Raw genomic sequence first — 54,942 nt, 5'->3', positions numbered from 1 at the left:
GCCCGGCAGCTGCTCGGTCGTCGCGGCCGAGAGCTGGTTGCCGAGCTCCTCGTACTGCGCGGCCTGCTCGCAGAACGCCGCGACGGCGGGGTCGTCGCTGCCCGCGGAGGACGAGCCGCTGGGGTCGCCACTGGACTCGGCGGAGCTCGAGGTGCTCGCGGCGGTGGACTCGGCGGCCTCCCCGCTGCCCGACCCGTCGCCCCCGTCGCCGCAGGCGGTGAGCAGGACGGCCGCGGCCGCCGCCACGACGGCGGAGCGGGACAGGTGCGCGATCGATCGCATGCTCGGAGGCTAACGGCCGGTCGGGCGGTCCGCGTGCGGGCGCGGACTACCGTGCGGTCGTGCGCGCCCCCGTCGACCCACGCGTCACCTGGGACCTCCCCGCCCCCGGCGGGCTGCCGCGGACGGCGGACCTCGAGCCCCTGGTCACCCGCGTGCTGGCCCCCAACCCGTCGGGCATGACCCTCGACGGCACCAACACCTACCTCGTCGGCGCGCCGGGCAGCGGGCAGGCCGTCGTGGTCGACCCCGGTCCCGACGACCCCGCCCACCTCGCCGCGGTGGAGGAGGCGCTGGCCGCCCGCGACGCGCGCTGCGTCGCCGTGCTGGTCACCCACCACCACGGCGACCACGCCGAGGCCGCGCAGCCGTGGGGGGCCCGGTTCGGCGCGCCGGTCGCCGCGGCCGACGCCGCCGTCGCGGGGCCCGGCGGCCGGCTGCTCGAGCCGGGGGAGCGGCTGCGTCTGGCGGGCACCGCGCTGGACGTCGTCCCGACGCCCGGGCACACCCCCGACCACCTGGCCTTCCGGCTGGAGTCCGGGGCGGTGCTGGTCGGCGACCACGTCCTCGGCCGGGGGACGTCGGTGGTCACGCACCCGGAGGGTGACGTCGTCGCCTACCTGGAGTCGCTGCGGCGGGTGCACGACCTCGGGCCGAGCGCGCTGTACTGCGGGCACGGACCGGAGCTCACCGAGGACCCGGGCGCCGTGCTCGACTTCTACCTCGCCCACCGCGCGTTCCGGGAGTCGCAGCTGCTGGCCGCGCTGGTCCGCGGGGCGGGCACCGTCGACGCGGTGGTGGCCGACGTCTACGCCGAGGTGCCCCGGGCGCTGTGGCCGGCGGCCGCGCAGTCGACCCGCGCCACGCTGGCCAAGCTCGCCGCCGAGGGGCACGTCGTGGTGGACGGCGACGGGGTGCGTCTGCCGTGACCGCCGTCGTCCGGGCCGCCGACAGCGAGCGGGACCAGCGGCGGGCCGCGGCGGCGCTGCGGGCGGCGGGGCTGCGGCGCGGCGACCGGCTGCTGGTCTCGGCGGCGTCCTCCCCGGCGCTGCTGGCCGTCGTCCTCGGGGCGCTGCGCACCGGGATCGTGCCCGTGGTGCTCGACCCGGCGCTGCCCGCCGCCGAGCGGGCCGCCCTCGCCGACGACGCCGACGCGGCCCTCGACGCCGGTCCGGCGCCCGAGCGGCTGCTCACCGGCGACGACGAGGCGGACCTCGCCGACGTGCCGCTGGCCCGGCCGATGCACTACACGTCGGGCACCACCGGGCGCCGCAAGGGCGTGTGGTCCGGCGTCCTCGACGACGGCGACGCCCGCGCGCTGGCCGCCGAGGAGATCGACCTCTGGGGCTTCACCGCCGCCGACCGGCACCTGGTGCTCTCCCCGCTGCACCACTCGGCGCCGCTGCGGTTCGCCGTCCACACGCTGCTGGCCGGCGGCGAGGTGCTGCTGCCCGGCCCGTTCGACGCCGCCCGGGCGGCCGCGGCGGTCAGCACGCTCGCCCCCACGACGACGTTCTGCGTCCCCACCCACCTGCGCCGGCTGCTCGCCCGCGACGACGTCGACTGGTCCTCCTTCCGCGTGCTCGCGCACGCCGGCGCGCCCTGCCCCGAGCCGCTCAAGCGGGCGGTGCTCGACGCGCTGCCGGCGGGCAGCGTCTGGGAGTTCTACGGCTCCACCAAGGCCCAGTTCACCGTCTGCTCCGCCGACGACTGGCTGGCGCACCCCGGCAGCGTCGGCCGCGCGCGGCCGGGCCGGCGGCTGGAGACCGACGCGCGCGGCCAGCTGTGGTGCGCCGTGCCGCGGTGGGCGCGGTTCGAGTACTGGCGCGCGCCGGAGAAGACCGCGGCGGCCTGGCGCGGCGACCGGGTCACGGTCGGCGACCTCGGCCGGGTCGACGCCGACGGCACCGTCTGGCTCGACGGCCGCCGCGAGGACCTGGTCGTCTCCGGCGGCGTGAACGTCTACCCGGCCGAGGTCGAGGCGGTCCTCGACGCGCACCCGGACGTGGTGGAGAGCGCGGTCGTCGGCGTCCCCGACGAGGAGTGGGGGCAGCGGGTGGTCGCCGCCTACGTGGGCACCGCGGACCCCGCCGCCCTCGGCGCCTGGGCACGGGAGCGGCTGTCCCCGGCCAAGCGGCCCAAGAGCCTGCACCCGGTGGGGGAGCTGCCGCGCACCTCCACCGGCAAGGTCCGGCGGCTGGACCTGCCGGGGGTCCTCGGCCTGTGAGCTGGGACGTCGTCGTGGTGGGCGCCGGATCGTCCGGCTGCGCGCTGGCCGCCCGCCTCGCCGACGCCGGCCGCCGCGTCCTGCTGCTCGAGGCCGGCGCCGACCACCCCCGGCCCGCCGACTTCCCGCCCGACCTGCGCGACGCCGCCACGCTGCGCGCCACCGTGCCCGGGCACCCCGCGAACTGGTCGTTCACCACCGAGCTGACCCCGGGCACCACCGCCCCGCTGCCTCGCGGGCGCGTGGTGGGCGGGTCCAGCGCCGTCAACGGCGGCTACTTCGTCCGCGCCACCCCCGCCGACCACGCCGGCTGGGCCGCCGCGGGCAACGACCTGTGGAGCCTCGACGCCACGCTGCCGGCCTGGCGCCGGCTCGAGGACGACCGCCAGTACGGCGACCGGCCGGGGCACGGCCGCGGCGGCCCGCTGCCGGTCACCCGGCCCGTCGGCGGCTCGCCGCTGACGGAGGCGCTGGCCGCGGCGGCCGCGGAGCTCGGCGTCCCGGAGGAGCCGGACAAGAACGCCGGCGGCCCGCCCGGCTACGGACCGGTGCCGTTCACCGTCGACGGCGGCCTGCGGGTCAACGCGGCGATGGCCTACCTGTCCCCGCGGCGCGGGTCGCCGCGACTGACGGTGCGCGGCGGGGTGCGGGTACGGCGGGTGCTGGTCGGGCGCGGCCGCGCGGTGGGCGTGGACACCGACGCCGGCCCGGTGCACGCCGCCGAGGTGGTGCTGGCCGCGGGCGCCGTCGGCTCGCCGCACCTGCTGCTGCTGTCCGGCGTCGGCCCGGCCGACCACCTGCGCGCGCACGGCCTCGACGTCGTCGCCGACCTGCCCGGGGTGGGCGCCGGGCTGACCGACCACCCGCTGGTCCACCTGCCCTGGGTGCCCGTGGCCGGGCTGCCCGAGGGCGACTGGCCGCTGCCGCTGCACGGGTCGCTGAACGCCACCTCCTCGGACTCGCCCGTGCCCGGCGACCTGGAGGTGCTGCCGTGGCTGCGGCCCTGGGGGCGGGTGGTCCCCGGCGGGGGCGGGGACGACCGCACGCTCGCGCTGGCCGCCGGGCTGTACCGCGAGGAGAGCCGGGGCCGGCTGTCGCTGGCGTCGGCGGACCCCGCGGCGCCGCCGCGGATCGAGCACCGGTACCTGGCGACCGCGACCGACCGGCGGCGGCTGCGCGAGGCGGTGCGCCTGGCCGACGGCCTGCTGCGCACCCGCGCGCTGGCCCCGCTGGTCGCCGCCCGCCCCGGCCCGCCGGCCGGCGTCCTCGCCGACGACGCCGCCCTCGACGGCTGGGTCCGCGCGCACCTGACCACGGCGGTGCACCTCGCCGGCAGCGCCCGGATGGGCCCGGACGGCGACCCGGGCGCCGTCGTCGACCAGCACCTGCGGGTGCGCGGCGTCGACGGGCTGCGGGTCGCCGACACGTCGGTGCTGCCCGAGGCGCCCTCGCGGGGGCCGGCGGCGACCGCGGTGATGGTCGGCGAGCGGGCCGCGGAACTGGTGACCGGCGGCTGACCCCAGTGCGACGCAGGTCACGTCCCCGCTAGCGTGCCGGTGCCCGGACGGCGTCGTCCGGGCACCGGCCCAGAGGAGGACCCGTTGCCCCAGGTGCAGACCGTTCGCGGCCCCGTCGACACCGCCGAACTCGGCCCGACCCTCATGCACGAGCACGTGTTCGTGCTCAACGCCGACGTCCAGCAGAACTACCCCGGCGAGTGGGGCAGCGAGGACGACCGGGTCGCCGACGCGGTGCAGAAGCTGACGAGGCTGGCCGCGACCGGCGTGCGCACCATCGTCGACCCCACCGTCATCGGCCTCGACCGCTACATCCCGCGCATCCAGCGGATCGCCGAGCAGGTCGACCTCAACATCGTCGTCGCGACCGGCTGCTACACCTACGACGACGTGCCGTTCTTCTTCCACTACCGCGGCCCGGCGCTCAACGAGGCCGTCGGCGCCGAGGTGCCCGACCCGATGGTCGACATGTTCGTCGGCGACATCACCGACGGCATCGCCGGCACCGGCGTCCGGGCGGCGTTCCTCAAGTGCGCCATCGACCACCAGGGCCTGACCCCGGGCGTGGAGCGGGTCATGCGCGCCGTCGCCAAGGCCCACCGCGCCACCGGCGCCCCGATCACCGTGCACACCCACCCGGGCAGCCACACCGGGCTCGACGTCCAGAAGGTGCTCGACGACGAGGGCGTCGACCCCGGCCGCGTCGTGCTCGGGCACAGCGGGGACACCACCGACGTCGACCACCTGTCCGAGCTCGCCGACGCGGGCTTCGTCCTCGGCATGGACCGGTTCGGCATCAACCTGGACACGACCTTCGAGGCCCGCGCCGACACGCTGGTCGAGATGTGCCGCCGCGGCTACGCCGACCGGATGGTGCTCTCGCAGGACGCCTCCTGCTACATCGACTGGCTGGCCCCCGGCGTCATGGACCTCCTGCCGCAGTGGCACTACACGCACATCCACGACGACGTCCTCCCCTACGTGCGCGAGCGCGGCGTCACCGAGGAGCAGATCACCACGATGCTGGTGGACGTCCCGCGCCGGTACTTCGAGAACACCGGGACCTACTGAGATGGCGCTGCACCCCTTCGACGAGGCAGGGGTCGAGCGCGACGCGGCCGGCGTCAAGCACTACACCGACCTGCCGGGGTCCGTCGTCGCGATGCTGCGGGCCTCGGTCGAGCGCGACCCGGACGGCGAGGCGGTCGTGGAGGTCGACGGCCCCCGGCTGACCTTCCGGCAGCTGTGGGACGGCGCGGCGCGGGTCGCCGGCGGGCTGCGCGAGGCCGGCGTCGGCCGCGGCGACCGGGTGGCGATCCGGCTGGGCAACGGCGCCGACTGGGTGCTGGGCTTCCTCGGCACGCTGATGGCCGGCGGGGTGGCCGTACCGGTGAACACCCGGTTCACCGAGCCCGAGGCGCAGTACGTCGTCGACGACAGCGGCGCGCGGGTGGTGCTGGCGCCGGGGGAGCCGCTGCCCGACGGCGCGCCGTACGTGGAGGAGGGGCTGACCCGGTCCGACCTCGCGGCGATCTTCTACACCTCGGGGACGACCGGCTTCCCCAAGGGCGCGATGACCAGCCACGAGAACTTCCTGACCAACACGGAGAACGCGCGCCGGGTGGTCGGGCTGGGCCGGCACGACCCGACGCTGCGGAACCTGATCAGCGTGCCGCTGTTCCACGTCACCGGCTGCAACAGCCAGCTGCTGCCGGCGCTGGAGGGCGGCGCGGCGGCGGTGGTCATGCCGGCGTTCGAGGTCGGCCGGTTCCTGCGGGTCATCCCCGAGGAGCGGATCGCGGTCGTCACCTCGGTGCCCGCGGTGTTCTGGCTGGCGGTCAACCAGCCCGCCTTCGCCGACACCGACGTGAGCGGCGTCCGGTTCGCCACCTACGGCGGGGCGCCGATCGCGCCGGAGCTGGTGGCGCGGATCAAGGAGGCGTTCCCGGCGGCGCGGGTGGGGAACGGGTTCGGGTTGTCGGAGACGTCGTCGATCTCGACGTTCCTGCCGCACGAGTACGCCGGCACGCACGCCGACTCGGTGGGCTTCCCCGCCCCGGTGGTCGACCTGCAGGTGGCCGACCCCGACCCGGAGACCGGTGTCGGGGAGCTGCTCATCCGCGGCGCCAACGTCGTCCAGGGCTACTGGAACAAGCCGGAGGCGACCGCGCAGGCGTTCACCGACGGCTGGCTGCACTCCGGGGACCTGGCGCGCATCGACGACGACGGGTTCACCTACGTCGTCGACCGCGCCAAGGACATGATCAACCGCGGCGGCGAGAACGTGTACTGCGTCGAGGTGGAGAACGCGCTGGCGGCCGCGCCGGGGGTCTTCGAGGTCGCCGTCGTCGGGGTGCCCGACCCGGTGATGGGGGAGAAGGTCGGCGCCGTCGTCGTGCCGGTGCCCGGCACCGAGCTCGACCTCGAGGCGTTCCTGGCGCACGCCCGTGCCCACCTGGCCGACTTCAAGGTGCCGCAGTTCGTGTCCGTGCGGTCGGCCGTGCTGCCCCGCAACCCCGGCGGCAAGGTGCTCAAGCCGGTGCTGCGCGCCGAGTCGGAGTGGGCGCCGGTGCGGCGCTGAGCCGGCGGGTCGTCCCGGCGGCGCGCCGTCCGCAGCCGCCGGGACGCCGGACCTGGGGCCCGGTCAGCGGACCGGGCGGATCTCCGACGTCGTGGTCGTGGTCAGCGGCGACCAGGCGTCGGGGTGCGGGCGGCCGGCGTCGGCCACCCACCCGGCGGAGCGCTCGCCGGGCCGCGGAGCGGTGCGGGGAGCGGGCCGGGAGCTCAGGGCGACGATCAGGGCGAGCAGCAGGAGCAGTCCGGCGAGGACCCCGCCGGTGACCAGGAGCGTCGTGAGCACTGACTGACCGTATGCGGCGGACTGCTCCGTGTCACAGGCAAGGAACGACGGACATCCCGCCCGGTCACCGGCAGGTCCTGCCGGTTGACGAGCGACACGTGCACGGCCCGGGAGCGCGGGTAGGGCAGCGGCGTGCTCGACCTCGCGAGGCTGGCCGGACGACTGGCCGCGGTGCCGCTGGGCGCCCTGGCGCGCCGGCGCCGCGGCAAGCCGATGCACCCCCGCGGCGCCGTCGTCGCGGCCGTGCTCGAGCGGACCGGCGTCCCCGGCTCCTGGGGCGTCCCGTGGCTGGAGGGACCGGCGCGCGAGGACGCCGTCGTGCGGCTGTCCCGCGGGGCGGGCCTGCCCGCCCCGCTGCCCGACGTCCTGGGCCTCGCGGTCCGGCTGCCCGACGGCGGCCGGCCCGTGGACCTGCTGCTGTCGAGCACCGGCTCCGGCCGCTGGACGCGGCTCCTGCCGGTGCCCCGGGTCGACGCCGCGACCACCTACTCGTCGATCATGGGATACCGCTCGGCCGCCGGGACGCTCCGGCTGGCGGCGGTCCCGGACCGGCCGGAGGAGCTGCCGTCGGACCCGGCGCCGGTCGCCGCCGCGGCCGCCGGGACGGCGTTCCGCCTGGTGGTCGCCCGCGGGGCGGGGGAGTGGGTGCCGTTCGGCCGGCTGACCCTCGGGGACCCGGTCGAGGGCCTCGACCCCGACCTGCGCTTCGACGCCGTCCGCAACCCGCCACCGGGCCTGGTCGCCGACGGCCCGATGGCCCGGTTCCGGGCGCCGGCCTACGCCGCCGCGCGGGAGGGCCGCAGCGGCGCCGGCTGAACCCCCATCGGGTGACGCAGGCCACTCGGTGAGCCTCCACACGGTTGTGCGGCACCATCCTGGGGTACCGGAACTCCCCGGAGTTCATCGAGGAGCACCGCCCCTGCCGTCGCAGTGCTCGACCGCAGGAGGAGTGGCCGCCCGAGTGATGCACGCACTACCGACGTCCGCGCGGACCCGCGTCGCGACGGTGCCGCACGCCGATCCCTACGTCGACGCCGTGCTGCCCGCCTCCGCGGTGCGGGTGGGGCCCGCCCACGACCCGAGCCCGTGGCTGGACCCGGCGTACCTCACCGCGCACGCGGCCCTGGTCGACGTCGTGCACCTGCACACCGGCCGCGGGCACCTGCACGAGGACGAGGTGGTCAGCTGGACCGAGGCGCTGCGCCGCACCGGGGTGCCGCTGGTCGTCACCGTGCACCAGCTGCGCGACCCCGCCCGGCCCGCCCGGCACGACGCCCACCTCGCCGCGCTGCTGGCCACCGCGGAGGTCGTCTTCACGCTGACCCCCGGCGCCGCCGACGAGATCGCCGAGCGCTTCGGGCGGACGGCGATCGTCGTCGCCCACCCCTCGGTCGCCGCGGCCGACCCGGACACCGGCGCCGAGCGCGGCCTGGTCGGGCTGGCGCTCGGCATCCCGAGGGCCGCGGTCACCGACCCGGTCGCGATGGTGCGGGCCGCGCTGTCGGGCGCGGTCTCCGGCGGCGGGCGGCTGCGGGTGTTCCTCGAGCCCGGGCGGTCACTCGCCCTCGACCCGGACCTGGCCCGCGCCGAGGGGCTCGAGGTGGTCGCCCGGGACCCGGCGCGGTGGGCCGCGCAGCTGCAGGAGCTGCACGTGGCGGTGCTGCCGCAGCGCTGCGGCACGCACTCGCGGGACCTGGAGGTGTGCCGCGACGTCGGCACGCGGGTGGTGGCGCCCCGCTGCGGGTGGTTCGCCGAGCAGTGGTCCGACGTCGTCGGCTACGGCGACGACGAGGGGTGCGGCTTCGACCCGGTGTCGCTCGGCGTGGCGGTCGGCGCGGCGCTGGCCCGGCCGATGCCGCGCCCGGCCGACCGCGCCTGGCGGGCGGAGCAGCGCGCCGCGGTGCAGGCCGTCCACGAGCAGGTCTACGACCAGGTGGTGGCCGACCGCGTCGTCGGCGTCTGAGCCGGTCGGAGCAGGTCGACCACCCACAGGCCGGGCAGCACCTCGTGCTCGGCCACCTCGGCGAACCCGGCCCGGGCGTAGAGCCGGCGGGCCGGGGTGTTGTCGCGGCCGGTGGAGACGGTGACCGGGCGCCGCCCGGCCCGCTCCAGCACGGCGGCGACCAGGGCCAGCCCGGTGCCGCGGCGCGTGCGCGGGGTCGACGACGAGCCGGTCGACGTCGACGCCGTCGCCGGTGTCCCGCCAGCCGAGGGCGCCGAGGACGGTCGCGCCGTCTAAGGCGACCAGCCAGGACAGGCCCGCGGCCCGCAGGCCGGTCAGGTCCTCGTGCAGGGCGGGGATCCGGTCGTCGCCGATCAGCCGCGCCTCGACGGCGTAGGCGGCGTGCTGGACCTCGAGCAGGCGGGCGGCGAGGCCGGCGTCCCGGGCCGGGTCGCGCGACTCGACGACCACCGGGCTCCCGGGGGGAGAGGAGGAGTGTGTGGGCAGGGGCGGGGTCGAACCGCCGACCTCTCGCTTTTCAGGCGAGCGCTCGTACCGACTGAGCTACCTGCCCCTCCCGGTGACGCTGCACCGGGGAAGCGACCCTGACGGGACTCGAACCCGCGACCTCCGCCGTGACAGGGCGGCGCGCTAACCAACTGCGCTACAGGGCCTTGCTGGTACTGCTGGTGGTGCCGTGCCCCCAACGGGGTTCGAACCCGTGCTACCGCCTTGAAAGGGCGGCGTCCTGGACCGCTAGACGATGGGGGCTCGTGTTCGCCGGGGGCAGGGAGAACGATACACGGCCCCCGGAGGGCCCCCGACACCACCCCTCGGCCAGGCGTGGCGGGCCCGTCCGGGGCCGGCCGGCTGTCACGATCCGCGGGTGTCCCGCCGCGCCCTCACCCCCGCCCTGCTCACCGCGGCGCTCCTGCTGACCGGCTGCGGCGCGGAGGAGCGGCCGGCGGCGGCCGCGCCCTCGACCGCTCCGTCGTCCGCCACGACGTCGTCGGCCGGCGGGTCGGCCTCGCCGACCGGGGGCGACACCGGCGGGGACACCGGTACCGCCGCGCCGTCGCCCCCCGCCGACACGCGGCCCGACACCGCCGAGGCCTCCGCCGACGCGTCGGTGACCGTGCGCGACGTGCGCACCGGCCGCCACGACGGCTTCGACCGCGTGGTGTTCGAGGCCGGCGGCACGGGGACGCCGGGCTGGGACGTCCGCTACGTCGACGTGGCGAGCTCGCAGGGCAGCGGCGAGGAGGTCGACGTGGCCGGCGAGGCGGTCCTGCAGGTGACGATCACCGGCGCCGGCTACCCCTACGACACCGGCGTCGAGGAGTACGCGGGCCCCGACCCGCTGCCGGGCCAGGGCACCGCCACGGTCACCGAGGTGGTCTTCGACGCGACCTTCGAGGGGACGACGGTCGCCTTCGTCGGCACCCGCTCGCAGGCGCCGTTCCGGGTCTACGGGCTCGAGGACCCGACCCGGGTGGTGGTCGAGGTCGCCGACGCCGGCTGAGGCCTCAGCCGAGGCTGGCGGTGAGCTCCACCGAGTCGCCGGAGACGCTGGTGCACTCCAGGGACAGGCTCCCGGCGTTCACGGACTCGCCCTCCCCGCAGGACACGCTGGCCCCGGCGACGCTGATCGACGCCCGCCCGTCCTGCACGCTCCCGAGCGTCACCGTCGTCCCGAGGACCTCGACCTCGCTGCCCTCCCCGTCCAGCGTGATCGTGCAGGTCGACCCGGAGCAGGAGAAACCGTTCGAGGTGAACGAGCAGCCGGCGACGGGGACCAGGGCCAGGGCCCCGGCGAGGACGCCGGCGGCCAGGCGGGGAGTCGGAGCCATGGCGCGAGCGTAGGACGGGCGGCTCAGTCCGTCGGGGAGGACGGCGTCCCGCCGCCGGTGCCGTCCTGCGTGCCGTCGGCGGGCACGTCGGCGGGGACGTCGGCGGGGACGTCGTCGGCGGTCCGCTCCGGGACGACGGTGCGCACGATCGTCGCCTCGGTCTCGCCCAGGCCGCCGAGGGTGATGTCGTCGTAGGCGACCAGCGCGCCGGTGTCCGGGTCGAGGTAGAGGACCGTGCAGGTCAGCGGCTCGGGGTACTCGCCCTGCAGGCCGCGCAGGCCGGCACCGCCGGTCGACCCCTGCACCATGAGCAGCGTCCCGCCGTCGAGGGTCTCGACCTCCCGCTCGTGGGTGTGCCCGGCCAGGACCAGCGGGACGACGCCGTCCAGCGGCCCGGCCTGCTCCGGGTCATGCACCATCGCGATCGCCGGCGTCTCCGCCTGCTCCTCGGCGACCTCCGCGAGGTCCTCGCCGGTCTGCTCCAGCGTCTCGCCGTCGCCGGTGGCGTCCTTGTCGGGGGTGAACCGGGGGTCCCGGGCGCCGACCACGGTCAGGCCGGCGACCTCCGTCGCGGAGTCGTCGAGGACGGTGGCGTTGGGCTGGGAGGCGACCAGCGCGGCGGTGGTCGCGGAGTCGTGGTTGCCGCGGACGTACACGTAGGGGACGCCGAGCGCGCCGATGGAGCCGATCAGCCGGTTCTCCGGCTCGCTGCCCCAGTCGGTGATGTCGCCGGTGTCGAGGACGGCGTCGACGTCGAACTGGTCGGCCACCTGCGCCACCAGGTCGAAGCCCGCCGGGTTGAGGTGGACGTCCGAGACGTGCAGCAGGGCCACGGTGTCGGTGGGCCCGCCCGGCGCCGGCAGGGCCGACAGCGCGGAGTACAGCGTGCCGACGTTGGTGACCAGCTCCTCGAGCGACTCCCGGTAGGCACTGAACCGGGCGACGATGTCCTCGGCGCTGCCGATCAGGCTGGTCGCGTTGACCAGCAGGCCGGTGTAGGTGGGCTGGGACAGCGCCTCGGGCCGCCAGGTCGCCGCACCCAGTCCGGCGGTGCCCGCGAGCAGGACCACCGAGACGCCCGCGGCCACCAGCGGCTCGCGCCAGCGGCGGTAGAGGAGCAGGGAGGCGACGGCGGCGCCGCCCACCCCGGCGGCGGCCGTCGTCCAGGCCAGCCGGACGACGGCGTCCTGCAGGTCGGCGCTCACCTGGTCGACCACGCCGTCGAGCCGGGCCGGGTCGCTCACCAGCGCCTGGATGCGCGTCTCGTCGACACGGCGCAGCTGGACGTCGAGCCCGAGCGGGCCGTCGTAGGCGTCGACCTCCAGCGTCCCGAGCGGCGGCACCTCCACGGTCGCGCCGCCGCCGGTGGGGGTCAGGGCGAGGCCGGCGTCGAACGGGCCGATGGGCGCCTCGACGCGGCCGAGCAGCAGGATGCCGAGCAGCGCGCCGGCAGCCGCGACGGCGAGCCGGACCGCCCAGCGCCCGGCGACCCGCGCCGGACGCCTCCAGCGCCCGGGCACCCGCGTCGTCGGCCCGCTCATCCCGCCGAGGTTAGTTCCGGGCGGGCACCCCTGCCGGGGACGGCGACGGCCGGCCGGGAGGGGTCCCGGCCGGCCGTCGCGGCGTGTCCGTGCAGGTCAGGCCACCAGCTTCGCGGTCACCTCGGCCAGCCGGCGGCCCTGGTAGCGGGCCGCGGCGATCTCGGCGTCGGAGGCGGTGGCCGACTTGCCGCCCGAGGCGTTCGAGACGCCGTAGGGGTTGCCGCCGGCCTCGAACAGCAGCGGGTCGGTGTAGCCGGGCGGCACGATGACCGCGCCGAAGTGCGAGAAGACGTTGAAGAACGTGAGGATCGTCGACTCGTTGCCGCCGTGGACGTTCTGCGCGCTGGTGAACGCGGTGGCGCCCTTGTCAGCGAGCTTGCCGGTGAACCACAGGCCGCCGAGCTGGTCGATGAACTGCTTCATCTGCGAGGCGGGCGTGCCGAAGCGGGTGGGGCTGCCCAGCGCGTAGCCGTCGGCCCACTCCAGGTCGGCCGGCGTGGCCTCCTGGACCTCGCTCGCGGTGGCGTCGACGTGCGCCCGCCACAGCGGGTTGCTGTCGATGGCCTCCTCGGGGGCCAGTTCCGGGACCCGGCGCAGGCGCACCTCGGCGCCGGCCTCCTCGGCACCCTCGGCCAGGGCGGCGGCCAGCTGGTGCACGTTCCCGGTGGACGAGTAGTAGATGACGGCGATCTTCGCCACGGTTCCCTCGGCTCTCGTGTCGCGTACGCGGTCTCGTGGTTGCGTGTTCAACCACTACCGGGCTGTGTGCTCGCGACACGCACGCGCCAAACACGCGGCGGGCGACCGGGCCGGGGGATCAGGCGGGCTGCGGGCGGAAGACCCAGCGCAGGGCGAGGAAGCGCAGCGTCCCGATGGTCGCGGTGACCAGGGCGATGACCGCCAGCTCCGCGACGACGGGGGGCTCGGGGACCGTGGCGTTGAACCAGCTCAGCGCCAGGCTGGTTGCCACCATGCCGGCGATCGCCAGCGCGCCGCCCTCCCACTGCGCGGCGAACCAGCCGACCCGCTCGCCGGCGCGGAAGGTCAGCCGCCGGTGCATCTCGTTGGCGAGCATCGACGACAGCGCCGAGCCGACGACGTTCGCCTGCACGCCGCCCAGGTCGCGCAGCAGCCAGAACAGCAGCGCGTAGACGGCGCTGGAGAACCCACCGACCATCACGAACCGCGCGAACTGGCCCAGCGCCCGGTCGGAGCGCACCAGGGTGTTCAGGCTCGCGGCCAGGTCGGCGACGACGTCGACGACCGCGGGGCGGTGCAGCAGCGACGGGCAGGTCACGGGCACACCTCCTGGCTGCTCACGGCGTCGTCGGGGATCACTGTCCAGGATCCTCCTGACACTTACCTGGGGGCGAGCGAGTTGCTCCGCGCGGGTCGCTGTGTCGGGTGTGCGTCCCCTCACTCCGGGTCATCGCAGCTTGCTCCCAGGGGCCTGCCAGGGACCTGCGTCACGGTCGGGGCCATGAGGTCGCTGCTGTCCGCCGCCCTCGCCGTGGCGCTGACCGTCGTCGCCGCGCTCACGCTGCTGCCCACCGGCGACGCGGGCTGGGCCTGGGGCTCGCCCGCCGTCGAGGCGCGCTGGTACCTCGCCGGCCTGGACTCGCCCGCCACCGTGCGGCAGCTGCTGGGCAACCTGCTGCTGCTGACGGCGGTCGCCGCGGTGGCCGTCCTCCGCTTCCCGGTCCTGCGCCGGCCGGCCGTCCTCGCGGGCGCGGCCGTCGCGACGGGCGCGGCGATCGAGGTGCTGCAGTGGCTGCTGCCGCTCGGCCGCGTCGTCTCGCCGCTGGACGCGCTGCTCAACGCGACCGGTGCGGTCGCCGCGGGACTCCTCGTGACCGTGCTGGTCAGCCCCCTGGCCGGTGGCGTCAGGGTGGCCCGGCGGGGGTAGGGACCCGCGCATGAGCCTGATGGGGATCCTCGACCGCCTCGCCGACGTGAGCACCTTCGACCGGACCATCGAGTCGGCCCGCAAGGCGGTCCAGGCGGTCCTGCGGCCGGGAGTGCTCAAGGACGCGCTGCACGGCACCTGGCTCGGCCACCCGCTGCACCCCGTGCTCGTGCAGGTCCCCGTCGGGAGCTGGACCTCGGCCGGCCTGCTCGACGCCGTCCCGCCGCTGCGGCCGGCGGCCACCGTCCTGATCGCCACCGGGGTCGTGGTCTCGGTGCCTGCGGCGATGTCCGGTGCGGCCGACTGGTCGGAGCAGGAGGTCGGCGTCCGCCGGCTGGGCGCGCTGCACGCGGTCTCCAACGTGGCCGCGCTGAGCCTCTACGTGGGCTCCCTGGTCGCCCGGGCCAGGGGCCGCGGAACGCTCGGCCGGGTGCTCGCCTACGCCGGGCTGGGCATCGCCACCGGGTCCGCGGCGATCGGCGGGCACATGTCCTACGCCCAGTCCTCGGGCGCCTCGCACGCGGCGACGGCGGCCCGCGCGCTGACCTCCGACTGGATCGACCTCGGCCCGCTCGACGACCTGCCGGAGGGCCGGCCCGCGCTGCGCACCGCGGGCGGCAGCGGGGTCGCCGCGCCGCTGGCCGCCGTCCGCCGGGGTGCGCGGGTCGACGTCTTCGTGGGCGCCTGCTCGCACCTGGCCGGGCCGCTGTACGAGGGCACCGTCGAGGAGGTGCGCGGGCACACCTGCCTGGTCTGCCCGTGGCACGACTCGGCGTTCGACCTGGAGAACGGGGAGCCGCGGCGCGGGCCGGCGGCGAACCCCCAGGAGAAGCTCGAGGTGCGGATGGAGGCCGGCCGGGTGATGGCGCGGCTGCCCTCCCGCCACCAGTAGCCCGCCGCCCTACGCTCGCCGCGTGCGGCGGACGGCGGCGGGGCTCGTCGTGCTGCTGTGCGCCGCGTGCGGCTCCGCCGGGCCGTCGGCCGCCGAGCCGGCCCCGCCGGTGTCGCCGTCGTCCGCGCCCGCTCCCGGTCCGGCCGTGCCGCCGGTGCCCGGGATCGAGGCCGAGGCGGTGGAGCTGCGCACCGACGCGGCGGTCGGCGGCCAGGTGCAGGTGCGGGTCACCGACACCGGCACCGAGCCGTTCACCGTCACCGCCGTCGCGATCGACTCGCCCGGCTTCGTGCCGCTGCCGGACCGGGCGCTCACCGCCGCCTACGCGCCCGGCCGCACCATCGACCTGCCCACGCCCTACGGCGAGGTGGTGTGCGACCGGGCCGCTGAGCCCGCCGCGGCGCGGCTGACCGTCGTCCGGCCCGACGGGCGCACCGAGACCCTGCGCGTGCCGCTGGCCGCCGAGACGCTCGGCCGCATCCACGAGGAGCGCTGTGCCGTCCGCGCCGTCCTCGCCGTCGCGGGGGTGACCGTCACTGGGCTCGCGTCGGACGGCGACGCCGTCACCGGGTCGCTCGTGCTGACCCGGTCCGGCGACGACGACCGCCCGGTGACCGTGACCCGGTTGGAGGGCAACGTGCTCTACGACGTCGCCGCGGACGACCTGCCGCGGACCCTGGGGGCGGGGGACCCCACGCTGGAGATCCCGGTCGAGTTCACGATGGCGCGCTGCGACCCGCACGCGCTGGCGGAGGTCAAGCAGCCCCACCTGTTCCTGCTGGGGCTGCAGGTGGGGGACGACGACGAGGTGCCGGCGGACCTGCCGCTGGACCAGGCGCAGCGGGACGTCCTCTCCGGGCTGGTCGCCACCGCCTGCTGACGGGCCCGGAGAAGGGACCGGCCCGGCTGTCCCGGGGGGAACGGGACGGCCGGGCCGGAGCGGTCGCGCGCGGTCGTGACCGGCGCGCTGGGATGACCGTAGGTAGTGGCCCCCGGTGCCACGATCCCCCGATCGGGTGCACGCCCCCGACCGGGTGGCGCTCCCGTGGTGACGCACGGTTGCCGACGGCGCACGGTGGGCACCTCGACCGGGTGTTCCTCTTCTTCTCCAACCGCCTGGGCTGCCTGGGATCCCTGCTCGTGTCGGCGGTGCTGACCCTGGTCGTGCTGCTGGTGCTCGACGTGCTGTGACCGACGCCGAGGTCCTGGGGGTACTGGCGGCCGCTGCGGAGGCGGACCGGGCTCGACTCCGGGCCGCCGTCGCGGCGGTGGAGGAGGCCGACGGAGTCCTCGTGGAGTGGCGTGGGGGCGGCCGGGTGGTGACCGCCGGCCGGTGACGGGGCGTGCACCGGGGGACAGCGCCCCGCTGCGCAGCGCCGTGGGGCCGAGCGGGACCGGCGTGTCCGGGACGGGTGGTCCGGGCGGCAGCCACAGGATCGGCGCCCTCGGAACCCCAGGCGTGCACGGACGTGCGCCGACGAGATCGGAGGGCACCGATGCAGGACCAGACTCCCCGACGAGCCCAACCCGACCAGCGGCGCCGTCCCGGCCTGCGCGAGATCCCCGCCGTCCGGAGAGGTGAGGAGGACGAGCGCAGGGCCCCGGCACGGGCCGCGCGCGCCGACGCCTGAACCGTGACGACGCGGCGCGCCGGCCGGACCCGCCGGTCGCGCCGCGTCCCCGGTCAGGTCCCGGGGCGAGGGGCAGCGCCCGGAGACGCCCAGGGCATCCGCGCGCGGCCGGCGCGCGCCAGGGCGGAGGCGCCCGCGCCGAGCGCCGCGGTGACCAGTGCCGCCGACACCGTCGGCGGCAGCCGGCGGTCCAGCAGCCGGATCAGCAGCGCCGTCGCGCCGCCGGCCGCCATCGAGCCGAGCACGGCCGAGCCGCCGAGCAGGCGCACCCCCTCCCGCGAGTCGCGGTACGGGCGCGTGACCTCGTCCCGCACCCGCTCGACCTCGCGGTGCACCGCCGCGCCGATCTCCTCGGTCAGCGGCTGCAGCAGGTCACGGCCGGGAAGTCCCGGGATCTGCGACGTCATGGCACCCTCCCCGGTCCCGACGGTCGCGGTGCCTGCATTGTCGGCCCGGCCGGGCCCGCCGTGGGGCGGGAGCGTCCTACCGCTCGCGCTCCTCGTTCCCGCGGCCGGTGATCTTCTCGACGAAGTTCTCGATCTTCTCCGCGGGACCGCTCAGCTTCTTCTTCACGACCATCTTGGCGCCGCCCTCGAGGGTGTCCTCGAAGAGCCCGGGCAGGCCCCTGGGCTCGCTGCCGGGGTACAGGTCGAGCCGGTTCACCGCCTCCGCGAACCGCAGGTAGGTGTCCACGCTGGCGATGACGACCCGCGCGTCGACGGTCACCAGCTCGATGCCCAGCAGCGCCACGCGCGCGTACGCGTCGAGCACGATGCCCTTGTCCAGCACCACGTCGAGGACGTCGGCCAGGCCGCTGGGCCGGGGCGCGCGGTTGACGGTCGACACGGTCATGAGCTCCCCCAGGTCTGCGGTTGCCTCCCACGATGGACCGCCGCCCGCCGGTCCGCAGAGGATGTCGCCCCGGTCGCGCCGAGCGTCGTCGGACGATCGCGCTCGGTCACGGGATCGCGGACCGGCGGGGCGGGCCGCCGGCGGCCGGCCCCGGCGCTCCCGGCCGGGGCACCATGCGGGTGCCGCACCCGCCCGCGGCCCCGCGCGGGCCGGCAGCGGACGGAAGAGGGTGCCGCCATGCCGCAGGGAACCCGACGCCGGGCCCAGCCACCCCAGCGACGTCTGAGCTCGACGCGGCAGGCGCCGCAGAGGGCGTCGAAGCCGCAGACGACGGCGGACACGGGCCGGAAGCAGTCCTTCGGCAGCCAGCTGTGGAAGGGCTTCCTGGAAGGCCTGCGGAGCCGACGCTGACCTCCAGGGGCCGGTGACCGCCCGCTCCGTCTGGGAGACTCGGCGGCGCCGGGCCTCTAGCTCAACTGGCAGAGCAGCGGACTTTTAATCCGCGGGTTGTGGGTTCGATCCCCACGGGGCCCACCGTGCTGACCGGGCCGGCTGCGCGACGCGGCGGCGTGGGGCGGGATCCCCGATGAGTTCTGCGCCCGTCGTGCGTCAGGACCACATGAGCACCGGGACCCAGGCGATCCGGCTGGACATGACCGTGTCCCTCGACGGGCTCGTCGTCGGGCCGGAGGACGGTCCCGAGGAGCCGATGGGCCTCGGCGGGTTCCGTCTGTTCAACTGGCTGGACCACCGCCTCGACCCGGGTCCGAACGGTCAGGTGGTCGCCGAGGCGACCGCGACCCGGGCCGTCATCTCGGGCCGCCGCACCTACGAGCACGCGAACCGCTGGAACGGCGACCACCACGACGGCGTCCCGGTCTTCGTGCTCACCCGCCACGTGCCGGAGGAGCCTCCGCCGGGCAGCGTGCAGTACGTGACCGACGTCCGTGCCTGCGCCGCACGGGCCCGTGCCGCCGCCGGCGACGCCGACGTGCTGGTGCCGGGCGCCGGGGCCGCCCAGGCGCTGCTCCGGGCCGGCGAGCTCGACGAGATGGAACTGCACGTCGTCCCCGTCCTCCTCGGACGGGGACGACGGCTGTTCGACCACCTGCCCGCCGAGCGGACCGAGCTCGAGCTGGTCCGTGAGTCGAACGCCGCGGACACCGACCCCGAGCACCGGGTCCTGCACCTGCGCCACCGCGTACGGCGGCCGCCGGCCGGTCACGACGCGGGAGCGGGACGGTGAGGACCCTGCACGTCGGCCTGTGGGTCGCCGATCCCGAGCGGGCGGTCGCCTTCTACACGGCCGTGGGCTACGAGGTGGTCGGACGGGTCCCGGAGACGCCGATCGGCCAGCTGACGATGCTCAAGCTGCCGGGCGACGACGTCGTCAGCGTCGAGCTGGTCTTCGACCCCCGCGAGACCGGGAGGGCCCGAGGCACCGGCCTCAGCCACCTCGTCGTCTCGGTGGAGTCGATGGACGCCACGGCCGCCGACCTCAGGGCGAAGGGCATCGAGGTCGCGGACCCCGGGTCGCCCGACGGCTCCGCGGACTTCCGGACCACCGTGATCACGGACCCCGACGGCAACCGGATCGAGCTGGTCCAGTGGCCCCCCGGCCACCCCGACGGTCTGACCGCGGCCGACTGGTCGTGACCGCCCAGGTGTCGTGCTCCTCCCGGCGGCCGGCAGGTCCCCACGGTCCCGGCCCGCTGCGGTCCTCCGCCGACGCCGGTCCGGAGCCCGTGTCCGAGCTGCGGCTGCCGGCGGACGCGTCCGGGCACCTGCAGGTGGCGCTCACCGCCCGCCGACCGGGCTGACTGCGCGGGGTCAGGAGCCCGCCAGCCAGGCCAGGATGCGGCCCCGCGACCAGCACCGGCCGACGGCCTCGACGTGCACGGTCGAGCCGTCGAACACCGCCACGCCCAGGACACTGTGGCCCGAGGCGCGGCGGTCGCCGAAGGTCGGGACGGCGGGCGCGACGCCGACCCCCTCCGCGGACACCCACGCCACCGTCCGGCCGGCCGCCGCCTCGCCGAGGCGCTGCAGGAAGCGCAGCCGGGCATCGAGGGGGAGGCGCGACAGCGCCCACGTCGTCGTGACGACGGGCAGCGCGTCCGCGGGCACCCGGGCGAGGGCGTCGGGCAGCACCTCGACGGCGTCGCCGCGCAGCAGCAGGGGAGGAGCCGTCGCCGCCAGCGCGATCTCCGCCTCGAGCAGCGCTGTCCGCTCCGGCCGGTCCGGTGGCAGGCAGGCGCGCAGCCACCGGGCGTCGTCGGGGTCGGTCACGTCCACCGGGTCGCGGTCGACGCCGATCCGGGCGACGACCTCGGGTACCGCCCGCGCCGGGACGGGCCGGTCCCCCACGACGCGGCACGCCGTCCGCAGCGGGGACGACGGGTCGCCCAGCGTCCGCCCGTCGCCGTAGGCGACCCCGACGCGGTCGACGGACAGGTCGAACCCGGCGCCGCAGTCCACGTCGACGAGCCCGACCGCGGCCGCGCCCACCCGGTGCGCCGCCTCGGCGACCAGCGGGTACAGCACGGCGCCGTGTCCGGTCTCGTCGGCGCGCACCGGCCGGCGTGCGGCGACGTCCGCGACCGCGTCGGTCACCCGCAGCAGCGTGTCGACCGCCGCGCCGGCGGCGGCGTCGGCGTCCCCGGCGGCGTAGGCCGCGGCGAGCGCGGGGGCGCGCCCGGCGAGGGCGAGGTCGTGCAGCGCGGCGAGGACGACGGCGGGGCTCCGCCTGCGCGCCGGCAGGGCCGCGACGGCGCGCAGGGCCTCGTCGGACCCGCTCAGCGCGAGGGCGACCCGCTCGTACAGCGGCGACGTCCCGGCGGCGTCGACCTCGGCGAAGCGCCGGTACGCCTGGGCGAGCGTGCGGGCCCCGGCCACGGTCAGGCGCCTCCCGCGGTCGTCCCCGGCACCCGGCGACCCTAGCCACCCTGACCACGGCCCTCGCCTCCTGCGGCGGGACCCACCGGGCGGAAGGCACCCCTTGGCGGGAGATCCGGTTCCTCAAGTCGGTCCTCCGTTCGGCCGATGTCCCCGGTGCGCGGCACGAGGCCGCGCGAGCGAGGCATCGGACGGACTACTCGTGACGACCCAGACAGCCGCCCCGGCGGTGGACCAGCCCGCGCGGGCGGGGCACGGAGACGGCCGCGTGGCGGACGCGGACCGGCCCGAGGACGTGGCGCTGCAGGCGGAGGCGGAGGCCGCCGCCGGAGCGCTGACGGCGGACGGCGCCAAGGAGCTCCTGCGCGCCCTCGACCGGATGACCAGGCAGGCCGAGCCGGGCGACTGCCGGGCTGCCGCCCAGCGCGTGGTCGACGCGGCCCGCTCCGCGGGCGTCGGCGGCCGCGGCATCCTGGTGCTGCAGGCCAACCTGCTCGCCCGCCTCGGGGACGCCGAGGGCGCGGCCGACCTGGTCGTCACCGCGCACGCCGAGTACCCCGACGGCTTCAAGGACACCCACCCGGTCCTGGCGTGGAAGCTCCTCCGCCGGCACAGTTCCCGGGCCGCGGCCGCCTACGTCGACCGGCTGCAGGCCGCCGGTGTCCCCATCGCGCACGAGCTCGACCCCTCGGCCCTCCTCGAGCGCCTGCAGGACGCCCGCAACGCCACCGACCTCGACGCGGCCATCGACGGCCTCGAGCGGGCTGGTGGCTTCCCCGACGTCGTCGCCGCGGGCCGCGCCCTCGGCATCCTGCGCACCGCCCACGGACGACGACCCGAGCACGTGCTGCGCCTGGTGGACCTGGCGATCGCGTCCTCGGCCGTGACGCCGCGGGTCGTCAACGACGCGCTGATCGTGCTCTCCGAGCTCGGGGCCGCGGACGAGAGCCGCACCGTGCTGGCGAGGGCGGAGGCGGCGGGAGTGCCGCTGGTCGCCGACCACCGGCTGCTGTTCGTCACCGCGCTCGCCAACGCCATGCGCTTCGACGACGCGCTCGCGGCCTACCAGGCGTACCTCGACGACGGCTTCCCCGCCAACGCCCGTGCCCGAAGGGTGCACGTGGCCGCCCTGGCGCTGACCGACCGGACGGCCGAGCTCTCCGCCGCGCTTCTCGACTGGGCCCGCGCGGTCCGCGCCGGGGAGGTCACCGACCCACCGGCCAACGTGCTCGCCACTGCGCTGACCGCACTCGCCCGCGACGACATCACGCTCCTGCTCGAGGTGTTCCGGGGCGGCGCGGGGGCGTTCACCTTCAACGGCACCCACCGCCGGATCCTCGCAGGCCACGCGCAGCGGACCCTGTCCGTGCCGACGTACGCGGAGGCGCTCGCCGCCGCGGCCGACGCCGGGGTGCCACCGACCGCGCACGAGCTGGACGCGCTGGTGGAGATGGCCGTCGGCGGCGATCCGGAGGAGGTCGTCGAGGCGCTGCGGCAGGTGGTGCGGGCCTCCGGGGACGCGCTGCCCCGGCTCGCCCTCCCGCTGGTCCGGGCCCACATCGCCACCGGGGACCTCGTCGCCGCGGAGACCACGGCGGGGGAGTGCCCCGCGCCCGCGATCGTCGAGGCGCTGGTCGCCGCCCACCTGGACGCCGGGGACCTGGACGGCGCCCTCCGTGGCTGCGAGCTGTTCGAGCACGGTGCCGGGACCGAGCCCGCGGAGACGGCGCACCCACGGATGCCGTACCCGCCGGCCCTCGTGACCCGCGTCGTCCGAGGGCTGGCCGTCCGGCGCGGCACGGATGCCGCCGAGCGGTGGCTGCGGCGCCACTCCCCGGCCACCTGGCCGGTGGAGGCGTGGGAGGCGCTGGCCCGGGCCCACCGGCGCGACAAGGGCAACTCCCGGGCCATCGAGCAGCTCATGGGGGAGATGCGGGAGGTCGGCGGCGGGTGCAGCGGCGGCGTCTGGGCCGAGTGGCTGTACGCCGTCCCACGGCACAAGCGCGCCGCGCGGCTGGTGTACGCGCGGGCCGCCATGCGCGCCGACAAGGTCGTCCCCACGCCGTCCTTCCACACCGCTGCGATCGTCGGGGCGCTGCAGCCGGACAAGGTGCCGGCCGACCGGGTCGGGACGGACGCGGAGGCCGCGGCCTGGGAGAACGCGCAGCGGGCCATGGGCGCGGGCGAGCGGCTGCTGGTCAAGGCGGTCGAGAGCCTGACCCCGCGAGCCGGGGCGCGCGCAGCGCAGGACGGCTGGTTCACCGCGGCGCAGCTGCTGGAGATCGCCCGGGCGTACCCGCTGGCCCGGCGGCCCTACGCCCAGCTCGACAGCGTGGTCGAGGTGCGCGTGGCGGCCGAGACCGAGCCCGACGAGCAGTTCGCGGCGTTCCTCGGCGCGGTCGCCGCGGCCCACGCCCGTGCCCTCCTGCCGGAGGGGGTCAAGCGGCTGCGCACCGCGGCCGTCAAGCGCGGCCTCGGCCGGCCCCCGGAGCTGACGGCCGCGCTGTTCGACGCGCTGGCCGGCCAGCCCGAGTCCGTGCCGGAGGCCGCGGCCGCCGAGGCCGCCCGCGGCGCGCTCGCGGCCCCGGTCGTCGCCGAGGCGGCCGGACGGGCGCTGGCCGAGACCGGCTCGGTCGAGGCCGTGCTGGGGGTCCTCGACGGCACGGACGACGCCGCGCTGGACGAGGAGCCCGCGGAGGCGCTGCTCAGCGCCGCCACCCTCGCGCTCGCGGAGGCCGGCCAGTCCGAGTCGGCGCAGGAGCTGGGCCGGGCGGCGGAGAGCCGTGGCCTGTCGCTGTCCCCCGCCGCGCAGGCGAGCCTGCTCACCACGCAGCGCCCGGAGGCGCCGGCCGCGGCCGAGCAGGGTCCGGTGTGGACGACGGCGCAGCTCGCCGCCTACAACTCCCTGCTCGAGCACGAGCTGGCCAACCACCTGCGCGGCAGCCGGGCCAGCACGGAGCTCCTGCGGGCGGTCACGCGGAACCTGCGCCGGCGACTGCCCGACGAGGTCGCCACGGACTTCGAGCGGGACCTCGCCGCGCTCGACGACGTCGTGGCCTCCCTGCGGCGGTCGCAGAACCTGCAGCAGCGGAGCATCGCGAAGATCGCAGCCGCCGCCGACCTCGAGCGGCGTTCCGCAGGCGCCGTCCCGGTGCTCGCGACCGTGGAGTCGGTGGTCGAGCAGCTGGAGTCCGAGGCCGTCGCCGCGCACACCGAGATCCGGCTGCTGGACCGCGAGGGGTGTGGCGGCATGGCCGTGCGCGGCCACGCGACGCTGCTCCAGTTCGCGCTGCACAACCTCGTGTCCAACGCGATCAAGGCCCACACCCGCCGCAAGGGCGACGAGCGGCGCGTCGTCGAGATCCTCGCGACCTTCGGCGAGTCCGCCCGCGAGGACCTCGCCGTGGCCCCGTACGGCTGGGTGGTGCTCTCGGTGCGGGACCACGGGGACGGCGTCCCCGAGGACCTGCCCGACAACGTGGCCAACTGGTCCATCCCCGGGCAGCCCGGCCAGGGCGCCGGGATCGGGCTCCGGGTCACCGAGAACATGGTCCGCCAGTCCGGCGGCCAGCTGTGGATCGACACGTCCGTCGCCGAGGGGAGCCGTTTCTGCTTCCGCCTGCCCTCCGCGGCGCGCCGCAACGCCAGAGCCGCCCACCGCGGCGCCCGAGTGGAGGAGATGTGATGAGCGCAGGCCTGCCCGTCGTCGTCGTCGACGACAAGCACGAGCTGCTGGACCCGTTGCGGCAGCTGCTGGAGTACGAGGGCTGGACGGTGGACACGTACGACGACATCGATGCGGCCGCGCGGGCGCTCCTCGAGCGCACGGAGCCCTTCGTGCTCGTCGTCGACCACGACTTCGACCGGCCGGACGGCCGCACCGGGTTCGACCTGACGGAGCTGCTCCGCTCGGCGCACCCCTGGGGGCCGGCACTGCCGATCTGTTACTACAGCGGCCGGATCGACGGTGGTGACTTCCTGGCGGCCCAGCGCGGGCGGCAGCTCGTCTCGCCCAGCTCGTACACCCACAAGAACGACGACGTGGACATCGTCGACGTCGTGCGGCAGGCCGAGCAGGCCTTCCTGGACTTCCGCGACCTCTTCGAGCAGCAGGCGCTGCGCCGGGCGCTGCTCGGCGCCGACGAGGACCTCGAGGCCGGCGCCGACGACGACGTGCTGGTCGGGGAGGAGCGGTGACCGCCGCGCTGCTCACCTCGTCACCCTCGAGCCGCAAGGCCGTCGTCGACACCTGCGCGGTGCTGGAGGGCCGGCGCTGGCACGGGCACTTCCGCGAGCGGGTCGCCGCGTGGCTGGGCGAGGACGGCACCGTCGTCCTGCCGGGGCGGGTGGTCGCCGAGATGGCGCGCGTGGCCGCCACCCGGTTCCTGCAGGGGGACGAGTCGGCGTACAAGACGCAGCAGCGGGCCGCACTGGCGCTGACCGACCCCGGTCAGCTGTTCGGGATCCCGCGCGCCCGCCGGGCGATGCTCACCCGCGCCGACGTCGTCCGGCTCTGCCAGGACAGCGGCGACCCGGAGCTGATGCAGGCCGCCGCCGGGTCGACGCGGTGCGTGCCCGGGGACGCCGACTTCGAGATCGCGCACGTCGTCCGGGTCCTGACCGCCGCGGCGCACGAGGCCGTCCTCGTGACCCGCGACCACGACCTGCAGCAGGCCGCCGGCCGGCTCGGGCTCGCGCTGCTCGACGGCCCACCGGAGCAGCCGCGGCCCCACGAGCCCACCGACCGGGTCGGGCGGGACCTGCCCGAGCCGGCGGCCGGGCGCACCGTCCACCTCCTGTCCCTGCAGGGCGCCGTCACGCTGCTCCAGGGCCGGCTGCCGCGGGCGGGCGCTCCCGACGACGTCCTCGTCGTGCTGTCGTCCACCCTGGTCCGCGCCGCGCAGCTCGCCGCCTTCGGCGTCCGCCGGGGCGAGGACGGCAAGCCCGACGCGGCCGAGCTCGCGGAGGTGCAGGAGCGGCTGCGGCGGCTGCTGACCACGGGCCGCCCCGACGGCGGTCAGCGCCGTGCCTTCGTCTGGGCGACCCCCTGGCGGGTCTACCGGCGGGCGGCCACGCGCGTCACCGAGGCCCGCTTCGCCTGCGACCGCTCCGGCAGCCGGCCGCTGGACATGCACACGCTCCTGCTGCTGGCCGCGGCCGAGGAGCTGGGGGACGGCGGCCACGAGGTGCGCGTGCTGACCAGCAGCTGGGAGCCCGCGGAGGAGGACCACCTGCTCGCCGCGGCCCGGGCCTGGCGTCTCGAGGGCGGGCTGAAGCGCATGCCGGTCGCGGGGCACCACCGGCGCGGCACCCGCGAGGTCACCGAGGTGCACCTCCCCGGGGACGAGCCCGACCTGGGCGCCCTGCTCGACCGGTTCCGCCGCCGCTGACGGGAGCGCCATGGGGACGTACGACACCGTGCACCACGGGCACCGCTACGAGCAGGTCAAGCTGTGGGGCAAGGGCCTGCGGTACCTGCACGTCGGCGACCGGGTCGGCCTCCCGCGCGGCGGGCTCGGCCCCACGGGCACCTACACCGTCGCGATGCACACGGGCGGCCACGTGCACGTCGTGGACGGCGTCCTCGCCGGCTGGGAGGAGGAGCCCGGCGCGGGACCGCTGCTGACGACCCGCGGCGGCCGGTTCGACCCGGCCGACTGGCCCGGTGGCCCCTTCGGTCCCTGGTACCGGGACGCCGACGCGCCCCCCGACCGGCGCGTCTTCACCGGCCTCGACCGGGACTGCCCACGGCACGGGGAGCCACCGCTGCGGCTCGCCCGCGACGACGACCCGGACCTGCGGCGCGAGCGTGCCCTCGCCGCCGCGCGGGCCGACGTCGCCGCGCGGCTGGCCGCGGGCCTCGACGAGGCCGGGCGCGTCGAGGCGGCCCGCGGGTACCTCGCCGACCGGCGGGGCTGGGTGCAGGTGGCGGTCGAGGGCGCGGCCGGGTTCCTCGGGATCGCCGAGGACCCGGTCCGGGCGGGGGACCGGCTGGTCGCGTTGCTGTCGACCGCCGCGCCCGGCGCGCCGGAGTGGCGGAACGCCGCCTCGCTGCTGGAGGACACCGCCGCCGTGCTGGCCGCCCCCGCGGTGGCCGGCGCCCTGCGCCTGATGGCCGCGGCGCTGCCCCGGGACGAGGTGCGGGAGACCGACCGGGAGGCGGAGTCCCTGGACTCCGTCGCGCACCCGGCGATCCGCCGCCGGCGCCGCAGCGTCGCCCGGGCCGACGACTGGGCCCACCGGCTGGGCCGCTACGACGACCTCCACTTCCGCGCCGCCGCCGAGGCGGCGGTGGCCCGGCACGGGGCGGCCGTCCTGCCGGCGGTCCCGCTGCCGTTCTGGGGGCGGGACATCGTGGTCGACGAGGTCGCCGCGCCCCTCCTGGTCCCCGTCCTCGGCCGCGACCTCACGCCCGAGGAGCGGAGCGTCCTGACCTGGGCGCTGCTCGGTGTGCCCGGGTCCCTCGAGACGCTCGACGCGGCGACCCTGGCGGCGGCTCTGCGCCGCACCCTCGCCGGCTGAGGACCCCTCCGCCGGGCGCCGGGCTTGACCCTGGACCCGGGTCACAGGCCTAGCGTCGGCCGCATGACAGCGACAGCCGTCCGCGGGCTCCGCGTCGCCGAGCTGGCGTCCGCGGCAGGGGTCCCGACGGACACCGTCCGCTACTACGAGCGCGTCGGCCTGCTGCCGGAGCCGGAGCGGACCGCGGCGGGCTACCGCAGCTACGACGCCGGCGCCGTCGACCGGCTGCACTTCATCCGCGGCGCCCAGCGCCTGGGCCTGCGGCTGTCCGACATCCGCGCCCTGCTGGCCGTGCGCGACACCGGGACGTGTCCCTGCGAGCCGGCCGAGCAGCTGCTGCGCCGGCGTCTCGACGAGGTCGACGCCGAGATCGCCCGCCTCGTGGCCCTCCGCGCGCAGATGCGGGCGATGGCCGACGCCCTGCCCTCGGCGCAGTGCCCGCCGCCCAGCCCCGGCACCTGGTGCCCGCCCGCGAGGGGAGGTGACGAACCGTGAGCGACCCGATCGAGGACGACTGCTGCGACGAGACCTGCGACTGCTGCTGACGGCGCGCGCCTGACGCGAGAGCGGCCGGGCCCGGGACCGGTGCGCTCTCCACAGCCGAGGGACCTCTCGTTCGTCGACAACCGTCTATCGACATTCGATGGATCATGCGCGAGAGTCGATGCATGTCACGCATGCACCGGGTGGTCGTGCCCCTGCGGGTCCTGCTCGTCGTCGTGTTCGCCGCGTTGGCCGCCGCCCAGGTCCGGGCCGTGCCGGAGCTCGTGCCGGACGTCGCGGACCCGTCGCTGGAGCAGACGGTCGTGGGCTGGGTCATGTGGACGGTCCTGGTCCTCGCGCTCGTGTGCGTCCAGGTCGTCATCGTCTGCACCTGGCAGCTGCTGACGCTGGTCACGGCCGACCGCATCTTCAGCGCGAGCTCCCAGCCGTGGGTGGACGCGATCGTCGGCGCGATGGCCGCCGGGTGGCTGATGCTCCTCGGCGCCTTCGTCTGCTCCTACTACTTCGTCGTCGACGAGGTGAGCGACGACCCCGTGCTCCCCGCGCTGCTGGTCGTGCTGCTGCTGGTCGGCGCCGTGGTCGGGCTGCTCGTGGTCGTCATGCGGGCGCTGCTGCGGCAGGCCACCGTCCTGCGCACCGACATGGAAGCGGTCATCTGATGCCCATCGTCGTGCGTCTCGACGTCGAGCTGGCCCGGCGGAAGATGAGCGTGGGCGAGTTCGCCGAGCGGGTGGGGCTCACCCCGGCGAACGTCGCGGTGCTCAAGAACGGGCGGGCCAAGGCGATCCGCTTCAGCACCCTCGAGGCCGTGTGCCGGGTGCTCGACTGCCAGCCCGGGGACATCCTCGAGTGGGTGCCCGACGGGCAGGAGGCCCCGCAGCCGGCGCACGAGGCCTCGCGGTGATCGAGGTCCGCGGCCTGACCAAGCGCTACGGCGACGTCCTCGCCGTCGACGACCTGAGCTTCGACGTCGTGCCCGGGACCGTGACCGGCTTCCTCGGCCCCAACGGGGCGGGCAAGTCGACGACGATGCGGATGGTCCTCGGCCTGGACCGCCCGACCGCGGGGACGGCGCTGGTCGGCGGACGGCGGTTCGCGGAGCTGACCGAGCCGCTGCGCGAGGTCGGCGCCCTGCTCGACCCCGGCGCCGTCCACCCCGGCCGCACCGGGCGCGACCACCTGCGCGTGGCGGCCCGGACCAACGGCATCCCGGCGCGCCGCGTCGACGAGGTGCTCGGGCAGGTCGGCCTGGAGCGCGCCGCGCGCCGCCGCATCCGCGCGTACTCGCTCGGCATGCGCCAGCGGCTGGGCATCGCGGCCGCGCTGCTCGGCGACCCCCGCGTGCTGCTGTTCGACGAGCCGGTCAACGGGCTGGACCTCGACGGCGTCCGCTGGATCCGCGGGCTGCTGCGCGGGCTCGCCGACGAGGGCCGCACCGTGCTGGTCTCCAGCCACCTGCTCGGCGAGGTGCAGGCGATCGCCGACCGGCTGGTCGTCATCGGCCGCGGCCGCCTCGTCGCCGACGTCACCACCGACGAGCTCCTGCGCGGGCCGGGCCGGCCCCGGGTCCGGGTCCGCAGCCCGCAGCCGGAGGCGCTGACGGCGCTGCTCCGGCGGCACGGCCTCTCCGCCGAGCCTGCCGGGGGAGCGGAGCTGCAGGTCGAGGGCGGCACCGCCGCGCAGGTGGGCGACCTCGCCACGGCCGCCGCCATCCCGCTGCACCACCTGTCCGAGACGGCCGCCTCGCTGGAGGAGGCCTACCTCGCGCTCACCGGCGAGGCCGTCGAGCACCCCGGCCGGCCGGTCGCGGCGACGCCGGAGGGGGCCCGGTGACCGCGCCGTCGGTCCCCGGGGTGGGCACCGGGCGCCTGCTCGCCCGCACCGCCGCCGCCGAGTGGACCCGGCTGTGGACCGTCCGCGCCACCTGGTGGTGCCTGGCGGCCGCCGCCGTGACCACCGCCGGCATCGACGCCGTCGCCGGCGCGGAGGCGGCCGCGGACCCGCCGTCGGGGAGCGGCGCCTGGGCGGCGGTGGCCGTGCCGGTGCTGCCCGCGCAGTTCGCGCTGCTCACGCTGGTCCTCCTCGCGGTCACGTCCGACCACGCCACCGGCGGGATCGTCCCGACCCTGCAGTGGACGCCGCGCCGCGGGGTCCTCCTGGCGGCCCGCACCCTCGTGCCGGTCGCCGTCGCCACCGTCCTCGGGGTGGCGATCGCGCTGGCCGGCGCCATGGCGGCGTTCGCCGCGCCGCACCCGGAGATCACCCTGTCCTGGGACGACGGCCCGGGCGTGCTCGCCGACGTCGCCCTCGTGCTCGCCGCCGGCACCGCCCTCGCCGCCGGGCTCGGCTTCCTGCTGCGCGGCACGGCCGGCGCCCTCGTCGCCGCCTTCCTCCTGCTCCTGGTGCTGCCGCTGCTGCTCCCGGCGGTCGGCGCCGGCTGGTCGGTGGCGGTCGCCGAGGTGCTGCCCGGGTCGGGGGCGGCGTTCCTCCTGCTCGGCGGGGAGGGGCCGGGGATGACGCGGTCGTCGTCGGTCGCCGTGCTGCTCGCCTGGGCCGCCGGTGCGCTGCTGCTCGGCCTCCTGCGCCTCGTCCGCGCCGACGCCGACCGGTGAGCGCCCGCGACACCGCCGACGTGCTCGTCGTCGGCGCCGGGCTGGCCGGCCTGCACACCGCCACGCTGCTCGCCCGCCGCGGCCACGACGTGCTGCTGGCCGACCGGCGGCGGCGCCTGGACGGCGCGATCCGCACCACGGGCATCTTCGTCCGCAAGACGCTCGACGACTTCGCGCTGCCGCCGGACTGCCTCGGCCCGCCGATCCGGCGGGTGGTGCTGTACCCGCCGGACCGGCGCCGGCCGGTGGTCCTGGACAGCGACCGCGACGAGTACCGCGTGGGCGACATGGGCGCGCTCTACCCGGCCGCCGCCCGCGAGGCGGCCGACGCCGGCGTGCGGCTCGCGCTGGGGACCCGCTACGCCGGGCGCGCGGACGGCGGGTCCCTGCTGGCCGGCCCGGACGGGGTCGCGCGCGTGCGGGCGCGGTTCGTCGTCGGCGCGGACGGCGCCCGGTCCGCCGTCGCCCGCGACCTCGGCCTGGACCGCAACACGCACCTGCTGGTCGGCGCCGAGGAGGTGTTCCCGGTCGCGGACGGCGGGGGACCGCCGACCTTCCACTGCGTGCTCGACCCCTCGCTCGCCCCCGGCTACCTGGCCTGGGTGGTCGACGACGGCCGGCACGCCCACGTCGGCGTCGCCGGGTACGCCGCCCGCTTCCCGGACGGCCTGCGCGCGGCGCTGCGGCGGTTCGCGACGGGGGCGCCGGGCCTGCCCGCGGGCCGGCCGGGCGAGGTGGAGCGGCGCGGCGGGCCGATCCCCGTCGGCGGCCTGCTGCGCCGGATCGGCTGCGCGGACGGGCTGCTCGTGGGCGACGCCGCGGGCGCGGTCTCCCCGCTCACCGCCGGCGGCCTCGACCCGTGCCTGCGGCTGTCCCGGCACGCCGCCGACGTCCTCGACGACGCGCTGCGGACCGGCCGGGCCGACGCGCTGCGGCACTACGACGGCGCCGCGCTGCGCGCCGCGTTCCGCGGCCGGCTGCTGCTGCGCCGGGGACTCGCGGCGGTGCGCACCCCGGCGATGGCGGCGGCCGCCTTCCCGGTGCTGCGCACGGCGCCCGGGCGCGCCGCGGCACGCCGGGTGCTCTTCGGGGACCGCTCCTTCCCCGACCCCGCGCGACGTACCGTCTCCTGAGGCCGGTCGTCCCCGCCGCGGGCGTCCGGCGGCCGGGGGGACCGGCCACCGGACGACGAGGGGGAAGAGGACCGATGCGCCCGACGGGCGACCTGCTGGGCGGCCGCTACCGGCTGGACTCCGTCCTCGCCAGCGGCGGCATGGGACGGGTCTGGCGGGGGCACGACACGCTGCTCGACCGGCCGGTCGCGGTGAAGGTCCTGCGCAGCGAGTACACCGGCGACCCGTCCTTCCTGCAGCGCTTCCGTGCGGAGGCGCGGCACGCGGCGCAGCTGTCCGACCCGCACATCGCCGCGGTGCACGACTACGGCGAGACGGTCAGCCCGGACGGCGAGCCGCTGGCCTACCTCGTGATGGAGCTGGTGGCCGGGGAGCCGCTGTCGGCTGTTCTCGCCCGCGCCGGCCGGCTGGACGCGACGGAGACGCTGCGCATCGTGCGGCAGGCCGCCGCGGGGCTGGCCACGGCGCACGCCGCCGGCGTCGTCCACCGGGACGTCAAGCCGGGCAACGTGCTCGTCGTGCCGGACGGCGGGGTCAAGATCACCGACTTCGGGATCGCCCGGTCGGCGTCGAGCGTCCACATGACCCAGACCGGGCAGGTGATGGGGACCGCCCAGTACATCTCCCCGGAGCAGGTGCAGGGCGCCAAGGCCTCGCCCGCCAGCGACGTCTACGGCCTCGGCGTCGTCGCCCACCAGTGCCTCACGGGACGGGTGCCCTTCGACGCCGAGAGCCCGGTGCAGGTGCTCCTCATGCACGTCCAGCAACAGCCGCCGCCGCTGCCGGCCGACGTGCCGGCGGACGTCCGCGCGCTGGTCGAGCGGGCGATGGCCAAGGACCCGGCCGCCCGCTTCCCCGACGGCGCCGCCCTGCGCGACGCCGTCGACGCGGTGCTCGCCGGCCGGCCGGCCCTGGGCGCGTCGTCGGCCACGCTCGTCCTCCCCGTCGCGGCCCCGCAGCAGACGACCGTCCTCCCGGCCGACGCGACGGCGCCCTCCGACGTCCCCGGGGAGGCGCCGCGGCGCCGCCGGCTGCTCGCCGGTGCGCTCGCGCTGCTCGTCCTCGCCGTCGTCGGGGTGGCGGTCGTCCTCGGCACCCGCGGGGACCCCTCCCCGTCCGCGGCGCCGTCGTCCTCCCCGTCCGCGTCGCAGCCCGTGACCTCGTCCTCGGCCCCGTCGCCGTCCGCCCCGACCACGACCCAGCCCGCGCCGCCCCCCACGGTCGACGTCGTGGCCGCCGCCCTGGTCGGGCGCCCCTTCCCCGACGTCCAGGCGGAGCTGGTCGCCCTGGGGCTCCAGGTGCAGCCGGGCACGGTCGTCACCGGCGACGTCCCGGAGGGGCAGGTGGTCGCCGTCGACCCCACCGGCCCGGTCGTCGTGGGGTCGGCGGTCACCGTCACCTACGCCACGCCGCCCCCGGTGCAGGACGAGGAGGAGGACGAGGGCGGGGACGACGAGGGCAACGGGAACGGGAACGGCAAGGGCAACGGCAGGGGCCGCGGGAACGGCAACGGCGGCGGCGACTGACCGCCCGGGCCTCAGAGCACGGACAGGCCGTACATCTCCCCGAGCGGGTCGGCGATCAGCTCGATGCGGGCGCCGTCGGGGTCGCGGAAGTAGACCGAGACGCCGCTGTGCACCTCGTGCGGCACCCCGGCGTCGGTGAGCCGCCGCACCAGCTCGTGCCAGCGCTCGGGCTCGACGCTGATGGCCATGTGGTGCAGCCCGCCGAGCACCTCGGCGTAGGGGCCGACGTCCAGGCCGGGGAAGTCGAAGAACGCCAGCAGGTTGCCGTTGCCGATGTCGAAGAAGAAGTGCGAGGAGCCGGGGTAGTCGCGGTTCTCGACCAGCTCGGTCAGCGGGAAGCCGAGGACCTCCTGGTAGAAGCGCACGGTCCGCTCGACGTCGCTGCTGATCAGCGCGGTGTGGTGCAGGCCGCGGGCGGTCGAGGGCGGGCGCTCGCCGGCCGGCTTCAGGTGCGCGGCGCGGATGCGGTCGCGCTCGGCCTCCAGGGCGCTCAGGTCGCGGGTCTCGGTCATCGGGGTCTCACCTCGGGTCGTCGGGGGTCGGGTGGTCGGCGGCCGGCGCCAGCCCGAACTGTGCCCTGCGGTCGGCGGGCACGAGGTCGAGGTAGTCCGGGTGCCGCCGGATGTGACCCCGGATGAACGGGCAGAACGGCAGGACCCGCGCACCCGCCTCGCGGGCGGCGTCGAGGGCGCCGCGCGCGAGCACGGAGCCGAGCCCGCGGCCCTCGAAGGCCGGATCGACGACGGTGTGGGTGAACGACAGCGCCGACGCCGTCCGCCGGTACTCGGCGTAGCCGGCGACCGCGCCGTCCACGAGGACCTCGAAGCGGCTGGCCGCCGTGTCGTCGACGACCACCGGTGCACTGTCGGTCACGGGTCTGTCGGTCACGGGTCTCCTCCGTTCGTCCCGGGGATGATCGCGCATCCCGGCCGGGCGCGGTCCCGGTCCGCCTGCGCCACCGCCGGGACGCGCCGGGGGTTGAGCCGAAACGGCGTCGTCGTGCGGTTTCGGCACATCCACACGCACGCGTGAGCGCGGAACGGTCGACATGTGGGCGGTTGGAGGAGCCGGTCACCGTCCGTGTCGGTGGCCTTCGCAACGATCCGACTACGCCGTGTCACGCGAGCGCCGCACCGGGGTCCGCGTCGCGCGCCGCGCCCCTACGTTTCTGCCACCCGCTCCGCCCTCACCCGGCGGGCGCGGCCGCCGTCGCGCTTCCCCCGCGGCGGCCCCATGGACGGGATGAACGGTGGAACCAGTGGCACTCCGCAGCAGTGAGATCAGGGTCGACGGCCAGGCACGCCTGGGCTGGTGGCTCGTCGTCGACGACGGGCAGGGACGCGACCGCCTCGTCGACGGTCCCTTCCCCGACCGGTCGGAGGCGGCCTGGGCCGCCTCGATGCACGCCGGCGACGCCCGGCCGGTCTACGGCGTCCTGCGGCCCGACGGCGGCCTGCACCGCCGCCCCTCCCCGCAGGAGCTGGCCTGGCTGGGCCACCTCGGCGACCAGCTCGACCGGCTGCCCGCGGACTGGGACGCCGAGCTGACCGACGAGGACCCGCTGGCCACCCTGGTCGTCGAGGTCACCGCCGCGCTGACCGAGGCCGGCCTGCCGCTGTGGGACGCCGCCGGTGACGGCGCCGCGCTCGGCGGGGCCTGCGTCAGCGCCGAGCCCGCCCTCGACGGCGTCGTCGTCGGCTGGCGGCAGCACGACCGGATGAGCGTCGAGCAGGTGCACGGCCTGGTCGCCGACATCTCGGTGCAGGCCGTCATGAACCGCGCGCTCGCCGACGTGCTCTGGCTGCGCGGCCTCGACGTCACGCCGCTCGGCGAGGAGGCCGGCGGACACGTCGTCCGCTACGCCGAGTAAGCGCCGCACGCGCCACACAGCACGCCCTCCCGGGACGCCGTCGACACCGACGGCGTCCCGGCGTCGTTCCCGGGTCCCGCCTCCCGCCGGACCCCCGTGGCAGGCTCCGGGCGACCCGGGACGGCGAGGACGGAGGCGGACGCGCCCCGGGCCGGGTCCACCGAGGGACCGCACGAGGAGCGGCACCGCGACGGGTCCCTGCGCGCCCGCGGGCACGTCGTCGGCGGGCGGCCCGTCGGCTGCGGGGAGTGGTTCCGCCTCGACGGGACGGAGCTGCGCTCCGGGTGGTCCGACCACGGCCGCCCGACCGGCGAGTGGACCACCCACGACAGCAGCGGCGCGCCCCGCGAGACGGCCACCCGGGGCTGATAGCGCCCGACACGCCGCCGCCCGGGATCACCGACCGGGCGCGGACGCCGTCCACGCGGGGGGACGCACCGCGAGTCGACAAGACGTCGTCGGTTGCCCACGGTCACCACCCCCGCGGACGGGCGCACACAACGATCACGTGACGCCGCCGCGGGAGCCGTGTCCAGCAGGGGTCCCGCGGGGCGCCCGGGCCCGATGCTCTCGGTGTCCCCGGCACTTCCCCGGCCGGGACGTCGTCCTGGAGGAACACCGTGAGCGCGCCCACCCTGCCGGCACCCCGCCGGACCTCCCCGTCCCCGCTACCGCCCGGGGACGGGCTCGGCATCGCCGACCTGCTCGACCTGCTCGGCCTCGAGTCCGACGCCGGCCTGCCCGCCGACGCCCCCGCCCCCGACGCCCCCGCCCCCGACGCTCCCGCCCTCCCCGGCCCCGCCGTCCGCGTGCCGGTGGACCCGGTGGCGGTCGTGCGCGGCTGGGTGCGGCGGGCGGCCGACTGGGGCGCCGGTCCGCAGCGGTCCTGGTGCGCCTGGTGATGACCGCCGTCCTGCTCTGGCCGGTGGTCGCCGTCCTGGGGTTCCTCGCGACGGCCGGGCTGGTCGTCGCGCTCGGCCGCAGCTCGACGGCCCGCTACGAGTTTGAGCGCAACGCCGCGAGCCGGCGGGAGCCGCCGGCCGGCCCGCCCGCGCCGGTCGCGGCGGGCGGTGACGACACCGTCCCCGTCCTGCTCAAGGCGCCGGTGCCGGCCCTGCCGACCGGCGGCGGCGAGGCCGCCGCGGCCGGCGCCGTCGCGACGGCCACCCCGGCCCGCACCGCCGTGGGGCTGGCGACCCACCCCGCCGGGCGGCGCAGCGCCTCGGCCGGCGCGCCGACGGCGTGGTGGCTGGCCGACGGGACCGGGGACCGGCCCGTCGCGCTCGCCGGGCCGTTCGACGACCGGGTGGAGGCGGACTGGGCGGCCGTGGCCTGCGAGCTCGACGGCGCGGTCCGCACCGTGCACGGCGTGCTCCGCGAGGACGGCACCGTCGCCCGGCGCCCCTCGCCGCAGGACCGGGCGTGGCTGACCGAGCTCGGCACCCAGCTCGACCGGCTGCCCGAGGACTGGGACGAGCTGCTCACCGACGAGGACGCGCTGACCACGCTGGTCGTGGAGGTCGCCGCCGCACTGGTCGAGGCCGGCCTGTCGCTGCACGACTGCTCGGCCACCGACCCGGGGACCGCCGCCGCCGGCGGGGTGTGCCTGACGCCGGAGACCACCCACGGCGGGGTCCTGGTGAGCTGGCGCCAGCACGACCGGATGAGCGTGCAGCAGGTCCGCGGTGCCGCGCTGGACACGGCCGTGCAGCGGACCATGAACGCGCTGCTCGCCGACGTGCTCGCGCAGTTCGGCTTCGTCGTCGACCCGTTCGGGCCGGAGGGCTGCTCCCTGGTCACCGCGATCCGCACCCACCCCCTCGGGGACTGACCGGCGGGTGGCGGGTCGGGGCCGTGCGGGACCGTGCCGGGCCGGCGCCCGCCCCCGGCCCGCCCCCGGCCCGTCGTCGCGGCGGGCGTGCCCGCCCCGCGCAGCGACGGCGCGCCGCGGGCGGTGCCGGCGTCCCGGCCCGGCGCGCGGCGCCGTTGACCGCGGGGTCGCCGCCGGGGAGCCTCGCTGTCACGATGCCCGCCGCCGCCCGCTCGCGCCGCCCGGCCGCCGGCGTCCTGCTGGTGGCGGGGGTGCTGGCGGGCGGCTGCACCTCCGTCGTCCCCGGTACGGCCTCCCCGACGGGGACGGCGACCACCGACGCCACCGACGTCGAGGTGCGGGTGCACCTGGCCGAGGACGGCGACCCGGCCGACCGGGTGGCCCGCAACGCGGTGGCCGACGTCCTCGCCTGGTGGGAGCGGACCTACCCGGAGGTGTTCGGCGGGCGGTTCGGGCCGATCGAGGGCGGCTTCTGGTCGGTCGACCCCGCCGAGACCGACCCCGCCGCCCTGCCCGACGGCGTCTGCTTCCCCGACGACGTCGACGACCTCGCCGACAACGCGTTCTACTGCGGCGACGACGACGTCGTCGTCTACGACCGGGCCTGGCTGGCCGACCTGGTCGGGGACTACGGGCCGTTCATCGTCGCCGAGATCATGGCGCACGAGATCAGCCACGCCGTCCAGGCGCAGGCCGGTCTCGACGACCCCTCGATCGTCGCGGAGACGCAGGCCGAGTGCTTCGCCGGCGCGTGGACCAAGTGGGTGGTCACCGGGCACTCCGAGCACTTCGCCGTGCGGCCCAAGGAGCTCGACCCGTACCTGCTCGGCTACCTGTACTTCGGTGACGCCGTCGGCACCCCGCCCGACGCCGAGGACGCGCACGGGTCGCTGTTCGACCAGCTGTCGGCCTTCCAGGAGGGCTACGCCGACGGTCCGGGGGCGTGCGCCGCCTTCGACGGGTCCCGCGTGTTCACCCAGGAGGAGGTCCTCCCGCGCCCGGGCGGGCGCGACCGGTCCTACCGCGCGGTGGTCGACGGCGCCGACGACGTGCTGGCCGGTTTCTGGCAGCAGGCCCTGACCCGCGGCTTCCCGGGCACCGGCCCGCTCGGCGGCCCGTTCGCCGCGCCCGAGGTCCGGGCCGCCGACGGCGCGGGCGCGGTGTGCACCGGCGAGGGCGCCGAGCTGGACCTGCAGTTCTGTCCCGGGGACGGCTCGGTCCGCTACGACGCCGCCGGCCTGCTCGAGCCGGCCTTCCACGAGGTCGGCGACTTCGCCGTGACGACGCTGCTCGGCCTGCCCTACGCGCTGGCCGTCCGCGAGCAGCGCGGGCTGTCCGTGGACGACCCGGAGGCGGTGACCAGCGCGGTGTGCGCCACCGGCTGGCTGGCCCGCGAGGCCCACCTCGGCGCGCTCGACGGCGCGCCGCTGGACCTCTCGCCCGGCGACGTCGACGAGGCGGCGGTGGTGCTGCTGCGGTACGCCACCGAGCCGACCGTCGTCCCGGAGTCGGGCCTGTCCGGCTTCGAGCTGGTCGACGCCTTCCGGCAGGGCTTCGTCGAGGGCGGCGACGCCTGCGGGCTCTAGGCGCCTGCTCTAGTCGGTGTCGAGGAAGTCCTCGACCACCGGCGCGAGCTCGTCGGCCTCGGTGACCAACGCCAGATGCCCGCCGCGGTACACGTGCAGCCGGGCGTCGGGGATCAGCCGCGCCATGATCCGGGCGTTGACCAGCGGGACGATCGGGTCGTCGTCGCCGGCCACCACCAGCGTCGGCTGCCGCACCAGGGAGAGGAACGGCAGGCTGCTCCAGCCCGAGCTCGCGGCCAGCTGGTAGTAGTAGCCGCGCCGCGGGCCGGTGCGCTCGTGCGCGTGCAGCGCCCGGGCGGCCCGCTCGGGGGGGGGGGGGGGGGGGGGGGCGGGGGGCGGGGCGGCGGGGGGGGGGGGGGGGGGGGGGGGGGGGGGCGGGTGGGGGGGGGGGGGGGGGGGGGGGGGGGGGGGGGGGGGGGGGGGGGGGGGGGGGGGGGGGGGGGGGGGGGGCGGGGGGGGGGGGGGGGGGGGGGCGGGCGCGCGCCGGGCCCCGGCCCCCCCCCCCCGCCCCCCCCCCCCCCCCCCGCCGTAGATGGTCGGCGCGATCCGCCGGGCGTACTCGGCGTCGCGGTGCCGCCGCGGCGTGAGCATGTGCGAGAGCACCCGCGGCGAGGCGGGCACCATCAGCGCGCCGGTGCCGGTGGCCGCGAGCACCAGCCGGCGGCAGCGGCGGCGGTGCTGGACGGCGAAGTGCTGCGCCAGGCCGCCGCCCCAGGACAGCCCCAGGACGTCGACCGGCCCGTCGTGGCCCAGCCGGCGCAGCACCCCGGCCACCACCGGTGTCAGCGTGCCCAGCACGTAGGGGACGACCGGCCGCGGGGACCCGCCCACGCCCGGGACGTCGAACCGGATCACGGTGCGCCGCGGGTCGAGCGCGTCCACGAAGGGCTGCAGCACCTCGAGGCTCGCGCCGATGCCGTTCATGAGCAGCAGCGGCGGCGTCGTGCCGTCGCCGCGCCGCTCGGCCACCCGGAGGGTGCGGCCGAGGACGGTCAGCGTGCCGACGGACTCACTTCTCGAGGACATAGGTCCCAGGAGCGTCCCCCAGGACCGGCAGCTCCGCACTGCCGAGCGACTCCGGCGCGGGCACCTCGTCGCCCGACCGCTCGCCCAGCCAGGCCATGAAGTCCGGCCACCAGGAGCCCTTCTCCTTCGTCGCCCGGGACAGCCACTCCTCCGGGTCGGCGGGGGTGTCCGGTGCCACCTGGAACGTCGACTTCGGGTTCCCGGGCGGGTTGACCAGCGAGGCGATGTGGCCGTTGGTGGACAGCACGAACCGGCTCTCCCCGCCGAGCAGCTGGGTGGTGCGGTAGCAGGCCTGCCACGGGCACAGGTGGTCGGCGATCCCGGCGGTGACGTAGGCGTCGACGTCGACGGCGGACAGGTCCACCGGCGTGCCGAGCATCGTCGCCCTCCCCGGCTCGGTGAGGGCGTTGCCGACCGCGACCTCGATGAAGTCCCGGTGCAGCGCCGCGCTCATCCGGGTGGTGTCGGCGTTCCAGAAGAGGATGTCGAAGGCGGCCGGCGGCTTGCCCTGCAGGTAGTTGTTGACCCAGTAGTTCCACACCAGGTCGTTGGGGCGGAGCCAGGCGAAGACCTCGGCGAGCATGGCGCCGTCGAGGTAGCCCTTCCTCCGCGACTTCTCCGTCGCCTCCCGCACCGCCTCGGGGTCCATGAGCGCCGACACCGTGCCGGCCCGCGCCCAGTCGAGGACGGTGACGGCGAAGCTGGCGGCGGCGACCCGGTCCAGCCGGCCGGTGGCGGCCAGGTGCGCCAGCACCATCGCGGTGATGATCCCGCCGGAGCAGAACGCCTGGAGGGCCACGCGCTCGCTGCCGGTGACCCGTTGCGCGGCGTCCATCGCGTCCAGGACGGCCTGGCCGTAGGTGTCCAGCCCCCAGTCGGCGTGCCGCTCGTCGGGGTTGCGCCAACTGATCATGAAGACCTGCTGGCCGGTGGCCACGTAGTGCTCCACGATGCTGCGGCCGGGCGCGAGGTCGGTGATGTAGTACTTGTTGATCGTCGGCGGCACCATCAGCAGCGGCACGGCGCGGACGGTCTCCGTCGTCGGGCGGTACTGGATCAGCTCGAACACGTCGGTCCGCAGGACGACGGCGCCCGGGGTGACCGCGAGGTCCTCGCCCACGGTGAAGGCGTCGGGCTCGACCATCGAGGGGACCCGCGGCGGGGACACCAGGTCCGAGACCATCCGGCGCAGCCCGCTCACCGCGTTGCGGCCGCCGGTGTCGATGACCGCCTTGAGCGCCAGCGGGTTGAGGAACGGGACGTTGGACGGCGCCAGCGCGTCGACGACGTTGGTCAGCGTGAACCGGATCCGCTCGTCGTCCTGCCAGTCCAGGTCGGCGTCCTCGACCAGGCGCGCGGCGGCCTGCGCGGCGGCGATGTGCGCCTGCATGGTCCGCCGGAGGAACGGGTTGCCGGTCCAGGCGGGGTCGGCGAAGCGGCGGTCCTTCGGCGAGGGGGCGACCTCCGAGCGGCCCACCGCGATCCGCCCGAGCTCGCGCACCAGGTCCCCGCCGGTGCGGACGACGGTCTCGGGCCGGCGCGCCAGCGACGCGCCGAACCGGGCGACGGTGCGGGCCGGCGGCACCATCCGCCGCAACGGGCCGCGGGCGCCGTCGACCAGCACCATGTCCAGGCCGGTGACCGCCTCGGACGCCTCCGGGGAGGAGGGCTGGCCGCCGCCGGAGGCCGCGGCGGGCCGCGGGCGGGGCGGGGCGGACGGGCGCGGGGCGGACGGGCGCGGTGCGGTGGTGGTCATCCGGTGCTCCTCGGGTCTCGAGGCCTCCTGTGACCCCAGTCACTCAACCACAGGCGGCGCCGGGCGGCAGACCTCACCGCGGCCGGCCGACCACCAGCAGCACCACCGCCCCGACGAGCAGGCCCAGGCCGACGCCGCCGACGACGTCGAGCGGCAGGTGCGCCGCGGTCCACACCCGCGCCAGGCACACCAGCGCCGCCAGCACCACCCCGGCGATCCGCCCACGGCGGCCCAGCCACGGCCAGGCCACGGTCACCACGGCGGTCACGACGGCGGCGTGCCCGGACAGGAACCCGCGGCCCTGCGCGGCCGCCCCCCGGATGACGACCTCGTCGAGCAGCCCGCCGGGCCGGCCGCGCACGACGACGTCCTTGATCCCCTTCGCGGCCAGGTAGGTCCCGACGCCGGCGAGCAGCAGCCCCAGCGCGAGCCGCCACCGCCGCAGCGCGGCCGCGACCACGGCGGCCGCCGGCACGACGAGGAAGTTGCCCAGCTGCATGACCGGCCAGACCAGCACGAACGGCACGACGTCGACCCCGTTGACCGCCCGGAACACCGCCGCCTCCGCCGCGGGCACCGACGTCCGCTCGACCGGCAGCGCGGCGAGTCCGAGCAGCAGCGCACCGGCGGCGGCGAGGACCACCTCGCGTCCGCCGCGGGCGACCGGCGGGCGCGGGCAGGTGGCCGCCCGCCCGGTCACGCCGTCTCCGGCACCAGCTCCGTGCGCGGTGCGGAGTTCGGCTCCCGCCGCCACGAGCGGTTGCGCCGCCAGAACAGGTAGGTGCCGATGCCCAGGGGGATGGGCAGCACGTAGGTGAGCGCGCGGAAGACCAGCACCGCCGCGGCCACGAGTGCCCGGTCGCCGCCGGCCGCGGCCAGGCCGGTGATGAGTGCCAGCTCGATGACGCCCAGCCCGCCCGGGGTGAACGGGATGGCCGTGAGCAGCCGCGCGAAGGCGAACACCGTCAGCGCCTCCACGACGCTGACCTGCTCGGAGGTCACGCCCACCGCGCGCAACGCGATCATCAGGACGAGGAACAGCGACAGGTGGCTGACCAGGGTCGCGAGGGTCAGCCAGTGCCAGCGGGCGTGCAGCAGCAGAGCGGTGCGGTCGCGGAACTTCGTCGTCGCGTCGTCCCATCCCCGCACCGGAGGCCGGCCGAACGGCCGCAGGAGGGCCGAGGCCACCCGGCCCGCGCCCGTGCCGATCCGGGCCGCGCTCTCCCGGCTGCGCAGCAGCAGGCCGAGCAGGACCACGGCGGCGACCAGCCCGGCCACGCCGGCCAGCCCGGCGAGGAGCCGGCCGGTGGTGGGCGTGGAGGAGAAGGCCAGCAGCGACAGGGCGAGCACGGGCAGCGCCAGCTTGGCGAAGTTGTTCCAGAGCCCTGACAGCAGCAGGCTGACGGACGTCCGGGAGCGGGAGAAGCCCCACGAGGAGTTCATCCCGTAGGTCAGCCCGAGGGAGATCGCCGCCCCGGCGATCACGGTGTTCGACACGGCGGTCGTGGTCAGCGTCGAGACCGTCGCCTCACGCAGCCGCAACCCCGGCATGGTCACGACCATCACGAACTGGTAGGTGGCCAGGTTCCACAGCGTGGCGACCGCCAGCAGCGCCAGTTCGGTCCAGGACATGCCCTCCACCGCGGACCAGACGGCGGACAGGCTGGTGAACTGCGGCAGGAACCAGAAGAAGACCGCGGCGACCAGGGCGACGGAGAGCAGCGGTGGCAGCACGCGCCGCCACACGGGCTTCCGCTTCGGAGGCCGGCCGGGCGGGGCCTGCGGAGCAACGGCGGTCATGGCGGGTCCCCCTCGCCCTCGGGGCCGGCGGCGTCGGCGGGGGGGTCGAGCTGCAGCCGGCCGCCGCTCTCCTCGTGGACCTGGTCGGACAGCACCTCGCGGCTCACCACGCCCAGGCTCTGGGTGGCGAGCGCCAGGGGCTCCCCGCGGTTGTCGCCGGAGAGCGTGAACACGACGGTCAGGCAGCCGCCGGGGAAGACGTAGTAGCGGCGGCCCAGGTAGTCCGGGGTCACCCGGACGACCCGCTCGTAGCGTTCGAGCCCGTCCCGCTCGCTGGGGATCTCGGTGGCGCCCGTGGTGTCGCAGCCGTCGGTCAGCCGCACCTCGATGGCGTGGTAGCCGTCGCGGTCGGAGTTCAGCCAGAACCGCGCGGAGCCCGAGTGGGCGTCGAGGCCGGCGAAGGTCCAGCCCACCGGGATGCTCTCCACGCACGGCACCCAGGTCGCCGTCGGCACCGCCTGGGCCATGAGCACGACGCCGTGGGCGGCCCGGTCGTCGTCGCCGGTGCGGCAGGCGGGCAGCTCGCCGCTGACGGTGGGGGTGCCCGGCGCGCAACCCGCCGTCAGCAGGGCGGCCGCCAGCGCCGCCGCCGCGGCCGGGCGCCGGGTGGCGCTCACAGCGGGGACCCGAGCAGGTCGACGCCGATGGCGACGGTGAGGACGAGGGCGAGCGCGGTGACCAGGCACAGCCCGGCCCGGCGCCAGGTCCACCGCTGGATGCGCACCGGCGGGAGCCGGTAGGGCAGCAGCTCGAGGAAGTCCCGGTGCAGGTCGCGGCCCTGCGCCCGCAGCATCCGGCGCAGCTGCGAGGGCATGGTGAGCCCGCGGGTGGCGGCGAAGGCCTCGGCCAGCTCCTCGTCGGAGAACTGCAGGCGCGCCCGCTCGTAGACGGTCCGGGCGTCGGTGCGCAGCGCGAGGACCAGCAGCATGTTCGCCAGGTCCACGGCCTGCCGCCACGGGCTGGGGCGCACCTCGGCGAACGCCGAGTCGATGAGGAACAGCGTGCCGTCGCGCACCATCACGTTGGCCGGCTTGATGTCGCGGTGGGCCATGCCGATCTCCCACATCCGCCGCACCACGGCCAGCCCCTGGTCGATCAGCGCGTCGTCCACGACGACCTCGGGGTCGCCGATCTCCCGCGCGCCCTGGAGGAACTCGGCGACCAGCAGGTACTCCCGCTCCGGGGTGATCTCCACGATCCCCAGCGGGTGGGGCACGGGCAGGCCGGCGTCGGACAGCAGCCGCAGGACGTAGTCCTCGTACTGCACCAGCCGCCGCACGCTGTGGTACGGCTTCTCGTCCTCGAGCCGGCCGTAGAGCAGCGTGCGGCCGAGCTTGAACCAGCGGTCGGACCGCACGTGCGTGGCGGCGTACAGCTTGCCGAAGACGCAGCTCTCCTCCTGCTCGGCGGCGTCGGCGGCCTTGACGGTGATCCTCAGCGGCGTGGAGCCGCCCGACCCGGCCAGGCCGAAGGGCTCCACCGAGGTGGCCAGCAGCCCGAGCTGGTCCTGCAGCGCCCGGACGATCGCCTCGCCGCGCGCCCCGGAGACGTCCAGGTGCGCGGGGCTGCCCCGCCGGTAGACGACGGGGTATACCTCGTTGGGCGTCAGCAGCCGGAAGGCGGCCAGCGGGGCGGCGACGCCCAGGACGACGCCGGCGAGGACGTCGGTGGGGTGGTCCTGCGCGAGGTAGAGCCGCGAGGCCGCGGTCACCAGCAGCAGGCCCCACACCACCCACTTGCCGACGTCGCGGAGCCGCCCCGCGGGCACCAGCGAGTAGAGGGTGCTGACGAGGAAGGTGGCGAGCACGGTCATCGGCACCGACGGCATCGAGAAGCCCGACCAGGGGCCGAGGATCTCCACCTCGTAGGGGCGCGGGCGCTGCAGCGTGGCGGCCAGGGTCGCGGCGGTGTTCACCACGAGCAGGCCGACCCCGATCCAGACGAACAGGTGCCGCCAGCGGCGGAAGACCGCCAGCACGACGAGGTTGGCCAGCCACAGCAGGTGGATCGCCCGGCTGGTGCCGAGGACGCCGGCCACCTCGGCGACGTCGGTCAGGCCGGGGGAGCGGACGGACGCGATCGCCTGCAGCACCCGGGTGTCGACCAGGTCGACGAACGCCGTGCTCCCGGTGAGGAGGACGACGCCCCAGGTGACGACGACGACGCCGCTGAGCGCCAGCCACCACTTGCCCGACGCGTTGAGGTGCCGCGGCAGCGGCGGCGGCTCGCCGGAGGGGCGGCGTCGCCGGGGCTCGCGGTGGATGGGCGGCGGGTCCGGCCGCCGGACCTGCCCTCCGGCGGGCGCCTGCGCCGCGGGTGCCGTCACCGGTCCCCGCGGTGTCGGAGCCGGGACCGGTGCCTGGGGCACCGGGGGCCGGGCCGTGGCCGCCATGCCGCCCGATGCTGCCCCGGTTGCGCTCGCGGGACCATCGACCTTGGTCCCGAGCAGGGCTAGCGTGGCCGTCCCCGCGCCAGTCCGCCCGTGGGGCGCCGCCTCCTGCCCCGGGAGGGTCCGCGATGCGTCGTCGACCGCTCGCCGCCCTGCTCCTCGCCGCCCTGCTCCTCGCCACCGCCGTGCTGGGCGCCTGCGGCTCCCCGGCCGCGGACGCGGACCCGCCCGCCGACGGCGTCGTCCGGGTGGCGTCCTACGACTTCCCCGAGAACCAGACGCTCGCCGAGGTGTACGCCGAGGCGGTCCGCCGGGCCGGGTTCGAGGTGGCGGTGCAGCACGGCATCGGCACCCGCGAGGTGGTCTTCCCGGCGCTCGAGCAGGGCGTCGTCGACCTCGTCGTCGACTACCTGGGCACCGCGTCGGAGTTCCTGGAGGCCGGCGCGGGGACCGCGTCCCACGACCCCGCCGTCCTGCGGGACCGGTTGGCGGCCGCCGTCGCGCCGCGCGGGCTGACCGTCCTGGCCCCGGCCGAGGCCGAGGACCAGAACGGGTTCGTCGTGCTCACCGACACCGCCGCCCGGCACGGCGTGACGACGCTCAGCGAACTCGCCGCGATCGCGCCGCGGCTGGTGTTCGGCGGCCCGCCCGAGTGCAGCGAGCGGCGGTTCTGCCTGCCCGGGCTGCGCGAGGTCTACGGCATCGAGTTCGGCGAGGTGCGCAGCATGCCCTCGCGCGCGGCCACGGCGGAGGCGCTGCTCACCGGGCAGGTCGACGTCGGCATGCTGGAGACGACCGACGCCCGGCTGACCGACGCCTCGCTGCACCTGCTGCGCGACGACCGGGCGCTGCAGCCACGGGAGAACGTGGTGCCGCTCGTGCGGACCGAGGTGGCCGCCGAGGGCGGCGAGCCGCTGCGCGCCGCGCTGGACGCGGTCAGCGCCCAGCTGACGACGATCGACCTGATCCGGCTCAACCGGTTCGTCGCCGTCGACGGGCTCACCCCCGCCGAGGCCGCCGCCCGCTGGTGGGACGGCCGCTAGACGGAGGACCTCACGTGATGGCGCTGGTGCCGGTGATCGCGCGGCCGACGATGAGGCTGTTGACCTCGCGGGTGCCCTCGTAGGAGTAGATCGCCTCGGCGTCGGCCACGAACCGGCCGACGTGGTTCTCCAGCAGGATCCCGTTGCCGCCCATGAGCTCCCGCGCCCAGCCGACGGTCTCCCGCATGCGCATCGTGCTGTAGCCCTTGGCCATCGAGGCGTGCTCGTCGCGCAGCATCCCGCAGTCCTGCAGCTGGGACGCCCGCGCGCACAGGGCCGCCGACGCGGTGATGTTGCCCAGCATCCGGAACAGCAGGTCCTGCACCAGCTGGAACGAGGTGATCGGCCGGCCGAACTGCTCGCGGCCCAGCGCGTAGCGCAGCGCGTGCTCGTAGGCGCCGCGCGAGCACCCGACCGCCGACCACGCCACGCTCACCCGCGTCGCCCGCAGGACGTTCGCGGTGTCGCGGAAGGAGTTGGCGTTCTGCAGCCGGTTCTCCTCCGGCACGCGGACGCCGTCGAGGGTGATGTGCGCGTTCTGCACCGCGCGCAGCGCGATCTTGTCCTCGAGGTCGACGGCGCTGAAGCCGGGCGCCGGCGTCTCGACGACGAAGCCGAGCACCCGGTCGGTGTCGACGTCGCGCGCCCAGACGACCACCAGGTCGGCGAAGCTGCCGTTGCCGATCCACTTCTTCTCCCCGTCGAGCACCCACTCGTCGCCGTCGCGGCGGGCGGTGGTCTGGATGCCGCGGGCGACGTCGGAGCCGTGCTCGGGCTCGGTGAGGCCGAAGGCGCCGATCCGCTCCATCCGCGCCATCGCCGGCAGCCAGCGCTCCTTCTGCTCCTCGGAGGCGCACAGGTGCAGGGTGCCCATGGCCAGGCCGCCGTGGACGCCCATGAAGGTGGCCACCGAGGGGTCCCCGCGGCCGAGCTCCATCGACACCATGCCGTCGAACAGCGACGAGCGGCCGGGGGAGCCGTACCCGGAGTACTGCGCCCCCGCGATGCCCAGCTCGGCCAGGCCCGGGATGAGCTCCCGGGGGAACTGCGCCCGGGTCCAGTACTGGTTGATCACCGGCTCGACCTGCTCGTCCATGAACGCGCGGACGCGCAGGAGGGTGGCCCGGTCCTCCTCGTCGAGGAGGGCCTCGAGCTCGTAGAAGTCCGACGTGACGGTGGGCCGGTCGGCCATGGCGCTGCCTCCTCCGGGTACCGGGACCCCGCTGTCCCGTGGGTCCGGCCTACCCCCGCCCCCGGACGGCAACCGGGGCGGGCGGCATGGCGGCGGGCCGATCGGGGCAGGACCGGCGGATCCGACCGCACACGTCCCGAGGAGGGCCCGTGCCCCGTTCCATCGCCGACCAGACCGAGGACGAGCTGGGAGGTCCCGGCAGCGTCCTGGTCCGTCAGCGGAAGGACCACGTCGAGCTCGACCGGCTGCTGCACGAGCTCGACGGCACCACCGGGCGCGCGCAGGAGGAGGTGCTGACCCGCATCGACCGGCTGGTGTTCAGCCACGCCTTCGCCGAGGAGACCGTGCTCTGGCCGGTGATCCGCCGGGTGCTGCCCGACGGTGACGAGCTCACCCGGCGGGTCGAGATCGAGCACCAGGAGGTCAACGAGCTGGTCGCGGCGCTCGAGGAGGGCGGCCCCGACTCCCCGGAGCGGCCGGCCCGGCTCGCCCGGCTGGTCGAGGTGCTGCGCGAGGACGTCCGCGACGAGGAGGACGTGGTGTTCCCCCGGCTGCAGGAACGGCTCGACCCCGCCGAGCTGCGCCGGCTGGGCCGCCGGTGGGACCTGATGCGCCGGATCTCGCCCACCCGCGCGCACCCGACGGTGTCCCGCCGCCCGCCGGGCAACGCGCTGTCGGGCCTGCCGCTGTCGCTGCTGGACCGCAGCCGCGACGTCGTCGACACCCTGGTCCGGCGGGCGCCCGCCCCGCTGGCCCCGGCCGGTCAGGCGGTCAGCCGGGGGCTGGCCGCGGTGGCCGCCGCGATCGAGCGCACCCCGCCGGCCCGCCGCGGCGACGGCCCGCCCACCGCACGCTGAGCACACGACGAGGGCCCCCTCCCGGTCCCGGGAGGGGGCCCTGTGGTCGGCCTCCCTGCAGGGGCCCGCCGCGAGCGGAGCGAGTGGCGGGGGCAGGGAGGTCCTTCCTCAGTGGGTGTTGCGGGGCTTGGGCTCGGCGCGGGCGTCGAGCTGGATCTCCTTGTCCGCCCCGGGGACGCCCTCCTTGAGCTCGGTCGTCCGCTCCTTCTCGGCATCGAACTCGATGCCGAACAGCAGGGCCAGGTTGATCAGCCAGAACCAGATCAGGAAGACGATGACGCCGGCCAGCGCGCCGTAGGTCTTGTTGTAGCTGCCGAAGTTGGCCACGTAGAAGGCGAAGGCGGCCGAGGCCAGGACCGCGACGAGGATGGCCACGCCGGCACCGGGGCTGATGAACCGGAAGCCGCGCAGCTTGACGTTCGGCGTGGAGTAGTAGAGGACGGCGATCATCAGCGCCAGGACCACCAGGATCACGGGCCACTTGACGACGTTCCACACGGTGAGCGCGGTGTCGCCCAGGCCGATGGCCGAGCCGACGGCCTCGACGACCGGGCCGCTGAGGACCAGCATCGCCACGATGACGGCGGCGAACAGGATGCCGATCAGGGTGATCAGCAGCTGCAGCGGCTTGAGCTTCCAGATCTTGCGGCCCTCGGGCGTCTCGTAGACGACGTTCGACGCGCGGGTGAAGGCGCCCACGTAGCCCGACGCCGACCAGATCGCGAGGGCGAGACCGATGACGAGACCGAAGCCGGCGGTGCTCTGGTTGCCGGCGACCTGCTCGATGACCGGGCCCATCGTGTCCGCGGCGCTGGCGGGGACGACGGTGGTCAGCGCGTCGGTGAGCTGCTGGGGGGTCGTCAGCAGGCCCACGATCGACGTGAGCGCGATCAGCGCCGGGAAGAGCGCGAGGACGCCGTAGTAGGTCAGCGACGCCGCCCAGTCGGTGAGGTTGTCCTCGCTGAACTCCTTGACGGTCCGCTTGACCGTGCCGAAGAAGGTCGGCGTGGTGTCCGTCCCGCGCGGCGCGTTGTCGAAGCGGGTGGAGTTGACCTTGTCATCGTGCGGCGCGGGGTCACCGGCGGTGTTGCCGGAGAAGCGTGCCGGCTTCGCCGTGTCGGTGCTCGCGGCGCGGGAGCCGTGCGGGCGGGCCATGGTCGTCCTCCGGATCTGGGCGGGTGGATCGGACCGTGGGTTCCCCGGACGGGACGCTTCCATGCGCGCGGTGATCATCCCGGCGCGTCGCGGGGTGTCAGCGGATGCCGGAGACGGGGGACCACTCGCCGGCGGCGGCGGTCGCCCGCTCGACGTCGTGGAGGTCGTCGGGGTCCGGCGGCCCGCTGCGCCGGGCCTGCACCATCCCGGCCAGGCTGACCAGGGCCACCGCGGCCGCCGCGCCGGCGCCCAGCAGGGCCACCGTGGTGAACCCGGAGGCCCGGGGCAGGCCGGTGGCCGGGTCGAGGGTGGCGCCGAGCAGCGCCACGGTGAGCGTGCTGCCCACCGCCTGCCCGAGCGAGCGGGCGATCGAGTTGACGGCGTTCGCGACGCCGGTCTCGCCGCGCCGCACCGCCTGCACCACGAGGGTCGGCAGCGCCGCGTAGGCGACGGTCACCCAGGCCTGCGACAGCAGCCCCGCGACGACGACCAGCGCCGGCTCGGACCGGCCCAGGGCGAACACGACGAACCCGGCGACGCCGGCGACCGCCCCGGTGAGCAGGGTGGGCAGCGCCCCGATCCGGTCGACGACCTTGCCGGCCAGCGGCGCCAGCAGGATGCCGACCACGCCGCCGGGCAGCAGGTAGACGACGGCGGCCTCGAGCACCGGCGCGCCGAACCCGTAGCCGGCCACCTCGGGCGGCGTCTGCACGTACTGCATGACGACGAGGAAGGAGACGAACAGCCCGATGCCGGTGGTGAGGCCGGCGAGGTTGGGCACCAGCATCCGCGGGTCGGTGAGCAGCGCCGGGCGCACCAGCGGCTGGGCGCGGCGACGCTGCAGCAATACCCAGCCGGCGAGGACGGCCAGCGCGCCGGCCGCGCAGCCGAGCGTCGGCGGGGAGGTCCACCCCCAGGTGTTGCCCTGCGACACCGGCAGGAGCAGGAGCACCAGCCCGACGCCGAGGACGACGGCGCCGAGCCAGTCGACCCGCCCGCTCGCCGTCGCGGTGCGGCGGGGGAGCAGGACGGCACCGAGCACCAGGGACAGCAGCGTGACGCCCAGGCCGATCCAGAACGGCCGGTGGTAGTCCCCGCCGTCGCCGGTGAGCAGGCCCGCGGCGACCAGGCCGACGACGCCGCCGACGCCGAGGGTGCTGCTGACGACCGACATCGCCACGCTCAGCCGCTCCGGCGGGAGCTCGCGGCGCAGCACGCTGATCGACAGCGGGAACAGCCCGTAGGAGGAGCCCTGCAGGACCCGCGCCACCAGCAGCAGCGGCAGCGAGCGGGTGACGACCGCCAGCAGGGTGCCGAGCGCGACCGCGACCAGGATGCCGAGGATGACCGGCCGCTCGCCGCGGGTGTCGCCGAGCCGGCCGAGCACCGGGGTGAGGACCGCGGCGGCCAGCAGGTTGGCGGTGAGCACCCAGCCGGCCGCGGCCGGCGAGACGCCGAGCTGCTCGCCGATCGGGCCGAGCACCGGGACCACGAGGCTCTGCAGCAGCGAGAGGGTCGTGACGCCGAGTGAGAGGGTCAGGACGAGCAGCGCCGGCCGCGTCCGGGTGGGCGGGGTCCCGGTGCCGGAGGGGGAGACCTCGGCACCTGCGGACACGCCTCGATGACACCACGCGCCGGACCGAGGGGCGCACCGGGCCGGGACGGCCCCGACGGGTGAAGTCGGTCACAGCCTGTCAGGTGAACAGTGCGTAGCGACGATTGAGAGGGCGGTTCGCTGGGGACACAGTCCCCAGAGACGAGCCGCCGGGCCCGCCGCCCGGCCGGCGTCACGAGACGAGCAAGGGGACGTTCGAGATGCTTCTGTGGCCTGCAGTCACCCTGGTCGGGTTCCTGGTCCTGACCGCCCTGGTGATCGCGATGGGCACCTCGACCACGGCACGGTACGAGCGCGAGCAGCGGGCGGCCGCCCGCCGCGAGACCGCCCAGGCCGGTGCCACCGTCGAGGCGGTGGGGATGGCCCGGGCGGCCTAGTCGGAGGACCCCCTCGCCCCCCGCGACCCGCGAGCTCGCGGCGGGACCCCACGAGGGGGGGCCGCCCCGGACGACCCGCGCCCCGCCGCTCCTCCCGGAGCCGCGGGGCGCGAGTGCGTCCAGAGGTGGGCAGTGCGTCTAGAGGTGGGCATCGGGGGTGTCGAGCACCGTCCGGTCCAGGGACTCCAGCAGGTCCAGCCAGGTGTGCACCCTCGGCAGCTCCCAGTGCTGGAAGTACCGCGCCGCGGCGCGCTTGCCCTCGTGGAAGTCGCCGGTCTCGTCGCGCGTGGCCAGCGCCTGCTCCAGCCACAGCCAGCCGACGACGGTGTGCCCGGCCGCGTCGAGGTAGGCGCTGGCGTTGGCCAGGGCCAGCGCCGGGTCGCCGGTGCCCCACAGGGTGCCGGTCACCGCGACGAGCCGGGCGACGGCGGCGTCGACGTCCGCGGCCAGGTCGGCGAACGGCGTCCCGGCCGCCCGCGCCGTCGTCGCCGCGATCGTCTCGGCCAGCAGCCGCAGCCCGGCGCCGCCGTGCATCGTCACCTTGCGGCCGAGCAGGTCCAGCGCCTGGATGCCGTTGGTGCCCTCGTGGATCGGGTTGAGCCGGTTGTCCCGGTAGAACTGCTCGACCGGGTAGTCGCGGGTGTAGCCGTAGCCGCCGTGCACCTGGATGGCCAGGTCGTCGGCGACCGGCCCCCACTGCGAGGGCCACGCCTTGGCGATCGGCGTCAGGGTGTCGAGCAGCAGGTGGGCGCGGCTGCGGTCGTCCTCGGTCTCGCCGGTCTTCTCCTCGTCGACCAGGCGGGCGCAGTACAGCCCCAGCGCCAGGCCGCCCTGCGCGTAGCTCTTGGCGGCCAGCAGCATCCGGCGGACGTCGGGGTGGTCGACCAGCCGGACCATCGGCGACGACGGGTCCTTGCTGCTCGCGGAGCGGCCCTGGGTGCGGGTGCGGGCGTACTCCAGCGCGTGCAGGTAACCGGTGTAGCCGAGGACGGTCGCGCCCATCCCGACGCCGATCCGCGCCTCGTTCATCATGTGGAACATGTAGGAGAGCCCCTTGTGGGGCTCTCCTACGAGGTACCCGACGGCGCCGGCCCGGCCGCCCGGGGTGTGCACGCCCTCGCCGAAGTTGAGCAGCGTGTTCGTCGTCCCGCGGTAGCCCATCTTGTGGTTGAGCCCGGCCAGGACGACGTCGTTGCGCTCGCCGAGCGACCCGTCCTCCTCCACCAGCACCTTGGGCACGATGAACAGCGAGATGCCCTTCACGCCGGCCGGGCCGCCGGGGATCTTGGCCAGCACCAGGTGGACGATGTTCTCGGTCAGCTCGTGGTCGCCGGCCGAGATCCACATCTTGTTGCCGGTGAGCCGGTAGGTGCCGTCGTCCTGGGGCTCGGCGCGGGTGGTGATGTCGGCCAGCGAGGACCCGGCCTGCGGCTCGGACAGCGCCATCGTGCCGAACCAGCGGCCCTCGAGCATCGGCCGGACGAAGCGGTCCTTCTGCTCCTGCGAGCCGTGCGCGAGCAGCAGCCGGGCGTTGCCCATGGTCAGGAACGGGTAGCTCGAGGTCCCGACGTTGGCCGCCTTGAACCAGGCGAACGCCGCCTGCCCGACGGTCTGCGGCAGCTGCATGCCGCCGTACTCCTCGTCGAAGGTCCCGGCCATGATCCCGGACTCGCGGAACACCGCGAGCGCCTTCGCGACCTCGGGGATCATCTCCACCCTGCCGTCGACGAACCGCGGCTCGTTCTCGTCGGCCTTCCGGTTGTGCGGCGCGAAGTGCTCGGTGGCGATCTGCTCGGCGAGCTCCATCACCGCGTCGAACGTCTCGCGCGAGTGCTCGGCGAACCGGGGCCGCTTGGTGAGCGTCTCGACCTCCAGCCACTCGTGCAGGAGGAACTCCAGGTCGCGGCGGGACAGGATGAGCGAGGACACGACGGCCTCCACGGACGACGGCGGCGGGAGAGCCGGGCGCGCGGCCCGACCGGCCCACGATAGGCCGGACGCCGGGCCGGGTAGCGAGCGCCGCATGGACCTGAACCAGCTGATCGGCCGGGCCACCGGCCTGGCGAGCGGGGCCGGCGCCACGCTGCTGAGGCGGTTGCAGCACGTGCGCGTGCCCGGGGCCGGCCAGGCCTCCGCCACCGACGACCCGGAGGTCGCCGCCCGGCGGTGGCGGGCGGTCACCGTGCTGCGGGAGCCGGGGGAGGTGTCGGCCGCGCTGCCCGCGCCGCTGGCCGCGCTCGGCGACCGCGTCGAGGTGCGCACGACGCCCGCGCCGGGCGACCGCGGCACCGAGCTGGCGGCACGCTTCCGCGGCACGCCCACCGAGGACGAGGTGGGCGAGCTGCGCGCCGCGCTGCGCGAGTCGAAGGCGCTGCTGGAGGTCGGCGAGGTGCTGCGGATGGAGCCCCAGCCGCACGGGAGGCGCGCGGCCACCCCACAGGGCGCCGCGCTCGAGGGCGCCGCGCAGGCCGCGCCGAAGGAGGGCGTGCTGTGAGGGCCGCGACCTGGACCGGCGTCAACGAGGTCTCGGTGGAGACCGTCCCCGACCCGACGATCCTCAACGACCGCGACGTCGTCCTGCGGGTCACCCGGACGACGACGTGCGGCTCGGACCTGCACCTGCTCGGCGGCTACATCCCCGCGATGCGCGTGGGCGACGTGCTCGGCCACGAGTTCATGGGCGAGGTCGTCGAGGTCGGCCCGGGCGTGCGCGACCGCCGCGTCGGCGACCGCGTCGTCGTCAACTCCTTCATCGCCTGCGGCAACTGCTGGTACTGCCGGCAGGAGCTGTACTCCCTGTGCGACAACGGCAACCCGAACCCCGGCATCACCGAGGGGTTGTGGGGCCAGAGCCCGGGCGGCTGCTTCGGCTACTCGCACGCGATGGGCGGCTTCGCCGGATCGCACGCCGAGTACGTCCGGGTGCCCTACGCCGACGTCGGCACCTTCCTCGTGCCCGAGGGGGTCGGCGACGACCGCGCGCTGTTCGCCTCCGACGCCGTCTCCACCGGGTGGATGGGCGCGGACCTGGCCGGGACGAAGCCCGGCGACACGGTGGCGGTCTGGGGCGCCGGCGGGGTGGGGCAGATGGCCGCCCGCGCGGCGATGCTGCTCGGCGCCGAACAGGTGGTCGTGATCGACCGGCTGCCCGAGCGGCTGGAGCAGGTGCGGCGGCACGTGGGCGCCGAGGTGGTCGACTACTCCACCACCGACGTCATGGCGGAGCTGCGTGAGCGCACCGGCGGCCGCGGTCCCGACGTCTGCATCGAGGCCGTCGGCATGGAGGCGCACAGCACCGGCGTGCAGGGCGCCTACGACCAGCTCAAGCAGCAGCTGCGGCTGCAGACCGACCGGCCGTCGGCCGTCCGCGAGGCGATCATGGCCTGCCGCAAGGGCGGGAGCGTCTTCGTGCTCGGCGTCTTCGCGGGGCCGGTGGACAAGTTCCCGCTGGGTGCGGCGATGAACAAGGGCCTGACGCTGCGCGGGGCGCAGGTCCACGGCCAGCGCTACATGCCGCGGATCCTCGAGCACATGGCCCGCGGCGAGCTCACCACCGAGCACCTGGCCACCCACGTGATGCCGCTGGAGGACGCCCCGCGCGGCTACCGCATGTTCAAGGACAAGGAGGACGGCTGCGTCCGGGCGGTCTTCCTGCCGAACGGCTGAGGCGCTCCTGCCGGGGCGACCACCGGGTGCGTGCACGGGACACGTGCCGGCACGCCGGCCGGCCGGGCACGCGTCCGGTGGTCGACGGCC

At 76.3% G+C, this 54,942-nt stretch carries 56 protein-coding genes and 4 tRNA genes (1 of these 60 only partly in view); 35 read left to right on the top strand and 25 right to left on the bottom strand.

Translation table 11 applies throughout. The features are described 5' to 3' along the window. Positions 1–282 carry the 5' portion of a hypothetical protein gene (locus ACI79Z_RS19550; RefSeq protein ID WP_387988261.1) on the bottom strand. Its footprint begins 255 nt before the window's first position, so 282 of the gene's 537 nt are visible here — the first part of the coding sequence; its start codon is at positions 280–282; its stop codon lies off the left edge, out of view. 59 nt (positions 283–341) lie between these two features. Between ACI79Z_RS19550 and ACI79Z_RS19545 the strand changes: the two genes are divergently transcribed. From ACI79Z_RS19545 to ACI79Z_RS19525, 5 genes are all read left to right on the top strand, one after another. Continuing rightward, on the top strand, positions 342–1,208 hold the full coding sequence (locus ACI79Z_RS19545; RefSeq protein WP_456903546.1) for an MBL fold metallo-hydrolase: 867 nt from the start codon (positions 342–344) through the stop codon (positions 1,206–1,208). After that, positions 1,205–2,506, top strand: coding sequence for a class I adenylate-forming enzyme family protein (locus tag ACI79Z_RS19540; RefSeq protein ID WP_456903545.1), 1,302 nt, complete (start codon positions 1,205–1,207; stop codon positions 2,504–2,506). Before ACI79Z_RS19545 ends, ACI79Z_RS19540 begins: the two co-directional genes overlap by 4 nt. Further along, complete coding sequence (gene mftG, locus ACI79Z_RS19535) at positions 2,503–4,023, top strand: mycofactocin dehydrogenase MftG (protein WP_456903544.1); 1,521 nt, start codon at positions 2,503–2,505, stop codon at positions 4,021–4,023. Before ACI79Z_RS19540 ends, mftG begins: the two co-directional genes overlap by 4 nt. Before the next feature lie 93 nt (positions 4,024–4,116). Next, a complete protein-coding gene (locus ACI79Z_RS19530; RefSeq protein ID WP_456903555.1) occupies positions 4,117–5,094 on the top strand; it encodes a phosphotriesterase family protein in 978 nt (325 codons plus the stop codon). 1 nt (position 5,095) lies between these two features. Then, complete coding sequence (locus ACI79Z_RS19525; RefSeq protein ID WP_456903543.1) at positions 5,096–6,604, top strand: class I adenylate-forming enzyme family protein; 1,509 nt, start codon at positions 5,096–5,098, stop codon at positions 6,602–6,604. A gap of 63 nt (positions 6,605–6,667) precedes the next feature. Here the strand turns inward: ACI79Z_RS19525 and ACI79Z_RS19520 are convergent, their stop codons facing one another. Further along, on the bottom strand, positions 6,668–6,883 hold the full coding sequence (locus ACI79Z_RS19520; protein WP_387988266.1) for a hypothetical protein: 216 nt from the start codon (positions 6,881–6,883) through the stop codon (positions 6,668–6,670). 132 nt (positions 6,884–7,015) lie between these two features. Between ACI79Z_RS19520 and ACI79Z_RS19515 the strand changes: the two genes are divergently transcribed. Further along, on the top strand, positions 7,016–7,699 hold the full coding sequence (locus ACI79Z_RS19515) for a phosphodiesterase (protein ID WP_456903542.1): 684 nt from the start codon (positions 7,016–7,018) through the stop codon (positions 7,697–7,699). A gap of 148 nt (positions 7,700–7,847) precedes the next feature. Continuing rightward, positions 7,848–8,846, top strand: coding sequence for a hypothetical protein (locus ACI79Z_RS19510; protein ID WP_456903554.1), 999 nt, complete (start codon positions 7,848–7,850; stop codon positions 8,844–8,846). On the opposite strand, the gene ACI79Z_RS19505 is transcribed toward ACI79Z_RS19510, so the two are convergent. The 4 genes from ACI79Z_RS19505 to ACI79Z_RS19490 form a co-directional block, all read right to left on the bottom strand. Then, on the bottom strand, positions 8,807–8,998 hold the full coding sequence (locus tag ACI79Z_RS19505; protein WP_456903541.1) for a hypothetical protein: 192 nt from the start codon (positions 8,996–8,998) through the stop codon (positions 8,807–8,809). The two genes, ACI79Z_RS19510 and ACI79Z_RS19505, sit on opposite strands and share 40 nt — an antisense overlap. 327 nt (positions 8,999–9,325) lie before the next feature. After that, a tRNA-Phe gene (locus ACI79Z_RS19500) sits at positions 9,326–9,399 on the bottom strand. Between the two features lie 26 nt (positions 9,400–9,425). Continuing rightward, a tRNA-Asp gene (locus tag ACI79Z_RS19495) sits at positions 9,426–9,499 on the bottom strand. A 24-nt stretch (positions 9,500–9,523) separates the two neighbouring features. After that, positions 9,524–9,596 (bottom strand) — tRNA-Glu (locus ACI79Z_RS19490). A gap of 115 nt (positions 9,597–9,711) precedes the next feature. On the opposite strand from ACI79Z_RS19490, the gene ACI79Z_RS19485 reads away from it, so the two are divergent. After that, positions 9,712–10,347, top strand: coding sequence for an AMIN-like domain-containing (lipo)protein (locus ACI79Z_RS19485; protein WP_456903540.1), 636 nt, complete (start codon positions 9,712–9,714; stop codon positions 10,345–10,347). 4 nt (positions 10,348–10,351) lie between these two features. Here ACI79Z_RS19485 and ACI79Z_RS19480 read toward each other — a convergent pair whose 3' ends face one another. The 4 genes from ACI79Z_RS19480 to ACI79Z_RS19465 all read right to left on the bottom strand — a co-directional run bounded on the left by ACI79Z_RS19480 (position 10,352) and on the right by ACI79Z_RS19465 (position 13,513). Next, a complete protein-coding gene (locus tag ACI79Z_RS19480) occupies positions 10,352–10,675 on the bottom strand; it encodes a hypothetical protein (protein ID WP_387988271.1) in 324 nt (107 codons plus the stop codon). A 23-nt stretch (positions 10,676–10,698) separates the two neighbouring features. After that, the gene (locus ACI79Z_RS19475) at positions 10,699–12,216 is read right to left on the bottom strand and encodes a metallophosphoesterase family protein (protein WP_456903539.1); all 1,518 of its coding nucleotides are present in this window, start codon (positions 12,214–12,216) and stop codon (positions 10,699–10,701) included. Positions 12,217–12,312: 96 nt separating this feature from the next. Beyond that, positions 12,313–12,915, bottom strand: a complete 603-nt coding sequence (gene wrbA, locus ACI79Z_RS19470) for an NAD(P)H:quinone oxidoreductase (RefSeq protein WP_387988273.1) — start codon at positions 12,913–12,915, stop codon at positions 12,313–12,315. Between the two features lie 118 nt (positions 12,916–13,033). Beyond that, positions 13,034–13,513, bottom strand: a complete 480-nt coding sequence (locus ACI79Z_RS19465) for a GtrA family protein (RefSeq protein ID WP_387988274.1) — start codon at positions 13,511–13,513, stop codon at positions 13,034–13,036. A 183-nt stretch (positions 13,514–13,696) separates the two neighbouring features. On the opposite strand from ACI79Z_RS19465, the gene ACI79Z_RS19460 reads away from it, so the two are divergent. The 4 genes from ACI79Z_RS19460 (at position 13,697) to ACI79Z_RS19445 (ending at position 16,205) form a co-directional block, all read left to right on the top strand. Further along, the gene (locus tag ACI79Z_RS19460; RefSeq protein ID WP_387988275.1) at positions 13,697–14,122 is read left to right on the top strand and encodes a VanZ family protein; all 426 of its coding nucleotides are present in this window, start codon (positions 13,697–13,699) and stop codon (positions 14,120–14,122) included. Positions 14,123–14,132: 10 nt separating this feature from the next. After that, positions 14,133–15,014: a Rieske 2Fe-2S domain-containing protein gene (locus tag ACI79Z_RS19455; RefSeq protein ID WP_387988276.1), complete on the top strand. Its 882-nt coding sequence runs from the start codon at positions 14,133–14,135 to the stop codon at positions 15,012–15,014. A gap of 22 nt (positions 15,015–15,036) precedes the next feature. Continuing rightward, positions 15,037–15,894 carry a hypothetical protein gene (locus tag ACI79Z_RS19450; protein ID WP_456903538.1) on the top strand — a complete coding sequence of 286 codons (858 nt, stop codon included), beginning with the start codon at positions 15,037–15,039 and terminating at the stop codon, positions 15,892–15,894. A gap of 179 nt (positions 15,895–16,073) precedes the next feature. Beyond that, positions 16,074–16,205 (top strand): hypothetical protein, encoded by a 132-nt coding sequence (locus ACI79Z_RS19445; RefSeq protein ID WP_387988278.1) that lies wholly within the window; start codon positions 16,074–16,076, stop codon positions 16,203–16,205. A gap of 493 nt (positions 16,206–16,698) precedes the next feature. Here ACI79Z_RS19445 and ACI79Z_RS19440 read toward each other — a convergent pair whose 3' ends face one another. Together ACI79Z_RS19440 and gvpJ are read right to left on the bottom strand one after the other, a co-directional pair. Continuing rightward, positions 16,699–17,052, bottom strand: coding sequence for a phage holin family protein (locus tag ACI79Z_RS19440; RefSeq protein ID WP_387988279.1), 354 nt, complete (start codon positions 17,050–17,052; stop codon positions 16,699–16,701). 76 nt (positions 17,053–17,128) lie between these two features. Then, positions 17,129–17,497 carry a gas vesicle protein GvpJ gene (gene gvpJ / locus ACI79Z_RS19435; RefSeq protein WP_387988280.1) on the bottom strand — a complete coding sequence of 123 codons (369 nt, stop codon included), beginning with the start codon at positions 17,495–17,497 and terminating at the stop codon, positions 17,129–17,131. Positions 17,498–17,958: 461 nt separating this feature from the next. Between gvpJ and ACI79Z_RS19430 the strand changes: the two genes are divergently transcribed. The 3 genes from ACI79Z_RS19430 to ACI79Z_RS19420 all read left to right on the top strand — a co-directional run bounded on the left by ACI79Z_RS19430 (position 17,959) and on the right by ACI79Z_RS19420 (position 19,153). Then, positions 17,959–18,031, top strand: a tRNA-Lys gene (locus tag ACI79Z_RS19430). Positions 18,032–18,083: 52 nt separating this feature from the next. Then, a complete protein-coding gene (locus ACI79Z_RS19425) occupies positions 18,084–18,743 on the top strand; it encodes a dihydrofolate reductase family protein (protein WP_456903537.1) in 660 nt (219 codons plus the stop codon). Continuing rightward, positions 18,740–19,153 (top strand): VOC family protein, encoded by a 414-nt coding sequence (locus ACI79Z_RS19420; RefSeq protein ID WP_456903536.1) that lies wholly within the window; start codon positions 18,740–18,742, stop codon positions 19,151–19,153. The genes ACI79Z_RS19425 and ACI79Z_RS19420 overlap by 4 nt, the downstream gene beginning before the upstream one ends. A gap of 174 nt (positions 19,154–19,327) precedes the next feature. Here the strand turns inward: ACI79Z_RS19420 and ACI79Z_RS19415 are convergent, their stop codons facing one another. Continuing rightward, on the bottom strand, positions 19,328–20,392 hold the full coding sequence (locus ACI79Z_RS19415) for a DUF2332 domain-containing protein (RefSeq protein ID WP_456903535.1): 1,065 nt from the start codon (positions 20,390–20,392) through the stop codon (positions 19,328–19,330). 268 nt (positions 20,393–20,660) lie between these two features. Here ACI79Z_RS19415 and ACI79Z_RS19410 point away from each other — a divergent pair, with 268 nt between their 5' ends. The 11 genes from ACI79Z_RS19410 to ACI79Z_RS19360 all read left to right on the top strand — a co-directional run bounded on the left by ACI79Z_RS19410 (position 20,661) and on the right by ACI79Z_RS19360 (position 32,689). Further along, positions 20,661–24,077: an ATP-binding protein gene (locus ACI79Z_RS19410; protein ID WP_456903534.1), complete on the top strand. Its 3,417-nt coding sequence runs from the start codon at positions 20,661–20,663 to the stop codon at positions 24,075–24,077. Next, entirely contained in the window at positions 24,077–24,589 is a 513-nt protein-coding gene (locus ACI79Z_RS19405) for a hypothetical protein (RefSeq protein WP_387988285.1), read from the top strand. The genes ACI79Z_RS19410 and ACI79Z_RS19405 overlap by 1 nt, the downstream gene beginning before the upstream one ends. Next, positions 24,586–25,782, top strand: a complete 1,197-nt coding sequence (locus ACI79Z_RS19400; protein WP_456903533.1) for a hypothetical protein — start codon at positions 24,586–24,588, stop codon at positions 25,780–25,782. Before ACI79Z_RS19405 ends, ACI79Z_RS19400 begins: the two co-directional genes overlap by 4 nt. Before the next feature lie 10 nt (positions 25,783–25,792). Beyond that, positions 25,793–26,914 (top strand): hypothetical protein, encoded by a 1,122-nt coding sequence (locus ACI79Z_RS19395; protein WP_387988287.1) that lies wholly within the window; start codon positions 25,793–25,795, stop codon positions 26,912–26,914. A 63-nt stretch (positions 26,915–26,977) separates the two neighbouring features. Beyond that, complete coding sequence (locus ACI79Z_RS19390; protein WP_456903532.1) at positions 26,978–27,409, top strand: heavy metal-responsive transcriptional regulator; 432 nt, start codon at positions 26,978–26,980, stop codon at positions 27,407–27,409. 173 nt (positions 27,410–27,582) lie between these two features. Then, positions 27,583–28,077: a DUF2975 domain-containing protein gene (locus tag ACI79Z_RS19385; RefSeq protein ID WP_387988289.1), complete on the top strand. Its 495-nt coding sequence runs from the start codon at positions 27,583–27,585 to the stop codon at positions 28,075–28,077. After that, positions 28,077–28,322: a helix-turn-helix domain-containing protein gene (locus ACI79Z_RS19380; RefSeq protein ID WP_387988290.1), complete on the top strand. Its 246-nt coding sequence runs from the start codon at positions 28,077–28,079 to the stop codon at positions 28,320–28,322. The genes ACI79Z_RS19385 and ACI79Z_RS19380 overlap by 1 nt, the downstream gene beginning before the upstream one ends. Beyond that, positions 28,319–29,251 carry an ABC transporter ATP-binding protein gene (locus ACI79Z_RS19375; protein ID WP_456903531.1) on the top strand — a complete coding sequence of 311 codons (933 nt, stop codon included), beginning with the start codon at positions 28,319–28,321 and terminating at the stop codon, positions 29,249–29,251. The genes ACI79Z_RS19380 and ACI79Z_RS19375 overlap by 4 nt, the downstream gene beginning before the upstream one ends. Beyond that, on the top strand, positions 29,248–30,030 hold the full coding sequence (locus tag ACI79Z_RS19370; protein ID WP_456903530.1) for a hypothetical protein: 783 nt from the start codon (positions 29,248–29,250) through the stop codon (positions 30,028–30,030). The genes ACI79Z_RS19375 and ACI79Z_RS19370 overlap by 4 nt, the downstream gene beginning before the upstream one ends. After that, positions 30,027–31,163 carry an FAD-dependent oxidoreductase gene (locus ACI79Z_RS19365; RefSeq protein ID WP_387988293.1) on the top strand — a complete coding sequence of 379 codons (1,137 nt, stop codon included), beginning with the start codon at positions 30,027–30,029 and terminating at the stop codon, positions 31,161–31,163. The genes ACI79Z_RS19370 and ACI79Z_RS19365 overlap by 4 nt, the downstream gene beginning before the upstream one ends. Positions 31,164–31,237: 74 nt before the next feature. Next, the gene (locus ACI79Z_RS19360) at positions 31,238–32,689 is read left to right on the top strand and encodes a protein kinase domain-containing protein (RefSeq protein ID WP_456903529.1); all 1,452 of its coding nucleotides are present in this window, start codon (positions 31,238–31,240) and stop codon (positions 32,687–32,689) included. A gap of 11 nt (positions 32,690–32,700) precedes the next feature. Here ACI79Z_RS19360 and ACI79Z_RS19355 read toward each other — a convergent pair whose 3' ends face one another. After that, complete coding sequence (locus tag ACI79Z_RS19355; RefSeq protein ID WP_387988295.1) at positions 32,701–33,201, bottom strand: VOC family protein; 501 nt, start codon at positions 33,199–33,201, stop codon at positions 32,701–32,703. Positions 33,202–33,208: 7 nt separating this feature from the next. Continuing rightward, positions 33,209–33,613 (bottom strand): GNAT family N-acetyltransferase, encoded by a 405-nt coding sequence (locus ACI79Z_RS19350; RefSeq protein ID WP_456903528.1) that lies wholly within the window; start codon positions 33,611–33,613, stop codon positions 33,209–33,211. 325 nt (positions 33,614–33,938) lie between these two features. Here ACI79Z_RS19350 and ACI79Z_RS19345 point away from each other — a divergent pair, with 325 nt between their 5' ends. The 4 genes from ACI79Z_RS19345 to ACI79Z_RS19330 all read left to right on the top strand — a co-directional run bounded on the left by ACI79Z_RS19345 (position 33,939) and on the right by ACI79Z_RS19330 (position 37,976). Then, positions 33,939–34,559 (top strand): hypothetical protein, encoded by a 621-nt coding sequence (locus tag ACI79Z_RS19345; RefSeq protein ID WP_387988297.1) that lies wholly within the window; start codon positions 33,939–33,941, stop codon positions 34,557–34,559. 620 nt (positions 34,560–35,179) lie between these two features. Continuing rightward, entirely contained in the window at positions 35,180–35,461 is a 282-nt protein-coding gene (locus ACI79Z_RS19340; protein ID WP_456903527.1) for a hypothetical protein, read from the top strand. After that, positions 35,461–36,390 (top strand): hypothetical protein, encoded by a 930-nt coding sequence (locus ACI79Z_RS19335; protein WP_387988299.1) that lies wholly within the window; start codon positions 35,461–35,463, stop codon positions 36,388–36,390. The genes ACI79Z_RS19340 and ACI79Z_RS19335 overlap by 1 nt, the downstream gene beginning before the upstream one ends. A gap of 194 nt (positions 36,391–36,584) precedes the next feature. Further along, positions 36,585–37,976 carry a neutral zinc metallopeptidase gene (locus ACI79Z_RS19330; protein WP_456903526.1) on the top strand — a complete coding sequence of 464 codons (1,392 nt, stop codon included), beginning with the start codon at positions 36,585–36,587 and terminating at the stop codon, positions 37,974–37,976. A gap of 9 nt (positions 37,977–37,985) precedes the next feature. Here the strand turns inward: ACI79Z_RS19330 and ACI79Z_RS19325 are convergent, their stop codons facing one another. From ACI79Z_RS19325 to ACI79Z_RS19300, 6 genes are all read right to left on the bottom strand, one after another. Further along, a complete protein-coding gene (locus ACI79Z_RS19325; protein ID WP_456903553.1) occupies positions 37,986–38,900 on the bottom strand; it encodes an alpha/beta fold hydrolase in 915 nt (304 codons plus the stop codon). Between the two features lie 85 nt (positions 38,901–38,985). Further along, complete coding sequence (locus ACI79Z_RS19320; RefSeq protein ID WP_456903525.1) at positions 38,986–40,758, bottom strand: PHA/PHB synthase family protein; 1,773 nt, start codon at positions 40,756–40,758, stop codon at positions 38,986–38,988. A gap of 73 nt (positions 40,759–40,831) precedes the next feature. Then, complete coding sequence (locus ACI79Z_RS19315) at positions 40,832–41,458, bottom strand: phosphatase PAP2 family protein (RefSeq protein WP_456903524.1); 627 nt, start codon at positions 41,456–41,458, stop codon at positions 40,832–40,834. Continuing rightward, positions 41,455–42,558, bottom strand: a complete 1,104-nt coding sequence (locus ACI79Z_RS19310) for a lysylphosphatidylglycerol synthase transmembrane domain-containing protein (protein WP_387988304.1) — start codon at positions 42,556–42,558, stop codon at positions 41,455–41,457. The genes ACI79Z_RS19315 and ACI79Z_RS19310 overlap by 4 nt, the downstream gene beginning before the upstream one ends. Then, on the bottom strand, positions 42,555–43,175 hold the full coding sequence (locus tag ACI79Z_RS19305; protein WP_387988305.1) for a hypothetical protein: 621 nt from the start codon (positions 43,173–43,175) through the stop codon (positions 42,555–42,557). The genes ACI79Z_RS19310 and ACI79Z_RS19305 overlap by 4 nt, the downstream gene beginning before the upstream one ends. Further along, entirely contained in the window at positions 43,172–44,884 is a 1,713-nt protein-coding gene (locus tag ACI79Z_RS19300) for a phosphatase PAP2 family protein (protein WP_456903523.1), read from the bottom strand. Before ACI79Z_RS19300 ends, ACI79Z_RS19305 begins: the two co-directional genes overlap by 4 nt. A 191-nt stretch (positions 44,885–45,075) precedes the next feature. Between ACI79Z_RS19300 and ACI79Z_RS19295 the strand changes: the two genes are divergently transcribed. Next, positions 45,076–45,990, top strand: coding sequence for an ABC transporter substrate-binding protein (locus tag ACI79Z_RS19295; protein WP_456903522.1), 915 nt, complete (start codon positions 45,076–45,078; stop codon positions 45,988–45,990). Between the two features lie 10 nt (positions 45,991–46,000). Here the strand turns inward: ACI79Z_RS19295 and ACI79Z_RS19290 are convergent, their stop codons facing one another. Further along, entirely contained in the window at positions 46,001–47,182 is a 1,182-nt protein-coding gene (locus ACI79Z_RS19290; protein ID WP_387988308.1) for an acyl-CoA dehydrogenase family protein, read from the bottom strand. Between the two features lie 149 nt (positions 47,183–47,331). On the opposite strand from ACI79Z_RS19290, the gene ACI79Z_RS19285 reads away from it, so the two are divergent. Next, positions 47,332–48,039 carry a hemerythrin domain-containing protein gene (locus ACI79Z_RS19285; RefSeq protein ID WP_387988309.1) on the top strand — a complete coding sequence of 236 codons (708 nt, stop codon included), beginning with the start codon at positions 47,332–47,334 and terminating at the stop codon, positions 48,037–48,039. Positions 48,040–48,147: 108 nt separating this feature from the next. Here ACI79Z_RS19285 and ACI79Z_RS19280 read toward each other — a convergent pair whose 3' ends face one another. Together ACI79Z_RS19280 and ACI79Z_RS19275 are read right to left on the bottom strand one after the other, a co-directional pair. Next, positions 48,148–49,194: a YihY/virulence factor BrkB family protein gene (locus ACI79Z_RS19280; RefSeq protein WP_456903521.1), complete on the bottom strand. Its 1,047-nt coding sequence runs from the start codon at positions 49,192–49,194 to the stop codon at positions 48,148–48,150. A gap of 97 nt (positions 49,195–49,291) precedes the next feature. After that, on the bottom strand, positions 49,292–50,809 hold the full coding sequence (locus ACI79Z_RS19275; protein ID WP_387988311.1) for an MFS transporter: 1,518 nt from the start codon (positions 50,807–50,809) through the stop codon (positions 49,292–49,294). Positions 50,810–51,009: 200 nt separating this feature from the next. Here ACI79Z_RS19275 and ACI79Z_RS19270 point away from each other — a divergent pair, with 200 nt between their 5' ends. Then, positions 51,010–51,186: a hypothetical protein gene (locus tag ACI79Z_RS19270; protein WP_387988312.1), complete on the top strand. Its 177-nt coding sequence runs from the start codon at positions 51,010–51,012 to the stop codon at positions 51,184–51,186. Positions 51,187–51,324: 138 nt separating this feature from the next. Here ACI79Z_RS19270 and ACI79Z_RS19265 read toward each other — a convergent pair whose 3' ends face one another. Then, entirely contained in the window at positions 51,325–53,115 is a 1,791-nt protein-coding gene (locus ACI79Z_RS19265) for an acyl-CoA dehydrogenase (RefSeq protein WP_387988313.1), read from the bottom strand. A 94-nt stretch (positions 53,116–53,209) separates the two neighbouring features. Here ACI79Z_RS19265 and ACI79Z_RS19260 point away from each other — a divergent pair, with 94 nt between their 5' ends. Beyond that, positions 53,210–53,680, top strand: a complete 471-nt coding sequence (locus ACI79Z_RS19260) for a hypothetical protein (RefSeq protein WP_387988314.1) — start codon at positions 53,210–53,212, stop codon at positions 53,678–53,680. Then, positions 53,677–54,852, top strand: a complete 1,176-nt coding sequence (locus ACI79Z_RS19255; RefSeq protein ID WP_387988315.1) for a zinc-dependent alcohol dehydrogenase — start codon at positions 53,677–53,679, stop codon at positions 54,850–54,852. Before ACI79Z_RS19260 ends, ACI79Z_RS19255 begins: the two co-directional genes overlap by 4 nt. Positions 54,853–54,942: the final 90 nt, after the last annotated feature.

This window comes from Geodermatophilus sp. SYSU D00663, assembly GCF_054050655.1.
This window is presented reverse-complemented; position numbering and strand designations above follow the sequence as displayed.

Excerpts from the sequence above, each read along its gene's own strand:
- ACI79Z_RS19290 (WP_387988308.1), bottom strand. The coding sequence starts at position 47,182 with ATGGCCGACCGGCCCACCGTCACGTCGGACTTCTACGAGCTCGAGGCC.
- ACI79Z_RS19260 (WP_387988314.1), top strand. The coding sequence starts at position 53,210 with ATGGACCTGAACCAGCTGATCGGCCGGGCCACCGGCCTGGCGAGCGGG.
- ACI79Z_RS19350 (WP_456903528.1), bottom strand. The coding sequence starts at position 33,613 with ATGCGCGATCATCCCCGGGACGAACGGAGGAGACCCGTGACCGACAGA.
- ACI79Z_RS19295 (WP_456903522.1), top strand. The coding sequence starts at position 45,076 with ATGCGTCGTCGACCGCTCGCCGCCCTGCTCCTCGCCGCCCTGCTCCTC.
- ACI79Z_RS19480 (WP_387988271.1), bottom strand. The coding sequence starts at position 10,675 with ATGGCTCCGACTCCCCGCCTGGCCGCCGGCGTCCTCGCCGGGGCCCTG.
- ACI79Z_RS19475 (WP_456903539.1), bottom strand. The coding sequence starts at position 12,216 with ATGAGCGGGCCGACGACGCGGGTGCCCGGGCGCTGGAGGCGTCCGGCG.
- ACI79Z_RS19270 (WP_387988312.1), top strand. The coding sequence starts at position 51,010 with ATGCTTCTGTGGCCTGCAGTCACCCTGGTCGGGTTCCTGGTCCTGACC.
- ACI79Z_RS19460 (WP_387988275.1), top strand. The coding sequence starts at position 13,697 with ATGAGGTCGCTGCTGTCCGCCGCCCTCGCCGTGGCGCTGACCGTCGTC.
- ACI79Z_RS19405 (WP_387988285.1), top strand. The coding sequence starts at position 24,077 with ATGAGCGCAGGCCTGCCCGTCGTCGTCGTCGACGACAAGCACGAGCTG.
- ACI79Z_RS19320 (WP_456903525.1), bottom strand. The coding sequence starts at position 40,758 with ATGACCACCACCGCACCGCGCCCGTCCGCCCCGCGCCCGTCCGCCCCG.
- ACI79Z_RS19335 (WP_387988299.1), top strand. The coding sequence starts at position 35,461 with ATGACCGCCGTCCTGCTCTGGCCGGTGGTCGCCGTCCTGGGGTTCCTC.
- ACI79Z_RS19355 (WP_387988295.1), bottom strand. The coding sequence starts at position 33,201 with ATGACCGAGACCCGCGACCTGAGCGCCCTGGAGGCCGAGCGCGACCGC.
- ACI79Z_RS19280 (WP_456903521.1), bottom strand. The coding sequence starts at position 49,194 with ATGGCCCGCCCGCACGGCTCCCGCGCCGCGAGCACCGACACGGCGAAG.
- ACI79Z_RS19330 (WP_456903526.1), top strand. The coding sequence starts at position 36,585 with ATGCCCGCCGCCGCCCGCTCGCGCCGCCCGGCCGCCGGCGTCCTGCTG.
- ACI79Z_RS19310 (WP_387988304.1), bottom strand. The coding sequence starts at position 42,558 with ATGACCGCCGTTGCTCCGCAGGCCCCGCCCGGCCGGCCTCCGAAGCGG.
- ACI79Z_RS19390 (WP_456903532.1), top strand. The coding sequence starts at position 26,978 with ATGACAGCGACAGCCGTCCGCGGGCTCCGCGTCGCCGAGCTGGCGTCC.
- ACI79Z_RS19395 (WP_387988287.1), top strand. The coding sequence starts at position 25,793 with ATGGGGACGTACGACACCGTGCACCACGGGCACCGCTACGAGCAGGTC.
- ACI79Z_RS19510 (WP_456903554.1), top strand. The coding sequence starts at position 7,848 with ATGCACGCACTACCGACGTCCGCGCGGACCCGCGTCGCGACGGTGCCG.
- ACI79Z_RS19360 (WP_456903529.1), top strand. The coding sequence starts at position 31,238 with ATGCGCCCGACGGGCGACCTGCTGGGCGGCCGCTACCGGCTGGACTCC.
- ACI79Z_RS19455 (WP_387988276.1), top strand. The coding sequence starts at position 14,133 with ATGAGCCTGATGGGGATCCTCGACCGCCTCGCCGACGTGAGCACCTTC.
- gvpJ (WP_387988280.1), bottom strand. The coding sequence starts at position 17,497 with ATGACCGTGTCGACCGTCAACCGCGCGCCCCGGCCCAGCGGCCTGGCC.
- ACI79Z_RS19380 (WP_387988290.1), top strand. The coding sequence starts at position 28,077 with ATGCCCATCGTCGTGCGTCTCGACGTCGAGCTGGCCCGGCGGAAGATG.
- ACI79Z_RS19385 (WP_387988289.1), top strand. The coding sequence starts at position 27,583 with ATGTCACGCATGCACCGGGTGGTCGTGCCCCTGCGGGTCCTGCTCGTC.
- ACI79Z_RS19325 (WP_456903553.1), bottom strand. The coding sequence starts at position 38,900 with ATGAACGGCATCGGCGCGAGCCTCGAGGTGCTGCAGCCCTTCGTGGAC.
- ACI79Z_RS19525 (WP_456903543.1), top strand. The coding sequence starts at position 5,096 with ATGGCGCTGCACCCCTTCGACGAGGCAGGGGTCGAGCGCGACGCGGCC.
- ACI79Z_RS19440 (WP_387988279.1), bottom strand. The coding sequence starts at position 17,052 with ATGACGTCGCAGATCCCGGGACTTCCCGGCCGTGACCTGCTGCAGCCG.
- ACI79Z_RS19425 (WP_456903537.1), top strand. The coding sequence starts at position 18,084 with ATGAGTTCTGCGCCCGTCGTGCGTCAGGACCACATGAGCACCGGGACC.